The 57,671-nt window shown below is 43.9% G+C and carries 45 protein-coding genes (2 of these 45 cut by a window edge); 17 read left to right on the top strand and 28 right to left on the bottom strand.

Annotation, left to right across the window (positions count from 1 at the left end; all coding sequences use genetic code 11):
• From MHUN_RS17405 to MHUN_RS07100, 4 genes are all read left to right on the top strand, one after another.
• Nucleotides 1-907: the end of a PAS domain S-box protein gene (locus MHUN_RS17405; protein ID WP_011448371.1), read on the top strand. It extends 2,924 nt beyond the left edge of the window; the window shows 907 of its 3,831 coding nt (coding positions 2,925-3,831); the start codon falls outside the window, past its left edge; the stop codon is at nucleotides 905-907.
• On the top strand, nucleotides 904-4,140 hold the full coding sequence (locus MHUN_RS17400) for a PAS domain S-box protein (RefSeq protein WP_011448370.1): 3,237 nt from the start codon (nucleotides 904-906) through the stop codon (nucleotides 4,138-4,140). Before MHUN_RS17405 ends, MHUN_RS17400 begins: the two co-directional genes overlap by 4 nt.
• 115 nt (nucleotides 4,141-4,255) lie before the next feature.
• Nucleotides 4,256-6,484 (top strand): PhnD/SsuA/transferrin family substrate-binding protein, encoded by a 2,229-nt coding sequence (locus MHUN_RS07105; protein WP_048067357.1) that lies wholly within the window; start codon nucleotides 4,256-4,258, stop codon nucleotides 6,482-6,484.
• A gap of 12 nt (nucleotides 6,485-6,496) precedes the next feature.
• Complete coding sequence (locus MHUN_RS07100) at nucleotides 6,497-6,706, top strand: hypothetical protein (protein WP_048067356.1); 210 nt, start codon at nucleotides 6,497-6,499, stop codon at nucleotides 6,704-6,706.
• A gap of 432 nt (nucleotides 6,707-7,138) precedes the next feature.
• On the opposite strand, the gene MHUN_RS07095 is transcribed toward MHUN_RS07100, so the two are convergent.
• The 5 genes from MHUN_RS07095 to MHUN_RS07075 all read right to left on the bottom strand — a co-directional run bounded on the left by MHUN_RS07095 (nucleotide 7,139) and on the right by MHUN_RS07075 (nucleotide 20,131).
• Nucleotides 7,139-8,695 (bottom strand): ATP-binding protein, encoded by a 1,557-nt coding sequence (locus tag MHUN_RS07095; protein WP_048067355.1) that lies wholly within the window; start codon nucleotides 8,693-8,695, stop codon nucleotides 7,139-7,141.
• Between the two features lie 83 nt (nucleotides 8,696-8,778).
• Nucleotides 8,779-14,094, bottom strand: a complete 5,316-nt coding sequence (locus tag MHUN_RS17395) for a PAS domain S-box protein (RefSeq protein ID WP_052288841.1) — start codon at nucleotides 14,092-14,094, stop codon at nucleotides 8,779-8,781.
• Nucleotides 14,095-14,212: 118 nt separating this feature from the next.
• The gene (locus tag MHUN_RS17390) at nucleotides 14,213-17,548 is read right to left on the bottom strand and encodes a hybrid sensor histidine kinase/response regulator (RefSeq protein WP_011448366.1); all 3,336 of its coding nucleotides are present in this window, start codon (nucleotides 17,546-17,548) and stop codon (nucleotides 14,213-14,215) included.
• A 206-nt stretch (nucleotides 17,549-17,754) separates the two neighbouring features.
• Nucleotides 17,755-19,686, bottom strand: coding sequence for a heavy metal translocating P-type ATPase (locus MHUN_RS07080; protein WP_011448365.1), 1,932 nt, complete (start codon nucleotides 19,684-19,686; stop codon nucleotides 17,755-17,757).
• 16 nt (nucleotides 19,687-19,702) lie between these two features.
• Nucleotides 19,703-20,131: a MarR family winged helix-turn-helix transcriptional regulator gene (locus tag MHUN_RS07075; RefSeq protein ID WP_011448364.1), complete on the bottom strand. Its 429-nt coding sequence runs from the start codon at nucleotides 20,129-20,131 to the stop codon at nucleotides 19,703-19,705.
• Between the two features lie 406 nt (nucleotides 20,132-20,537).
• Here MHUN_RS07075 and MHUN_RS19200 point away from each other — a divergent pair, with 406 nt between their 5' ends.
• Nucleotides 20,538-20,675: a hypothetical protein gene (locus tag MHUN_RS19200; protein ID WP_204223048.1), complete on the top strand. Its 138-nt coding sequence runs from the start codon at nucleotides 20,538-20,540 to the stop codon at nucleotides 20,673-20,675.
• A gap of 614 nt (nucleotides 20,676-21,289) precedes the next feature.
• Here MHUN_RS19200 and MHUN_RS17385 read toward each other — a convergent pair.
• From MHUN_RS17385 to MHUN_RS07045, 6 genes are read right to left on the bottom strand one after another with little or no spacing between them, the layout of a single operon-like run.
• Nucleotides 21,290-22,522: an ATP-binding protein gene (locus MHUN_RS17385; protein ID WP_083758418.1), complete on the bottom strand. Its 1,233-nt coding sequence runs from the start codon at nucleotides 22,520-22,522 to the stop codon at nucleotides 21,290-21,292.
• Nucleotides 22,455-22,814 (bottom strand): hypothetical protein, encoded by a 360-nt coding sequence (locus tag MHUN_RS07065; RefSeq protein ID WP_011448362.1) that lies wholly within the window; start codon nucleotides 22,812-22,814, stop codon nucleotides 22,455-22,457. Before MHUN_RS07065 ends, MHUN_RS17385 begins: the two co-directional genes overlap by 68 nt.
• On the bottom strand, nucleotides 22,807-23,250 hold the full coding sequence (locus MHUN_RS07060) for a hypothetical protein (RefSeq protein ID WP_011448361.1): 444 nt from the start codon (nucleotides 23,248-23,250) through the stop codon (nucleotides 22,807-22,809). Before MHUN_RS07060 ends, MHUN_RS07065 begins: the two co-directional genes overlap by 8 nt.
• Nucleotides 23,251-23,252: 2 nt before the next feature.
• On the bottom strand, nucleotides 23,253-25,241 hold the full coding sequence (gene feoB, locus MHUN_RS07055; RefSeq protein ID WP_011448360.1) for a ferrous iron transport protein B: 1,989 nt from the start codon (nucleotides 25,239-25,241) through the stop codon (nucleotides 23,253-23,255).
• A gap of 10 nt (nucleotides 25,242-25,251) precedes the next feature.
• A complete protein-coding gene (locus MHUN_RS07050) occupies nucleotides 25,252-25,473 on the bottom strand; it encodes a FeoA family protein (RefSeq protein ID WP_011448359.1) in 222 nt (73 codons plus the stop codon).
• Between the two features lie 7 nt (nucleotides 25,474-25,480).
• Complete coding sequence (locus MHUN_RS07045) at nucleotides 25,481-25,723, bottom strand: FeoA family protein (RefSeq protein ID WP_011448358.1); 243 nt, start codon at nucleotides 25,721-25,723, stop codon at nucleotides 25,481-25,483.
• A gap of 359 nt (nucleotides 25,724-26,082) precedes the next feature.
• Between MHUN_RS07045 and MHUN_RS07040 the strand changes: the two genes are divergently transcribed.
• Both MHUN_RS07040 and MHUN_RS07035 read left to right on the top strand, forming a co-directional pair.
• Complete coding sequence (locus tag MHUN_RS07040) at nucleotides 26,083-26,709, top strand: type 1 glutamine amidotransferase family protein (RefSeq protein WP_011448357.1); 627 nt, start codon at nucleotides 26,083-26,085, stop codon at nucleotides 26,707-26,709.
• A gap of 90 nt (nucleotides 26,710-26,799) precedes the next feature.
• The gene (locus MHUN_RS07035) at nucleotides 26,800-27,435 is read left to right on the top strand and encodes a hypothetical protein (RefSeq protein ID WP_011448356.1); all 636 of its coding nucleotides are present in this window, start codon (nucleotides 26,800-26,802) and stop codon (nucleotides 27,433-27,435) included.
• 44 nt (nucleotides 27,436-27,479) lie between these two features.
• On the opposite strand, the gene MHUN_RS07030 is transcribed toward MHUN_RS07035, so the two are convergent.
• A complete protein-coding gene (locus MHUN_RS07030) occupies nucleotides 27,480-28,757 on the bottom strand; it encodes an ATP-binding protein (protein WP_011448355.1) in 1,278 nt (425 codons plus the stop codon).
• A gap of 212 nt (nucleotides 28,758-28,969) precedes the next feature.
• On the opposite strand from MHUN_RS07030, the gene MHUN_RS07025 reads away from it, so the two are divergent.
• The 7 genes from MHUN_RS07025 to wtpC all read left to right on the top strand — a co-directional run bounded on the left by MHUN_RS07025 (nucleotide 28,970) and on the right by wtpC (nucleotide 37,033).
• Nucleotides 28,970-30,034 carry a DMT family transporter gene (locus tag MHUN_RS07025; RefSeq protein WP_048067353.1) on the top strand — a complete coding sequence of 355 codons (1,065 nt, stop codon included), beginning with the start codon at nucleotides 28,970-28,972 and terminating at the stop codon, nucleotides 30,032-30,034.
• Between the two features lie 3 nt (nucleotides 30,035-30,037).
• Entirely contained in the window at nucleotides 30,038-31,057 is a 1,020-nt protein-coding gene (locus MHUN_RS07020; protein ID WP_011448353.1) for a methyltransferase, read from the top strand.
• Nucleotides 31,058-31,710: 653 nt separating this feature from the next.
• Entirely contained in the window at nucleotides 31,711-33,273 is a 1,563-nt protein-coding gene (ltrA, locus tag MHUN_RS07015; RefSeq protein ID WP_239441587.1) for a group II intron reverse transcriptase/maturase, read from the top strand.
• A 516-nt stretch (nucleotides 33,274-33,789) separates the two neighbouring features.
• On the top strand, nucleotides 33,790-34,593 hold the full coding sequence (gene modA, locus MHUN_RS07010; RefSeq protein ID WP_239441586.1) for a molybdate ABC transporter substrate-binding protein: 804 nt from the start codon (nucleotides 33,790-33,792) through the stop codon (nucleotides 34,591-34,593).
• A gap of 47 nt (nucleotides 34,594-34,640) precedes the next feature.
• Nucleotides 34,641-35,186, top strand: a complete 546-nt coding sequence (gene tsaA / locus MHUN_RS07005) for a tRNA (N6-threonylcarbamoyladenosine(37)-N6)-methyltransferase TrmO (protein WP_011448350.1) — start codon at nucleotides 34,641-34,643, stop codon at nucleotides 35,184-35,186.
• Nucleotides 35,183-35,977 carry an ABC transporter permease gene (locus MHUN_RS07000; RefSeq protein WP_011448349.1) on the top strand — a complete coding sequence of 265 codons (795 nt, stop codon included), beginning with the start codon at nucleotides 35,183-35,185 and terminating at the stop codon, nucleotides 35,975-35,977. Before tsaA (MHUN_RS07005) ends, MHUN_RS07000 begins: the two co-directional genes overlap by 4 nt.
• Nucleotides 35,978-35,986: 9 nt before the next feature.
• Nucleotides 35,987-37,033 carry a tungstate ABC transporter ATP-binding protein WtpC gene (gene wtpC, locus MHUN_RS06995; protein WP_011448348.1) on the top strand — a complete coding sequence of 349 codons (1,047 nt, stop codon included), beginning with the start codon at nucleotides 35,987-35,989 and terminating at the stop codon, nucleotides 37,031-37,033.
• Nucleotides 37,034-37,198: 165 nt separating this feature from the next.
• Here the strand turns inward: wtpC and MHUN_RS06990 are convergent, their stop codons facing one another.
• The 7 genes from MHUN_RS06990 to MHUN_RS06960 all read right to left on the bottom strand — a co-directional run bounded on the left by MHUN_RS06990 (nucleotide 37,199) and on the right by MHUN_RS06960 (nucleotide 45,059).
• On the bottom strand, nucleotides 37,199-37,780 hold the full coding sequence (locus tag MHUN_RS06990; protein ID WP_143709395.1) for a class I SAM-dependent methyltransferase: 582 nt from the start codon (nucleotides 37,778-37,780) through the stop codon (nucleotides 37,199-37,201).
• A 51-nt stretch (nucleotides 37,781-37,831) separates the two neighbouring features.
• Nucleotides 37,832-38,644: an FmdE family protein gene (locus MHUN_RS06985; protein ID WP_011448346.1), complete on the bottom strand. Its 813-nt coding sequence runs from the start codon at nucleotides 38,642-38,644 to the stop codon at nucleotides 37,832-37,834.
• A gap of 13 nt (nucleotides 38,645-38,657) precedes the next feature.
• Nucleotides 38,658-39,200, bottom strand: coding sequence for a tRNA (N6-threonylcarbamoyladenosine(37)-N6)-methyltransferase TrmO (tsaA, locus tag MHUN_RS06980; RefSeq protein WP_011448345.1), 543 nt, complete (start codon nucleotides 39,198-39,200; stop codon nucleotides 38,658-38,660).
• A gap of 50 nt (nucleotides 39,201-39,250) precedes the next feature.
• A complete protein-coding gene (locus MHUN_RS06975; protein ID WP_048067352.1) occupies nucleotides 39,251-39,730 on the bottom strand; it encodes a PadR family transcriptional regulator in 480 nt (159 codons plus the stop codon).
• Nucleotides 39,731-39,939: 209 nt separating this feature from the next.
• Nucleotides 39,940-40,359, bottom strand: coding sequence for a putative zinc-binding protein (locus MHUN_RS06970; protein ID WP_011448343.1), 420 nt, complete (start codon nucleotides 40,357-40,359; stop codon nucleotides 39,940-39,942).
• A 22-nt stretch (nucleotides 40,360-40,381) separates the two neighbouring features.
• Complete coding sequence (locus MHUN_RS06965) at nucleotides 40,382-44,446, bottom strand: acyl-CoA dehydratase activase (protein ID WP_011448342.1); 4,065 nt, start codon at nucleotides 44,444-44,446, stop codon at nucleotides 40,382-40,384.
• 196 nt (nucleotides 44,447-44,642) lie between these two features.
• Entirely contained in the window at nucleotides 44,643-45,059 is a 417-nt protein-coding gene (locus MHUN_RS06960; protein ID WP_011448341.1) for a metal-dependent transcriptional regulator, read from the bottom strand.
• Between the two features lie 391 nt (nucleotides 45,060-45,450).
• Between MHUN_RS06960 and MHUN_RS06955 the strand changes: the two genes are divergently transcribed.
• Nucleotides 45,451-46,200, top strand: coding sequence for a DUF364 domain-containing protein (locus MHUN_RS06955; protein WP_011448340.1), 750 nt, complete (start codon nucleotides 45,451-45,453; stop codon nucleotides 46,198-46,200).
• Nucleotides 46,201-46,240: 40 nt separating this feature from the next.
• On the opposite strand, the gene MHUN_RS06950 is transcribed toward MHUN_RS06955, so the two are convergent.
• Nucleotides 46,241-47,182, bottom strand: a complete 942-nt coding sequence (locus tag MHUN_RS06950; RefSeq protein WP_011448339.1) for an aminoglycoside phosphotransferase family protein — start codon at nucleotides 47,180-47,182, stop codon at nucleotides 46,241-46,243.
• A gap of 290 nt (nucleotides 47,183-47,472) precedes the next feature.
• Nucleotides 47,473-48,573 carry an ABC transporter substrate-binding protein gene (locus tag MHUN_RS06945; RefSeq protein ID WP_011448338.1) on the bottom strand — a complete coding sequence of 367 codons (1,101 nt, stop codon included), beginning with the start codon at nucleotides 48,571-48,573 and terminating at the stop codon, nucleotides 47,473-47,475.
• A gap of 137 nt (nucleotides 48,574-48,710) precedes the next feature.
• Between MHUN_RS06945 and MHUN_RS06940 the strand changes: the two genes are divergently transcribed.
• Nucleotides 48,711-49,586 (top strand): class I SAM-dependent methyltransferase, encoded by an 876-nt coding sequence (locus MHUN_RS06940; RefSeq protein ID WP_011448337.1) that lies wholly within the window; start codon nucleotides 48,711-48,713, stop codon nucleotides 49,584-49,586.
• 31 nt (nucleotides 49,587-49,617) lie between these two features.
• On the opposite strand, the gene MHUN_RS06935 is transcribed toward MHUN_RS06940, so the two are convergent.
• The 6 genes from MHUN_RS06935 to MHUN_RS06910 form a co-directional block, all read right to left on the bottom strand.
• Nucleotides 49,618-50,394, bottom strand: a complete 777-nt coding sequence (locus MHUN_RS06935) for an ABC transporter ATP-binding protein (RefSeq protein WP_011448336.1) — start codon at nucleotides 50,392-50,394, stop codon at nucleotides 49,618-49,620.
• On the bottom strand, nucleotides 50,391-51,473 hold the full coding sequence (locus tag MHUN_RS06930) for a FecCD family ABC transporter permease (protein ID WP_011448335.1): 1,083 nt from the start codon (nucleotides 51,471-51,473) through the stop codon (nucleotides 50,391-50,393). Before MHUN_RS06930 ends, MHUN_RS06935 begins: the two co-directional genes overlap by 4 nt.
• Nucleotides 51,474-51,517: 44 nt before the next feature.
• Nucleotides 51,518-52,357, bottom strand: coding sequence for a class I SAM-dependent methyltransferase (locus MHUN_RS06925; protein ID WP_011448334.1), 840 nt, complete (start codon nucleotides 52,355-52,357; stop codon nucleotides 51,518-51,520).
• 11 nt (nucleotides 52,358-52,368) lie between these two features.
• Complete coding sequence (locus MHUN_RS06920; protein WP_048067858.1) at nucleotides 52,369-53,448, bottom strand: ABC transporter substrate-binding protein; 1,080 nt, start codon at nucleotides 53,446-53,448, stop codon at nucleotides 52,369-52,371.
• Nucleotides 53,449-53,653: 205 nt separating this feature from the next.
• On the bottom strand, nucleotides 53,654-54,679 hold the full coding sequence (locus tag MHUN_RS06915; protein WP_011448332.1) for a methyltransferase: 1,026 nt from the start codon (nucleotides 54,677-54,679) through the stop codon (nucleotides 53,654-53,656).
• Nucleotides 54,680-54,695: 16 nt separating this feature from the next.
• The gene (locus MHUN_RS06910) at nucleotides 54,696-55,748 is read right to left on the bottom strand and encodes an ABC transporter substrate-binding protein (protein WP_239441584.1); all 1,053 of its coding nucleotides are present in this window, start codon (nucleotides 55,746-55,748) and stop codon (nucleotides 54,696-54,698) included.
• 1,417 nt (nucleotides 55,749-57,165) lie between these two features.
• Between MHUN_RS06910 and MHUN_RS06900 the strand changes: the two genes are divergently transcribed.
• Nucleotides 57,166-57,603: a metal-dependent transcriptional regulator gene (locus MHUN_RS06900; protein ID WP_011448330.1), complete on the top strand. Its 438-nt coding sequence runs from the start codon at nucleotides 57,166-57,168 to the stop codon at nucleotides 57,601-57,603.
• A 14-nt stretch (nucleotides 57,604-57,617) separates the two neighbouring features.
• Here MHUN_RS06900 and MHUN_RS06895 read toward each other — a convergent pair whose 3' ends face one another.
• A protein-coding gene (locus MHUN_RS06895; protein ID WP_011448329.1) for a hypothetical protein crosses the window boundary here: on the bottom strand, nucleotides 57,618-57,671 show its final stretch. Its footprint extends 420 nt past the window's final position; the window shows 54 of its 474 coding nt (coding positions 421-474); its start codon lies beyond the right edge, outside the window — the gene reads right to left on this strand; its stop codon occupies nucleotides 57,618-57,620.

Here is a 57,671-nt window from a genome sequence, read left to right as displayed (position 1 = left end):
TCTTTTAATCTCTCCTGAAGAGGAACTGATCGGAAAATCACTGCATGATCTTCTCCCCGAACCCGTTGCAACCAGGGGTCTTTCAGCCATTCAGAAAACGCTCAGGACCGGAAAGATGCAGTTCTTTGAATATTTCCTTGATATTCAGAATAAAAAGCTCTGGTTTGAGGCGAGGATTATCAGATCAGCACCCCGTGAGGTCCTGGCAATTATCCGTGATATTACAGAAGAACGGTACAATGAGGAGGCTCTTCGTCAGTCAAACGTGAAACTCCGTCTTTTAACCAGTCTCACCAGGCATGATATCTATAATAAAATATCAGCTGTCGATATGTTTCACAACCTGGCACTCCAGTCTTCTGATCCTGAAAAGATCCATGAGTATGTGGAGAATGCCCGGATCGCTGGTGAACAAATAGAAAAGATAATCAGTTTTACCCGTGAATATGAAAACTTCGGAATATATGGGACAGGATGGCTGGCGATACAACCGATTGTGGAATCGGCTTGTGAAGAGGTAGAATGCCCGGGTATTACATTTTATAATGAGATACCACAAACCCTTGAGATATTAACAGATCCCATCATTCGGAAGGTCTTTACCACGCTGCTTGAAAATTCAATTCGTCATGGAGAGCAGGTCACACAAATTCGTGTCAGGGCAGACCGAAGCAATGGAGATTGCATTATTGTGTATGAAGATGACGGGATTGGCATTGTCGGGGAAGATAAGGAGATGATCTTTGAGCATGGATATGGGAAGCATACCGGTATCGGTCTCTTTCTTGCTCGTGAAATCCTTTCCATCACCGGTCTTTCCATTCGTGAGTGTGGAACATACCAGCATGGTGTACGGTTTGAGATCACCGTTCCTACCGGGAAATGGCGCTATGGAGAAGATACATGACTGATCAGATCTCTGTTTTGTATGTCGATGATGAACCTGATCTCCTGGATCTTGGGAAGATTTTCCTGGAACGGACCGGCGATTTTCGTGTTACTATCGCAACCGGCGTAAAAGAGGCCCTTTCAGCCATGGAGGGCAGTGAGTTTGAGACCATCATCTCCGACTACCAGATGCCGGGAATGGATGGGATTGGGTTTTTAAAACACCTGCGTTCACATGGCAATAAGACTCCGTTTATTCTGTTCACCGGACGGGGCAGGGAAGAGGTCGCAATAGAGGCACTCAATAACGGAGCTGATTTCTATCTGCAGAAAGGAGGGGATCCAAGGGCACAGTTTGCAGAACTTGCCAATAAGGTCCGATATGCGGCATCTCACCGTCGGGCGGAAAAGCAGATTCTGGACCTGCAACAACGGGAATCTGAAATAATCAATTTTCTGCCTGATGCCACCTTTGCCATAGACACCAGCCACGTCGTCATCGCCTGGAACCGGGCCATGGAGCGTCTTTCCGGTATATCTGCATCGGAGATCATTGGAAAAGGTGATTATGCCTATGCAATCCCTTTTTACCAGAAGAAGCGGCCGATGCTCATCGATTTCGTTCTTGATAATGATCCGGAGATGATGGAGAAGTATCCATCCCTCATCAGGCAAAATCACACCCTCACTGCTGAAATCACCCGCCCCTGGGTCCATAACGGAAAAGAACTCTACTTCTGGATTACTGCCTGCCCCCTCTATGATATGAAAGGGAACGTTATCGGGGCGATTGAGTCACTTCGGGATATCACTCCATTGAAAAAGGCTCGTGAGTTACTGGAAGATACCGAGTCGCGGTACCGGATAACTCTTGATGCGTCAAACGAAGGGATATGGGACTGGAATATCAAAACGGGGGACGCTTTTTTCAGCCCGCACTGGTATACCATGCTGGGATATGAACCGGATGAATATCCATCCACATATAAAACCTGGGAGATACTCCTCCATCCTGACGACATCGAAATTACAAAAAACAGAATCCAGGAACACATCTCAAATAAGCAGGAAGGATATACCATCGAGTTTCGGATGCGGACAAAACAGGGGGGATGGAAATGGATACAGGCACGGGGCCGAGTCATCGAATGGGATGAGGATGGATCGCCGGTCCGGATGGTCGGGACCCATGCTGACATCACTGCGTTAAAGCAGGTTGAAGAAAAACTTCGTCTTGATGAGTCTAGGCTTGAAACCCTCCTGAACCTGACGCAAATGACAGAGAAGTCAATGAGCGATATCACACATTACGCTCTCGAAGAGGCTGTCCGTCTGACGCTCAGTGAAATCGGATATGTGGCATTTTTAAGCGATGATGAGGCCGTCCTTACCATACATGCCTGGTCAAATGTGGCAATGGAGGAGTGTCAGATAAGAGACCAGAAAAAGCTCTACCCGGTTGCAGAAACCGGACTCTGGGGTGAGCCGGTCAGGCAGCGTAGACCGGTAATTACCAATGATTATGCTGCACCGGATCCCTTGAAAAGAGGACTCCCCCCCGGTCATGTGAGTCTGACCCGTCATCTGGGTGTCCCTATTGTTGACGGGAACCGGATTGTAATGCTGATCGGTGTTGCCAATAAAACTGAACCATACGGGGATGAGGACATCCGCCAGCTGACTCTTCTTATGAACGGAGTCTGGAATATCATCCAGAGAAAACAATCAGAAGAAGCACTCCTCCGAAGTAATGAAGAACTGGGTGCAGCATACGAGGAGATCTCTGCCACTGAAGAAGAGCTCAGGTCACAGTATAATCTGATATCAGAGAAAATGGAGGATATCAGGGAGAGTGAGGAACGTTTTCGTGCAGTGTTTAACTCCACTCTGGTAGGAATTGCGATTACCACGCCAGATGGCAGATGGCTTTATTTTAACGATGCCCTCTGCTCTATGCTCGGGTACACTGCCGAAGAGCTCAATCAGATAAGATGGACTGATATAACTCCTGCTGAAGATCTCGTGGAAGAGATGAAGATATTTGAATCGGTTCTTGCCGGAAAAGATCCTGGAAACCTTGAAAAACGCTATATCAGAAAAGATGGTTCCATCATTGATGTTCTTATCTCCACCGGGATTGTCAGAAAACAGGATGGGAGTATCGACTATTTATGCTCCATTATCCTTGACATGAGCGAAAAAAAGGCGTCTGAACGGCTTCTAAGGGAGATAGAGGGGCAGCAGCGTCTCATCATAGAAAATGTTCATGATCCTGTTGTCATCGTTGACTTTGACGGGAATGTCCTCTATGGAAACCCGGCAGCCTTTTCCATATGCGAATTACCCCCCGGTTCTCTGTCATCACCACTCAATATCAGGGACATCCTTTCACCAGAATCCCTTGAAATGAGTTTGGCTGACCTTGCAGAGATCAAGAGGACCGGAAATCCGGTTATCAATGAGTACACTATCATCACGCAGTCAGGGAAGGTACGGACTGTCGAGGCTGCAGGACATCTTATTCAATGGAACGGAGAGGATGCAGACCTGGTCTCTATTCGTGATATCACCGACCGGAAAGAGGACAAGGATGCCCTGTTACAGGCTAACCGGAAACTTACCATCCTCTCTTCGATCACGAGGCATGATATCTTAAACCAGGTGACGGCTCTTCTTGGATATCTTGAGTTACTAGCGGATCATGATCTTGATCCGGATATTCAACAATATATTAAAAAATGCCTCTCCTGTACCACCACTATCCGGAGCCAGATCGCATTTACAAAACTGGTTGATGATATCAGGAATAAATCGCTCATGTGGCAGTATGCGGAACGGATGATTACTCATGTGCTCGAGGGGTATTCAATCGGTCAGATAACCTGTCAGGTTGATCTGAAAGGGCTGTATCTGTATGCAGATCCGATTCTGGAAAAGGTAATCTTCACGCTGATTGAAAATTCCATAAGGCATGGGGAGAACGTCACCAGGATTGCTTTTTCCTACCGGATTGATGATGGAGACTGTATCTTTGTGTATGAAGATGACGGATCTGGTATTCCGGATGATGAGAAGGAGAAGATCTTCAGGCAGGGGTATGGGAAGCACACCGGCCTTGGGTTATTTCTCATCAGGGAGATTCTGGCAATCAATGCCATGACCATATCAGAGACCGGTGCTTGGGGATCTGGAGCACGGTTTGAGATCCGTGTCCCTGCAGGGAAATGGGTGGTGAAAGAAGGGATGTCATAAGGCTGGCATCGGGTGCCTGATGGTATCCTACTCAAGAAAGAGATCCGGGATCCTGTTTTATCATGTCAGAAGTGAATATCCATCTATCCGAATATGATGGTTCAGGTATACTCAGGTGAATAGGGCAGGGGAAGATGGTGTGGTGATGACCGGGAGGCAGAGGCGATATTTTTCAGGGGGGTTCATATTTTTTCTAGTTCTTCTGTTTGTCCTTCTCCTCATCGCCCCGCTTCCCGCTCTCCCGGTTAGTAGTATTCAGCCGGTGCAGGACAATGGTATCGGTCCGGATACTCATCTGCCTTTTCTCTCTCCAGTCTCTGGAGAAATCAGGATTGGAGTGCTCGCAAGCCGGGGGGAGGAGATTGCTCACATGGAGTGGGACCCGACTGCTGACTATCTCTCCGGGAAACTTGCCCCCTATCATTTCACCATCATCCCTCTCAATTTTCAGGAGGTAATGCCAGCCGTTCAGAACAGGAGTGTGTCATTTATCGTTGTAAATCCGTCTGTATATACCGCTCTTGAGTACTATGGCCTTGCCCAGCGGATTGCAACATTGCAGGTTCCCGGTGATCCTGACCCGATCCCGGTCTTCGGCGGGGTGATATTTACCCGGTCTGACAATTCTGATATCCGGACCATTGAGGATCTGAAAGGAAAACGGGTTGCAGCGGTTGATCCGACGTCACTTGGCGGCTGGCATGCTGCATTCATGGAGATACAGGAGAAGGGTCTTGTCCCTGAACGGGATTTTGCTGAACTGAACTTTACCGGGACACATGATGCTGCAGTCCTTGCAGTTATCAATGGATACGCAGATGCAGGAACTGCCCGGAGTACACAGCTGGAGCGGATGGCAAAGGAGGGACGAGTCGATCTAAGCCAAATCCGGGTTATCAATGATCAAAGCATGGAATATCGATGGTATCCATACCGGATATCCACCCGCATGTACCCGGAATGGCCTTTTGCTGCGGTTTCAGGGACGAATCTAACATTGAGCAAGGCGGTATCTGTCGCCCTTCTGATGATGGATGCAGATGATCCGGCTGCACTGGCTGCCAGGAGTGCAGGATGGGCGATTCCCCAGGATCATTCGTCTGTTCATGAACTTCTCAGAGCTTTACATCTGCCTCCCTATGAGGATTATGGGAAACCTACCATTGAAGAGGTAGTCAGGCATTTCTGGCTTACAATTCTTGCTATTCTGGGTGGAATCGCGATTCTTGCTTCTCTTCTTGTGAATGTCTGGTACACGAAACAGGAACTTACAAGAGCCTTGATGCAGGGACAGGAACAGGAGCGTATGATGAAAACTCTGATCAGTAATCTCCCAGGGTTTGTGTACCGGTGTGCAAATGACAGGAACTGGACGATGATGTTTATCAGTGGCGGCTGCAGGCAATTGACGGGGTATGAGCCGGAAGATTTCATCGGAAATAATACTCTTTCTTACAATGATATCATCCACCCTGATTATCGCGACGATATCTGGGACATCTGGCAGAAAAAATTGCAGATGAACGATTATTTCGAGGGTGAATATCCGATTATTACCCGAAATGGAGAGACCAGGTGGGTGTGGGAGCGGGGAAGGGGAATTTTTGGAAATGACGGAACGATTCTCTTCCTTGAAGGGTTCATTTCAGATATTACCGACCGGAAACAGATGGATGAAGCGTTGAGAGAGTCTTATCAGAAGATTCGTCTTTTGACCGGTCTTACCAGGCATGATATTCTCAATCAGCTGACCTCAATGCAGCTTTGTCATGATCTGGCACGTGAAAGTGAGAATGTAGAGGAGTGCATGACCTTTGTGGACCGGGCCTCTGCTATTGGAAAACGAATTGAAGCAACGATTGGGTTTACCCGTGAATATGAGGCATTCGGGATAGCCGGGTCAGGATGGCAGCAGATATTTTTGGCGATCGAATCTGCAAAAACAGAACTCTCTCCTGGTGAGGTCATTATTGAAAATCTGGTTCCTTCTGATCTGACCATCTATGCAGATCCCATCATCCGAAAGGTATTCACAACGCTTCTTGATAATGCCATCCGCCATGGGAGAACAATTACCAGGATTCGGTTTTCTGCCCGGGAAGAGAGTGGATCCATGATACTTATCTGTGAGGATGACGGGGTCGGGATACCTGAGGAGGAGAAGGCCCGCATCTTCCAGCGGGGATATGGAGCACATACGGGTATCGGGCTCTTTTTATCACGGGAGATCCTTTCGATTACCGGACTTGAAATACGTGAAACCGGAATACCGGGAGAAGGGGCCAGGTTTGAGATATGGGTTCCATCCGGGAAGTGGAGGAGAACGGGGGATCTCCATTCATGAGATGGAGGCATAATGGGTCAGAAAGTATCGGGATTCTTCCTCATGGTGATCATTCTTGTGGGATGCTCCGGATGTCTCTCTGATCCTGATCGTACCCAATCTTCGTTCCCTCTCCCTCAATCAACTCACGTACCCTCTCCGGTTTATTATGCTGCCCGTCTTGTATCAGGAGGAGGAGTACAGGATACCATTCCGGCATTGGACACTCCGGTCTTCAATTAAACTGATGATTGTTTAATCGTGATTCGATGTTTCCATGGGTGAGCGGAACGAGCGGATGAATGGTCTCCCTTTTAGATATGCTTGGTTTAAAGAATAAATTATTCACATGATCTGGTAATCAATATGTCATACATGGTCATAATTAAAGTATCATATTACACAATTTTACCGAAAAATGTGCATTACAGTTTTTCTATTGCACAATTTCCGGATGGTCAGGATATGCATATTCTGGATACTCTGATTCGGTTTTTAATGTTCGATCACAAAGTATGACCGGTAGATTTTTATAACAAATTCTCTAATCATGATTAGTACTAATCGCGATTAGACATTTCATCAATAGGTATAAAAAACACCAGGTTCTGGAAAAAGAGTGGGATAAACCTACTGCAAGTATCTGAATCATTCGCCTGAAATTTTCTCATTGTACTATTCGGTTGCCACTTCCCATTGCTCAATATTCCGTGTTTTCGGATTCCATACGATACCGACCAGAATCACCTGTTTTGATTCAGCCAGGTACTTCTCAGCATATCCCTGATTTTTAATGTGGTCAAGAGGGTTTCTCTCTCCACTGCGATCAATTCCGAACACCTTGAATTCAAATATCCATGTAATGAGGCCGGTCTGAACTGAAAGATCAATCCTCCCTTTATTTGTGACATCCTCAGGGATTACGGTAAAACCAAGACTGGATAACCATGCATAGAAAACACTGGCATAATAGCCTTCATATTGAGAAATCGGGTTTTTCCTGTACCAGTCATGAGGAATTGATGCAAACAATGCCTGGATACGGGTACGCAATCCCTCGGTATCACCACTCTCCAAAATTGTCCGATAAGCCGGGACAGATATATTCGGTGTATCCGGACCGAGAATAGATAGAATCATTCGGTTAAAGGATTCTCTTACTTCACGGTTTGGAAATCCCAGGGTATACCATGTCCCGATATCCGGATTACTCTCCCAGGAATGGATCGTCAGGTACCCTGCCTGAAAAAGGAGCGTTTCAACTCGAATCTGCTCAGGATCAAAAGATCCTAAAATTTCTTCTCCGACAACCATCCCGTCAAATTCTGCCGGTAAACGTGGAGCATTTTTCCACAGCTCGATGAGAAAACCCGGTGTCCCGGTCTCAAACCAGTATGGTCTGAATATTCCTTTGGAAAAGAGAAGAAGAATGTCAAAGGGATTGTATACTCGTTCTCCGGTCCAGGAATAGCCATTATACCATTCCCTGACCTTATCTTTATCAAATTCATGAATATATGCTTTAAACACCTGGTCTAAATCATATTCTGTATATCCACAGATAGCAGAGTATGATCTGTCAAGCGTGATATCATTCAGGTTATTCAGGCCGGAAAATATCCCTGTCTTTACAAATTTTGAGACGCCGGTAAGCATCACAAACTTCAGGCTGGAATCGAGGGATTTAAGGACTCCGTAAAAGTCCCTCAACATATCCCTCATCTCTGCAGCGATACCCGGTGTTTTCAGGGTATCCAGGATCGGTTTATCATATTCGTCGATGAGTATTACTACCTGCATCCCGGTCTTCTGCTGAATAGTTCTGACTATAAAATCTAATTTTCCCCCACTCGTAGAGGGAACCGGGGTGCATTCATAATGAAGAGCCCAAGTGTCCAGAATTTCATGAATTCTCCGCTCGAGCTCCTCTGGTGTCCGGACTGGTGCAACTGACCAGTCAATTCTGAGAACCGGGTATTGGAAAGAAAAATCCCATCCTGATTCTGCTGTGTCAAGATATAATCCTGAAAAGAGATCCCGTTTTCCAGAAAATGCACAATCGATGGTATCAATAAGAAGGCTTTTACCAAATCTTCGGGGCCGTGAGAGAAAATAATATTTACCCTGTAGAGCGAGTTTTGAAATATATTTAGTTTTATCCACATAGGCATACCCGTCGGTAATGATGGTGGAAAAGGACTGGATACCTATGGGAAGTTTTTTCAAAGTCATCATCCTCTGGCTATGAAAAAGAATGTGTAATTTCTATAAATCTCTTCATGAGTTCTTATATCCTCTGTACATGTGATTTTAATTTAACTCTCCATCCTCCACTTTCCCCGTGGAATTCGAATCTCAAACCTTGCTCCATGTCCATAACTCCCGTTCTCTTCAATGGTAATGCCGGTAATAGCCAGGATCTCTCTGGTGAAAAATAACCCAAAACCGGTATTTTTCCCATATCCATGCTCAAAGAGGTGTGGCTTTTCGTCATCACGGATTCCGGCTCCGTTATCTTCAATTATCCATGAGAGATGGTCATCCTGACATTCATCTTCATAGTAAATCCGTATCTCTGAGAGATCGGGACCTCCATACCGGAAAGCATTTTCAATTATATTTAATATTGCCCGTTCCATAAGCGGATCGGCAAAGACCTCAAGACCGTTCAGATCTATTCTGAATCTGACGGGTTCCTTTTGCAGCTGCTCTGATACCGATTGAACCATTGCTGCAATATCATGCCATACTGCCTGTTTCACACCGATATTCTGATATTCATGAGTAAATTCTATGGCTTTCTGTATAATAAGGGCAATCTTTTCAATTCTGTCAATGTCCTCCTTTGTTTCCTCTGAAATTGGGGTAAGTCTGGTTTTATCAAGGAAGATAAGAAGGCTGGTTAGTGAGTTCCTGATATCATGCCTGGTAATGTCAGAGAGAAGATTTAATTTCTTATTTGCCTCAAAAAGTGCTTTTTCCGCTTCTTTTTTCTCTGTAATATCGGTATGGGTTCCATACATCATGAGGGGTGACCCGTCGTCAGTCCAGGACATTACCTGTCCGCGATCATGAATATATACCCAATTCCCGTTTTTATGTCGCATCCGGAATTCTGCATCATAATGACTATTTTCTTTGTTGAAATGTTTTTCCAGGATATCCATCACGATAGGAAGATCCTCAGGGTGAGTGAGATTTTCCCAGGTATGGATATTCACCGGCATAAGTTCATCTCTGGAATACCCCAGCATCTCTGCCCATATGGAATTGATGGTGACATCTCCTGTCTGGACATTCCATTCCCATGTTCCTGCCCTGGTTCCGGCGATTATACTAGCGAGACGCTGCCGCTCTTCCCAGAGTTCTTCGTCGGCAAGTTTTTTCTCGGTAATATCCCTGACGCATTCCATGAAAAGAATAACTTCCCCTTCATCGTTCAGCAGGGGAATGACCCGGAGATCAATCCATATTCCTTCCGGTAGTTTCACTTCGGTCTCAATTGCCTGTTTGGTTTTTAATGCATTACCTGCCAGGCAGTCAGGACATATAGTATCCAGGCCACGGTAGGTTGTATAACATTTTGAACCAGTTATCCGGCATTCTGGAGGAACTGATCCGAATCCATTCCAGTTGCTATAGATGATATTCATCTCCGGGTCATGGATTGAGATCATATCAGGAACAAGATCGAGTATTTTGTGGAACCGTTCTTCGCTTTGAGCAATCGCCTTTTCGATCTGTTTATGTTCGGTAATATCAATAATTGTCCCTTCGTAGAGGATGGGGTTCCCCTTTTCATCAGAAATAGTCCGGACATTGACCGAACCTGTGAAAATAGTTCCGTCTTTTTTCTTAAATTCTATCTCTCTGAGAAATACCGGCTGGCCTGATTTCAGATCTTCTAAAAGGGCCTTTCTGTCCTTTGATATGGAATACAGATCCTGGTCTACTCTCCGGTTCAGCCTGAATACTTCGGCCTGGTTTTCATACCCAAACATCCGTGCCATTGCATCATTGATCATGATAATCTGCCCGGATGGTGTCGTCTGGAATATCCCTATTGTAGCATCTTCAAAGATATGCCGGTATTTTTCCTCACTTCTTAGTAACTCCTGTTCTGCAGATTTGAGCTCGGTGACATCATGGGTAATCCCCCGCATCCCGATTACAATTCCATCATCATTCACAACCGGGTTTGCCCGAATCTCCATGATTCGTTCTGTGCCGTCTTTATGTTGTGCAGAGACGATAAGGGAATGAACTTTCCCAGGTAATTGCAGGTGTTGTGCAAGTTCGGCAAGGACCATCTCGTGGGATTCTTTCTGTACAAGTTTGAGAATTGATGAATTGAGCAGTTCATCAGGGGTATATCCAAGAAGATCAAACACCTGCCGGCTGATATAGGTGAAATTTCCCTTTGCATCTATCTCCCAGATGATATCTGGTGATGTTTCTATCAGATCTCTTAATTTTTGCAGGTTCTCTTTGAGTGCCTCCTCTGTTTTGATAAGGTCTGTATGAGCGACCCGCAACTCTTCAAGTTGGTGGTGTAATTCCTCATCCTTCTCCCATGCCTCCTCAAGGAGGGTATCCCGCTCATTCACTGTCCGTGCAAGGGTAATTGTACTCCAGCATTCCTGTGATATCAGGTGTATAAGCCGGGTGTAAAAGTGCATGACATGATCAACCGTCTGATGACTCCACCGGGGAACCTTCTCAAGAGCCCGTATGTATGCATCTTCGTCAAATCCATACGTTTGTGCCTGCTTTCTGAATAGTTCTTTGTCAATCTCTTCATCATCGAAGAAAAACTGCCCCAGAAACAGATTTCCAATATGGGTGTTTCCTATGGTAATGGGCGTTGCGATATCCCACATATTGTTTTTACACCGGTACAACCGGAATGTACCCGGATATACACCCTGTGATAAGATCGTATCACTTTCAATGCAGTTTTTACAGGTCTCCGGATGAATCCTGTGATATTGCACACATATATCCTGCCAACCGGTCGCAACCAGGACATTTCCCTTCAGATCAATAATGGCAACTCCAATCCCGGAGACTGCGTAAAAATCATTCATCAGAAGCTGTAATTCGTCGGTATCAATGATCTGTGCCAGGTCCAGGCTGCTGATATCTCCTTCAGGTTCAAGGAGAGAGGAGAGTTTCTCCCTGATTCTGGTTTCATTCTCTTTTAGTCGCTTTTCTGCCTGCAAACGCTCTATCTCTCCTGATGCTCTGACAGACACCATCTTGAGAAGAGGTTCTGCAAGGTGCAGGGTTTCAGGTTCCTTTTTCCAAATGACCGAGATGACTCCGATAGGAATTCCTGAATAACTCCAGATTGTTGTCCCGACATAACAATTGGCCTGTAGGTTCAAAAGGAGGGGATCATCCTGAAAAGCGAGGTGCACATTGTGGTCATATGAGCAGATCTTTTTCCCAATAACATGAGGGAATATGGTATGATGAATCGGAAATGACCCTGATTCACGATCATCAAAACCGGGACAGGATGCAAGGGTTTGTGCCTCATTATTTCCGGTTAGAATATCGATTGAGACATAGGATGCTGCGAGGATCTCTTTGAGGTACCGGACGACAGACTGGAAGAAGTCTTCTCCGAACTGGAGGTAATCTGAATGAAGAAGGTAATTTCGTGTATCATCTATACATTTCTCATCGGTGACGTCTGTGGCTATCTCCAGCCTGACCAGTCTTCCGTCTGTCCACCTGATAGCCCGGTCCCGGCAGTCATACCACCGGTTATTTGATGGGTTGTGACATTCCCACCGGTATACGCCGGCAGGCTCTGCATTCACAACCAGCCGCATATTTGTGCAGAATTCACACGGGGCATTTCGGCCCTCATTCAGCCATTGATAACATTTCCTCCCGGTATCATCACCAAAGACTGCTCGTGCCTTTTTATTAATGTAGAGCAGCTCATAGGTTTCCATGTCAGCAACGTAGATGATAGCATCAATGCTGTCCAGTATCGTATAGAGCTGGGCTTGTACCTCTTCAATTAAGAGTGTTTTGCTGTCAGGTACGAACTGCCCTTGGGGGTCTTCATGTTTCAGGCTGCTGCCCTTCTGCTTGATTCTTTCCCCATTCCGGGCGTATTTGTGAATGTGATGATGTTTTCTGAGATAGTCCAGTATCTTTACAGAATTTACCCATTCCTGGTCCAGAGATTGGATCATATCATCGATTCGTGATACCTGCTCCCTGATCTGTCTTTCCAGCTCTCCCGAATCGATCATATCTCGCATGTCGATAAGAGAAGTTATGATCGTGAGTGGATTTCTTATTCCGTCATTCAGGATAGCAAGTTTTGCAATATTCTCCTGAATCTGGGTGGTCAGTTTCTCCTTCTCTTCTTCAAGGTGGATCTCCTGGGTGATATCTCTTCCCTGGGCAATGGTTGCAATTACCTGTCCATCAGGATCATAAATGGTGGAGGAATTCCACACGATGGTTTTTATCTCGCCGTTCCGGTGCTGAATAGCAAGTCTGACCGTATCCCACCTGACCCCGTCATGAGTGGTCCTGATAAGCCGCATTGATTCTGCTGCATTCTCCGGTGGAAAGAGTATTTCAAGAGTTTTTCCTTTCAGATCATCAGCATTCCATCCACTCAGGAGTTCAAATGAGTGATTGGCCCTGGTGATCAGAAGGTTTTTGTCCCAGACAAGAATGGGAACATTTGCATTGTTGATCAGGTTTTCAAGGTATGCATTTGTCTCTTTGAGGAGAGCCTCATGTCTGCTCCTTTCGGTGATGTCCTGAATCAGAGTAGCAAATTGTCCTTTTCTTGGGGAATAGGCGGTAACTTCAAAATATTTATCAAGTTCCCGGCTATAGTTTTCAATATGGGCGGACTGGCCGGTCAGGGCTACTCTGCCATAGAGATCAATCCAGTACTGTTCAGTTCCTGGTAATACTTCAAGGACGGTTTTGCCAATGATCTCTTCTTCCCTGAGTCCGGTTAACTCAGTAAATGCCGGATTTACTTCGATAAACCGATAGTTTACAGGATTTCCATCAGTATCACAGATGATCTCATGAAGGGCTATGCCGGCACTATTGTAGGTAAAGAGCTGACGGTAGGTATGTTCCCGGTCATCTATCTCCTGCTGTGCAGTGTATATCTCCTCAAGTTGCTGCTTGAGTTCTTCTTCTGAACTTTGTATCTGTTCATATGCCGATTGAAGTTCGATATTCCGCTCTGCCAGATCTGTGGTTGCTTTCTCTTTTTGAACTGAAAGATAGGTAACTGTTCCGGCAACAAGGGTGAATATAACTGCCCGTATCCCTTCCCCGGCCAGGATGGAGGGATCCCGGGTATACAGGAAGATAAGAGTGATGTAAAAAACTATGAGCATAACGGAGAAGAGAAAGCCACGCAGGAAATAAAATGCACAGGCGATAATTATCGGAAAATAGTACAGGTTCTGGAATATTGTTGTCCAACCTGACTGGAGAGAGATAATACTAATAATAATTGCAGATACACTGGTAACAATAAGCAGAATGAGGGGTAATTTATCTGGAATCCTGATATTACGAAGGTGTGATATCATACAACTCCGGGTTTGGAGATCAGGTTCATCCTTCTCCATGACGATCAGATACTCCTGTGATATCCACTTTCGTCTGATTCTGGCATTATCCTGTCAAGGGATGTATTCCTGTGATCATATACGGGGACTCCTGGATTTTGATGTTGTAGTATCATCTCTATTCCTGGCGCCATTTTCCAGATGGAACCCGGATCTCAAATCGTACACCTGAACCATAGATGCCGGTCTCATGGATCTCTATCCCGGTGATTGAGAGAATCTCCCTGATTAAAAACAATCCCATTCCTGTGTTTTTCCCAAACCCCCTTTCAAATATTTTTTCCTTCTCTTCTACCGGAACACCACCGCCATCATCTTCATAGGTGAGGATGCAGTCGGTGTCCCGAACTTCGTATGCTACTGTGATATGAGTGAGATTCTGTCCATGCCTGACTGAGTTCTCAACCAGATTATAAAGCACTCTCTCGAGCATGAGATCTGCATATATCTCTAGCTTTCCGAGATATGAGTCAATTCTGATGCCTTTTGTGAGATTGATGATTCCCGGCTGACTGAATACCGACTGGATCTGTTGCCATGCAGGAGCTGCCGTTCCCAGGTCCTGGTATTCTTTGGTAAACCTGATCAGGTGTTCAATATCCGCTGACGCCTGAGAGATGGCGTTCAGATACTTCAGAATGGTGGGATCTGATACTGATTCTTTGATCTCATCACTATAAAGCGATGCAATCATGACCCGGTTGAGGATATCATGACGGGTGATGCTCGATAAGATGTTGAGTTTATTATTTGCCTTCTGGGCAGCATCATGGGCTTTTCTGATCTCACTGATGTCATGAATCTGAATAAGCAGACAGGGTTGACCATGAATAAGTAATTGTGACCATGCAACCTCGGCAATGATCTGTGTATTCATCCGGTTTGTGAGTATCATCTCCTTTCGGTATACCTCATCGCCTCTCCCGGTCCGTTCTTTAAGAATATCGCTTCCCGCCACTGCAGATACCGCCGGTATCGCGTCCACCTGTTTTCCCAGAACATCGGCATCAGAAAGGCCGAACATGTCATGAAATCCATGATTTACTTCAAGAATTTTCCCGGAACTGTCTATGATAAGGATGGGGTCAGGAGTCTGGTTAAATATTGAGATGAACTTTATCTCATTGTCCCGTAACGTCTCTTCTGCCTCTCTTCGTTTCGTGATATCCCTGCTGACTCCGATAAACCCGATGGGATCGCCCCATTTGTCATAGAGTGGTCTTGCAATTACCTCGGTCCACACGCTGGATCCGTCTTTACAGGGCTGTTCAACCTCAAAGGTTTGTTGGGGTACAGCCATTCCCTGTTTTATCAGCATCTGTGCATCCTCTAGTATTTTCTTTACCATGTCAATGGATGATGGGCTTATGGTCTCTTCCAGAGTACTTTCCATCACTTCCTGTGGTGTATATCCCCGGAGATGCCAGACAGAGGGGCTGATATAGGTGAACCGGCCTGAAAGGTCCATGGTCCAGATGACATCGATGGAATTCTCGGTTATAAATCGATACTGTTCTTCACGCTTTTTGAGTTCATCCTCTGCACGTTTCCGGTCAGTGATATCGTGGTGAGCTGACAATATGCACATCTCACCTTCATAGGTGATAAAAATCCCAAATCCAATCGCCCAGAATTTCTTTCCTGACGGGGTCTTCAGATCCATCTCAAAGTTTGTGACAATGCCATTCTTTTGAAGGGTTTCAAGCCAGAGCTGACGCCGCCCCGGGTCAGCCCAGACATCAGGAGCCTTGGTATTGTACAGTTCATCCATGCTGGAAAATTCAAAAAGAGTCATTGCCTGGGGGTTTGCATACCGGATGGTGCCATCAGGAGTGACTATGCTTATGGATATGGGAAGGTTGTCAATAATATGTCTGAACTGGTTCTCCTGCTCTTTAAGAGCGAATGATGTCTTTTTCAGTTCGGTAATATCCTGATTGACACCAAATACCCTGACCGGCCTGCCCTCTTCATCGGTTTCAGCCTCTCCAAATGAGTAGAGATAGCGTTGCTCTCCAGTTTTCGGGAGAATGATCCTCATCTCGGTATTGTAGGACTTCCCGGTTGAGAGGGCACTTTCGAATACATCCCGTATCCGTATCCGGTCTTCGGGATGGATCATGTGGACAATTTCATCTAATGAAGGGGTGGAATCGGGTGGATATCCAAACAAGGCCAGGGCTTCTTCAGATGCAGAGAACCGTTGGGTGGCAATATCAAGCGTCCAGGTGCCCACATGGGCTATGCTCTGGCTTCTCTGCAGATTTAAGAGATTTCTTTCGGCCTGTTCCTCAGTGATTTTTTGTCTGGTTATATCCTCTATGATGATTCCAAACCTGTACCCCTTACTGGTCGGGATAGGAAAGGTGACCTGTCGAATATATCTGGTTAAACCGTCCGGGCCGATGATCTCCGAAATGACCGGTTGCTGTGATGCCGGTATTCCGGTTTTCAGGGATTCTTTTATCCGTGCCTCCATCTCTTCCAGATGGTGCCTGGTTTTTCTTTCTGGGAGCATCATCCGGGGCATAATGTCCCATGCCTTCATCCCCCGTGCTTCATCTTTTAAAATGCCTGAAATTCTTTCAGCAGCAGGATTCCATTCGATAATCTCTCCTTCCTCATCGATCAGAATGACTGCATCTGCTGTATTTTCAATAAAGGAACGAAGCCGGTATTCACTCTCACGGAGCGCTTCTTCACTGGTTATCCGATCGGTAATATCTACCGCCTGGACAAGCAGGAGTTTATCCTCACCAGAGAGTATGATATCGCCTGATATGAGGACATGGAGAATTTCTCCTGTACGGGTCCTGATTTCGGTCTCGTAATTGTGAAGATGCCCCTTGGTCTCCAGTTCATGGATAAGTTCTTTTCGTTTCTCTGGTGTCAGGACATTGAGTTCCAGAGACGTTTTTCCAATGACCTCATCCCGTGTATATGATAACCGCTCGAGAAATGCATCATTCACATCAACATATCTGCCGGTTGCAAGATCAGACAGCCCCGCAATTGCAGGATTTGCATGGAACGCCTTTGAAAACTGCTGCTCTGATTCAAGGAGTTCTTTTTCAGCCTGTCTTCGTTTCACTGCCTGTATGACCTTGTGACTGAGCTCAGCAAACTGGGCTTTCGGGTCTCCTCCCTTCTGCAGATAAAAATCAGCCCCGTTATTAATGGCTTCAATAACTACCTCTTCTCTCCCCCGGCCAGTGAAGAGGATGAAGGGCATTTCCGGATATTTCTCCCTGATTTTTTTTAAAAATTCGATACCATCCATATCAGGCATCAGATAATCTGATATGATGGCATCATAGGATCTGATTGATGGTGATTCTGCAAGATCCACAGCAGTTATTGAGGTGTCAACGACAAATTCTCCGCTCCTCTCAAGAAATAGTTTTGCAAGGTCCAAAAGGAGTTCTTCATCATCTACATAGAGGATATGGATCATGGTTTTTTGGGGGGATGAATTCTGTCAGCGTATTTTTTATATGGTCTGATTTTTGCATCTAATGATGCAGATAACCGGAAAACCATTACGGATAGTACTGATTAACCATTTATCACTATAAAACACTTCGCCTCTGTACTGATAGCTTGTTCCGATAGTATTCGTATAATTCGTGTATATGGGAATATATGCTATGCAGAAAAAGGTTATGCCGGGAGGGAACAGGAGAGTCTGATTGAGTTTATAAGTACCACTATGGTCGCCAGCTGATGACCGATTGCCCCCATGACCGGGGTTATAGCCCCGCCGGCAGCGATACTAATAAGGAAGAGATTCAGGAACAGGGCAAGACCGATATTTTGTGCTATCGTCTGGCTGGTTTTTCTGCCTAACCGGATAAATAACGGAAGGGCTGAAAGACCCTTTTCCATGAGAATGACTCCTGAGCTCTCCAGGGCAAGGGTATTTGCACGACTTCCGATTCCAACCCCAAGGTCAGCCCTGACTAGTGCAGGACCGTCATTTGTTCCATCTCCAATAAAACATACAACCTCCCCCTGTTCCTGAAGTCTTGCGATATATGTCTCTTTATCCTGTGGAAGAAGTCCGGAAAAAGTCATGTCATCAGGGATATGGAGTTCTGCTGCAATAGATCGGGCTACGTTTGTATGGTCTCCGGTAACCAATGCATATTTATATACTCCGATCTGCTTCAGAGATGTAACGGCCTCTCTGGTATCGGTGTGCAGCGTATCGGAGATGTATAGTGTACCAATATATTCATTGTTTTGAGCAACGAGAACCTCGGTCTCATTGGCATGGGTCGGCTCCTGATTTGAATGAGGCTTCTTGGGAAGAGGTACAGAGCGTTCCTCTAAAAATTCTCTGCTTCCGACGAGAATTGGCATCCCGTTCCATATATCCTCTACTCCTTTACCGGGAATGTGCCGTGCTGTGCCCACCTGAGGGATCTGAATACCCCGTTTTCGGGCTTCTTCTCTGATGGATTTCGCAATAGGGTGGGGGGAAGAACGCTCAGCAGAGGCGGCTATGGTAAGAATTTCCTCTTCTGTATGTCCCTTTTCAGGGATGACTGATGTTACTTTCATCTCACCTGATGTCAGGGTTCCGGTTTTATCAAAAACAAATATGGTAATCTGCTTGCATACCTCCAGGAATTTTCCGCTTTTTATAAGAATCCCCCGCTTCGCTGCAGGGCCGATTGCTGCAAGGACAGCAGACGGGGTGGCAAGGAGGAGTGCACAGGGACAGGAGACAATAAGCACGGTGATCCCCCTGGTTATGTCACCGGTTGCAAGGGCAATCATACCGGCAATGATGAGAATGACCGGAGTGTAATAACCCGCAAACCGATCTATCATCGGGTGGGACGGAGGCCTTCGAAGTCCTGCCTCTCTTACCAGTTCCACAACTTTTGCATAGGATGACTGAGTGGCAGGGTTTGATGCGGAAATGACCAGTGCCCCGTCAAGATTCATACTTCCCGAGTATACAGCATCTCCGGGTTTTTTGTTGATTGGGAGACTTTCTCCGGTGCGGAAGGATTCGTCCACGTCCGAATGCCCGGTGACGATATACCCATCCACAGGAATTCTCTCACCCGGATGGATCATGAGCTGGTCACCGGCTCTGATATCCTCAACTGGTATTTCGTGAATCTTTTCATTCAAAATGAGACTGGCTGTCGTGGGGGCTGCCTGCACCATCATATTCAGGTCTTTTTTCGTCCTGGTAAAGAGGTAGTCTTCCACCAGTTCTCCTATTGTGAGAATGAGTGCAATTTCAGCAGCAGCAGTAAATTCTCCAATCAGCACCGCTGCAACAAGAGCAAGGGCAGCAAGTTCACAGACATTCCATTCTTTTCTGCTAATTCCCAGGATTGCTTCCTTAATGATTGGGTAGGCAGTGAGGGCAAGGGCTGCAAGAGCTGCCGGGATCTGGACGTCTGCAACTGAGATGATAGTATATTCAGTCAGAACGGCGATGAAGACAAAAAAGCCGGATACCAGCAGCCGTATGATAGTCTTTTTCAGGTCCTCTTCCGCATGGTCATGGGTACACCCACAATCATGAGAGCAGCAGGTCTTCCTATCACAGGTACTCGTTCCAGAAGTCATGGGTGAGCCACCTGCTTTAAATATGCTCATTTATTTTGTGCAAAATTTCAATGAAAGCCCTGGTCTCATCTTCCCCGAGGATCGAGGCAATTTCTCCTGCCAGGTTCAGGTGATGGCGGTGATGCTCTTCATATGCCAGTGCACCATCCTCGGTTAGTTCAATAATATAGGATCGCCGGTCATGTTCTGCCCTGACCCGTCTGGCAAATCCTCCCCTCTCCAGGCGATCAACAGCAATGGTGGTGGTCCCGGTGGTGATACCAAGTCTGCCTGCCAGTTCTTTCATATTCATCCGGCCGTGATGACCAAGAATCTCAATGGCATGGGCATCAGATATCTTCATATTTCCAGATTCAATGACCGATGATTCCCATGATGTGAAACGGTCAAAGAACTCAACGAGTTTTTCGTTTAACTCTTCTCTGAGCTGATCTTTTTCTGTCATGATCATTTCACTTCGAACATCATAATGTTTGAACAACAAACTATTTGATATGCAGATATTTAAACTTATAGAATATATGTATTCCTAAACATCTGGTTTCCTCTTCCTGATAAAATCCGGAGGATCTGTAATGATATGATGCCCTGAACCGGGTATGTGACAGGGAATTCGTTCACCATTACCTGCAGAGACAGAGAACAGGAGATCTTCTTGTACGCAACTTCATATCGGGATACTGAAGGGAGGGTTATGAAGATTTTTGCTGAGTTTCATGAGTCAGTCCCCTCTGTTCTGAATTCATAGCCTGTCACTTTTTTCTTTCAGAAATTTTTTCGGTCACCTCTCATCTCTACCAAAAAACAGAAAGTGATATGCGGGAGTGAAAATCCCAAACCAGGAGTATTGAATGAGTGAAAAATCAGATCTCATCTCTCATATGAAAGATGAGCTCTTCCATGTTCATGGGGATATCGAACACGTTCAACGGGACCTGGAAGCTCTCATCAGTCACATTAAAAACCTTGACGAGCATCTCCATCACTGATGGATGAAACCTCGCAATCTTCCATACATTCCGAACCGTCTAAATGGATCGGTCTGTTGGATGAATATTCAAACAAAGATACATCATCTTTGTTTAGGCGGATAAAATCAGTTCACACAAGGAGGTCACATGGGAAGTCATGCATCTATCAGAGGGGTATTGGCACTGGATCTCATTCCGGAATTTCTTTGGAAATATATGGATGTTCCAGAAGATGATACTCAGCTGATGGGTACTGTTCAAGTGAATGATATCACAGATAATAAATTATAATGGTCATGCAGGTCGTCACTATTGTCTGAATTTGATGGTAACTATTGGTTATCATCTGCGGTCATGAAGAAATGACAGACAATCAGGATCGTGTAATCTCCACACCTGAATAAACCAAGACAGAGATCCCTCCTTTCCGGCAGCTCCATTAGTGTCTGTTTTGGATGATTCAGAGATTATCCGATCTCACCTGGTTTCTCTCAACGAATTGATTATCTGAAAAAATTATTAGAATTTTGTAATTACTGCTTTTTTCCAAAATCTATTGTCTGAATAATCCTGGTTATCCAATGAACCCCTCTTATAGAAATGGAATAAAAAAATACGAAAAAAAAAAGAATTTATTGAACCTGAAATGAGCAGGGATGAGATATGGGTTGACTGATGTCAGGCAAAACCGGTTCGGGTTTGGGTATGGGCATGTTCACAAACCGGTACAGCCCATTTGGAATCATTATCTCAAATCGTGCTCCTTCTCCATATGTACCGCATTCTGTTATCTGCATACCGCAGGCACTCAGGACCTGATATGCAAGATACAGGCCGGTTCCTCTGTTATTCTGTGCAGATGTCCGAAACAGCTGATCCTTATACTCGTCAGGGATTCCGATGCCATCATCCTGGATAAACCATACCAGCGAGTTTTCCTTCTGCATATAACCGCATGTAATCCTGGTCACCCCGTCTCCATGTCTGATTGCGTTGTCTATCAGGTTATATACCACTTTTTCGATCAAAGTATCTCCGAATATTTCAATTAAATCAAGATTTTGCTCAACGACTGCTGATCCTAAGAGCACCAGTGATTCTGCATGGGTGATGAGCTGACCAAGATTCATCCATTTCTGTCCTGCAAGACCTGGAATGAGATGATCTGAACTGGTTGATACCTGTCTGTTCATCGCCTGGACTGTCCCTTCGATACGTGAGACAACAAGTTTCATCTCTTCACTGGTCGTCATGGTCCTCAGCAGATCCAGGTACCGGTACAGGGCGGTTATCGTATTGAGCAGGTCATGGCGGGTAATAAGCGATAAGATCTCATGATTTGCCTGAGATTTCCGTGCTGAGTGCATGACCATCTCTTTTAGAACCGGTTCCTGGACGGTAGCTGCATTATCCCACGAAATTCCGGGATTCTGCATCTTCAGAAAGAGTTTTCGTGCAGAAATGGTCTGACATCCTGCCGGAGTGCCCAAAAAATGTATACGGTTTCCAATGGCAGAAGTAGTGACGGGAGATAACTCATGTTCGATAATACATGCTTCCTTATTCGCAATATCCGGAGAAACCCCGATAAATTCAAAAAATTGTCGCAGTGTTTCATGACGGATGTGAATGGCTTCTCCCTGCAATCTGCCCTCCGGAGAGAGAAATATCCCTTCATACCGTCTCCATTCAACAAAACCGAGCTTTGCTATCTTCCCGACCATCTCAACCACGGAAGATGGTGAGACGTTCAGTGACCTTGCTATCTCCCCAGTCCGTGCATATCCTTTGTCTTTACTAAGCACATAAATTGTCTCGACGTAATCTTCCATTGCCTGAGATAATTTCTGAACTTGTTTTTTCATCCCATTTCCTCCTGATAAGGGTCTGTCCCCGCTGCGTGAGTTCTACTCTGCTTTCACTGAAATTTTTCTTTTCTTCACAGGTACAATGACAGCAGACGCATTTCATACCGCTTTTCCTGCATGCACAACCTTTTGATTCTTCTTCGTCCCGTTTCAGATACCCGGTGCTGCACCACATGGATATCCAGGATTGTACTGATTGTACCGGGATATCAAGTTCCAGAGCAAGTTCGGAGAGGAGGCATCCTCCCCGTTTACTGATGAGCTGAAGAATTTCAAGACCTTCACTCACAGCAGTCACCTCCACATGAACACCCATACAGGAGTTTTGATACTCCGGCAAGAAGGGGAATGGCGAGAATTGCTGCCCATATGAAAGATGAACTAACGATAGTCAGGAGATGTGCCTCTTCACCCTCCATGATGAGGGTAAGGAAATTACCGGTTTCAACCAGGATTGCACATCCGGCAAATACTACCAGGAGCAGGGCCCCGATGTAGGAGAAGCTGATCCAGCCCGGACGGTCTGTTCTGCCTTTTATGACTGCAGTAGCGAAGAGTGCAGCGATAAGGAGAAGGATACATCCACCGGGGATATCCGGGATGAAAAGACCAGTCCCTATTCCGGCTCCTTCCAATATTGATATGATACCGGCGATACCGGTGGTCAGTGTCACGATTCCTGTCCACCCATAGAGATACTGGTGAGGGTATGTTGTATTATTCATGTTTATGCTCCGATAACGAGTGAACCTACATGTAATATGATGAACGCGAAGACATATGCGACGAGTATCCCCCATCCGATTGCGATTCCGGTCCATTTCCAGTTACCCATCTCCTGTCTGATTACCCCGAGTGCAGCCACACAGGGAAGGTAGAGGAGGACAAAGACCATGTATGCAAGGGCAATTATCGGATGTAAGGTCGGGTCTGCAGCAAGGGATGATTCAAGCATCTCTTCTCCTCCATAGAGGGTTCCCAGAGATCCGACGACGACTTCTTTCGCGATGAATCCGAAGATGAGTCCGACGACCAGCTGCCAGTTAAACCCAAGCGGAGCAAATACTGGCTGTAATGCCTGTCCGATGATTCCTGCAAGGCTGTCTGCTGATCCATATTCAACTCCTGCCGGGAGGGTTGCTAATGCCCAGACGACGATAACCCCGCCAAAGATGACAAGCCCTGCACGTTTCAGGTATTCCCTGCCTTTGAACCACATGTGAACCGCTGCAGCAAATCCACTTGGTTTTCGGTATGGGGGGAGTTCCATGATGAAGGGCGATGGTTCATCCTTGAATACCAGTCGCCTAAATATCAGGGCCGAAAGGATTGCAACCGCGATTCCGAGGACATACAGGAAGAATATGACATTTCCTGCTGCAGCTCCGAAGAATACTCCTGCAAAGAGTACATATACGGGAAGCCGTGCTGCACAGGACATGAACGGAATGGTGATGATGGTAATAATCCTGTCTGCCTTGCTCTGCAGGGTTCTGGTTGCCATGATAGCCGGTACATTACATCCAAACCCGATAAGGAACGGAATGAATGAACGACCATGCAGACCGACTGAATGCATAAGCCGGTCCATGACAAATGCTGCCCTGGCCAGGTATCCCGTATCTTCAAGGATGGAGAGCAGCAGGAACATGACAAATATGCTTGGAACAAAGACAAGCACGGATCCTAGTCCGCCGATTACCCCGTCAGATAGGAATGATCTGACAAATGGATCCATATCGACGCTGTTCATTCGGTCGGTGAAATACCCGAATATGTATTCTATTCCAACAAGGAACGGATTGGAAGCACTAAAGGTGAGCTGGAACGCAAACCACATACATGAGAGGAAGATGGGTATCCCGAATAACCGATGTGTCAGGACCTGGTCGATAAGATCTCCGGGCATGACCCTGCCCATGGAACATTTCACCGAGCAGGTCGTGATCTCCTCTGATGTTTTGTACCTGGCCAGTAGAATATCCTCTGCAATACCGTCCCGCTCTGCCGGATCACTGGTATCGATGAATGGAATGGTAAGTCCTTTTTCATGCAGCATCTTTTCAAGGTGTTCGTCGCCTTCCATCAGCCGTATTGCTGCGTAGTAAGGAGAAAGACTGCCTAAAAGTGATACGTGTGCACTGAGATAATTACCGATTTCGGAGATGTGGGATGTGACCGAATGGGGGTATTCGACCGCTCTGTGGACGACGGGGGTTTTATTTGTGGAAACCTGGATGATGGTTTTTATTAATTCCTCTATTCCTTCTCCTTTCCGTGCAACAATTCTGACAACCGGAATCTTCAGATTCTTCTCAAGGCAATCGGCATCTATGGTAATTCTCTGTTCCTCTGCAAGGTCACACATATTCAGGGCGATGATCATCGGAAGTCCGATTTCCATCAGTTGTGTGGTTAAAAACAGGTTTCTCTCAATGTTTGTGGCATCAATGATCTGGACCACTGCATCTGGACCAGATGTCAGGAGTGCATCACGGGCAACCTGTTCATCCGGAGTAAATGCTGACAGACTATAGGTTCCGGGAAGGTCAGATACAATGATTGAGTGTTCATTCATCTGACGTTTTCCTGTCTTTATCTCAACCGTCACTCCAGGATAATTCCCGGTGTGCTGATGTACCCCGCATAGGCTGTTAAACAGGGTCGTTTTCCCCACATTCGGGTTTCCTGCAAGTAATATACGAATATCTTTCATAATGTCATCTTTAAAGTGGTTCAACGAGAACCATACTGGCCGCTCCGGCTCCAAGAGCGTATCTGCTCTCTCCTATCCGGACAATTACCGATTCTTTTGCTTTTTGAATGATCGTAAGTTCGATTCCGATAATGATTCCGAGTTGGCCCAAAGTTTTTGCCAGGTGGCCGGTCCCACAGATTGACCTGACTATAACCTTTTCACCGCTCTTTGTAAGGCTAAGAGGAACCATTGCTCATTCACTTCCCCTTCTTTGGTTCAACGGTTATCAAGGCCGCTTCTGCCCTTCGGAGGGAGAGCTTGTACCCACGAATGTTGCATTCGGCAGGATCTCCAAGCGGTGCCCATTTCATTAGAGTAATTTCAGAACCTGGCAGAACGCCCATTTCCATTAATCTTCGGCGAATAGCCGGTTCTCCCTGGATTGATGAAATAATTCCTGATGTGCCAGGGAGGAGTTGTTCAACAGTAACCGTGGACATGAGTCACCTAATTTTTAGTATTATCTAAATTTTTATGTACGTATATATAAAATTAGTGTTATCAAGAAATAATAAATAATACTAATGAATCGGTAATTTGGAGATAAAAGAGAAGATTAAATTAAATCCTGGATTTGTTTGGTATAGTGAATGATTCAGGAGGTCTCAATTGACTCCGGTATCGCAAATGATTTGTTTTGACGCTAAAAATCTAATCCACATGATTTTGTCTCTGTTTTTGTTTTGTGTTTCTAGATCGAGGATCAGATCGCGGACACAATTTCTGAATAGGAGGGAGTATCAAACATCGGGGAATGACAATGGGTACATGATCTGTGTGCAGATTACTATAGATCTCAATGACAACATCAAAAAGTGTTTTTCTCTTTCTTTGTCCCGGTATGGCAGACTGGGAACCTGCGTATACAATATCATTGCTGTCAGATCAGTATACCGACATCCCCAAAAACAATAGTTACCCGGTTCGCACCTTTGGAGTAACACAAGAGCCGGTGCGGTCCGTTGGGGGACTGACCCTTGTTCCGGATTTTTCAGTTGATAACGTGAACATTGATGATGTTGCCATGGTAATCCTTCCCGGTTCAATATATTATGAGAAGGAGGATCCTGATCAGCTGGCATCCCTTATATCCCGGTGTACTCAGGCACAGATCCCGGTGGCAGCCATCTGTGGGGGGACCTTATTTCTTGCCAGGCATGGTTTTCTTGATGACGTACGGCATACAAGTGCAGGAAACGAGTGGCTGAAGGCCCATGCACCACAATACCAGGGCGAACAGTACTACACTCCCTCACCGTCCATCTCTGACAAGGGCATTATAACTGCCAACCCGCTGGGATTTCTAGAATTTGCTGCACATATCTTTCTTGAACTTGATGTTTTCCCGTCTGCTTTTATAGATCAGCTGGTTTCCATGACAAAAGGAGGGTATTTTGATGCAGATGCCCTTAATGGAGCTGAGTAAGGAGTGATGGAGAGGTTCTCTATAGTATGACAGGGGGGTATTGTTTCTCTGACCAGAAAATTCATAATCGTATGAACCGTACGTGATAGTATGGATCTATTTCGATTATGCAGTTGTTTTTGCCTTTTAATTGCTGCAGTCCTTATCCCAGTCTCTGCAGCCGAGTCCGGATCATCCGCCAACCAGACAATCAACGACCAGTTCGTAGTGAAATTACCCGCCGACTGGTCTAATTTTGCGGTCAACTCCTATGCAGGAATGGCGACCGGCGTTATGGACAACAATGATATTACCAATGTGATCTCAATCCAGGTATATCAGAATATGAATTGTTCCAAGGTAATGGAGGAGAACCTGAAAGTCAACCTTGATGAATTTAATGCAAAAACAGGTATTGCAACCCTTTCAGAACCTGAATTTGGCAACGATACGGTTACCCAGTATGGGAAATATTCTGATGGAAAGACGTCAAATCTCTTCTTAAGACTGATCGATGGAAATGTCGTGGCAGTCTTTGGTTCGTATGAGACCATGGAGGATGCAAAAGCAAAGACAGAAGAGTTTACCGCAATTGCCGCATCAGTGATACCACTTCATCCCTCAGTAAATGAACTCTGTGAAGTTGAAAACCAGAAACCAACCCCGGCTCCGACTACAACCTATAAACCCCGGCCAGTTCCGACAGTGAGTAATACCATAGCCCCGACTGATGCTCCGGTATCATAACGAGATACTCTTCTTTTTTTCTTTTTTAATTTGATGATAAGAACTTACCACGTTGACTTTCGTATTAACTGGCTTTTAGATAGAACTTCATTCCAAAACGGGCGGATCTTTATCGGAGTTCCATCGATAATCATGTCCTGATATTGTCGCATTGTCAGAATAATTCCATTATCACATTGCGTCTCTTTCATGGCTTCCAGCAATCCGGATATCTCCCTTTCCTGGTTTTCCACGGTCAATTCAGTACATGCCTGAATACAGGTGGTGATCTTCCCCTGGTTAAAAGTTAAGAAATCACATTCCCCGTCCGCTTTAAACCAGAACAGTTCATGCCCACGGCTTGAATATTCCATCCACACCGCCTGTTCAAACAACAATCCGGTATCTCCTGAAAATCTGAATGATACAGTGTTTCGAAGGCCGGTATCAACCCCATACATCTTTTTCTGATATGCATGCTGACGACGGAGTGTATAATCAAACCTAAAGCATTCAGATATGAGAAAGGAGTCCTGAAGATATCCAATCCATGACCGGATAGTCATCGCATTTTTTACGCCAATAGATTTTGCCAGAGATTGATATGAAGCCTCTCGAGTCAGATTAGAATAGAGGTATCTGCACAATTCACGAAAGGGAAGAATTTCGCGAATTCCATACCGGACGATTATGTCACGATAGATAATGCCTTCAAAAATCTGATGTAATATCTCCGGATCCTTATATTGCAGAAAACCAGGAAATCCCCCCTCTTCCAGATATTTTACACATAATCGTTGAACTTCTGCTTCAGCCTGTGATCCTCGTGGAAATTCCGTCACACCCAAACCATTACAATATTCATCAAATCTGAATGGCCAGAGTGATATGGTAACATATCTGCCAGTAAGGCGGGTTCCAAGTTCTGAACTCAGGAGTTGCGCATTCGATCCGGTAAGAAAAATCTGATATCCGTCATCATGAATCCTCCTGACAAACCTCTCCCATTCTGGAATGTTTTGAATTTCATCAAGGAAAATGGTTCGAACACCTGGATTATTCTCTTCAAATATTGTCATTATTTCAGTAAGATGATGAATTCCCATCCCTGCAAATCTTTCATCATCCAGGTTAACATACAAATACGAAGAAAAATAGTCCGCGATTTGTCTCAATAGGGTGGATTTCCCACATCTTCGAACCCCGGTAATTACAATTATTTGAGGGTGGTTCACATACTGTGAAAAGTCAATTCTTCTTTGTATTCCCGGGCTTGAATTTTTAAACCGCTGAATCTGGTTGATCAGGACGGTTTCAAGATTGTGATGTGAGAACGGATCCATATATTAGTAATATATGGATTGTTCTCAAACTATATATTAGTAATATGTGGATTCAGGAAAAATTTTCTTAAAAAGATATCGGTACGTGCATGCCATTGGAGATGCTTCGAATATCCGAAAAGGTATTCAATTAGAAATAATTATTTTAGATTGGGTATTCGGAAAAATTAGGCTGGATAGAGCTTATCTGATCTCAAATACTATAACTTATCATGCAACCTGCCAACCGGGACGCGATCCTGATGGCACTCCTTGCCGCAGTCCTGTTTGGTGCAGTTATTCCTGCTTCCCGTATTCTCCTTTTCGATATCGGTCCGGTCACACTTGCCGGGCTCCTGTATCTCGGAGCCGGTGCCGGGGGGCTTTTGATCCGAAGATTTACAGATCCCGAAGGAAAAACCGAGGCTCCTATACGGAGAAGTGATATTCCCTGGCTTGTTGGGATCATAGCCTTTGGCAGCATCATCGGCCCTATCCTCTGCATGGTCGGTCTTACCACCACACCGGCATCAACTGCTTCCCTGCTCCTCAATGCTGAGTTGGCTTTTACAACCCTCATTGCGGTGATTGGATTTCGTGAACCGCTGGGAAGACGTGGGCTGTATGCAATTATTGCAGTCGTTCTTGGTGGATTTGTTTTATCATATGATCCTACAGGGACCTTTGGGCTCTCAACGGGTTCAGTCCTGATAATTCTGGCATGTTGCTGCTGGGGTATGGACAATAATTTTACCCGGGTTATATCCGGAAAGGAACCTGCCCAGATTGTCATGATCAAGGGATTTGTAGCCGGAATATTCAGTGTCTGCCTGGGGTATGCTATCGGAGAACCGGCCCCGTCCCTGACAATTATCCCGGTAGTCCTCCTCATTGGGTGCCTGGGGTATGGGGTTTCAATATTCTTTGTCATCCGGGCGATGAGAGTCCTTGGTTCTGCCAGGACCGGTGCATTATTTGCAACAGCTCCATTTATCGGTCTGGTCCTCTCTCTTCCACTCCCCGGTGAGAACCCCGGATTACAGATACTCATCAGTCTGCCCCTGATGGCAGCCGGTGCATGGCTGATTGCCACCGAAGAGCATAGTCATCGTCATATTCATGTATCGTCCAGGCATGAGCACCGGCACAGTCATGATGATGGGCATCATAATCATCACCATGATCCGGCTATGAAAGGAGTTGTCCATGCCCATCCCCATGAACATGAGCTGGTTTCCCATACACATCCTCATACCCCGGACCTGCATCATTTCCATGACCATGATAAAGGTGATTAATCCATGGATATTCCTGATATTCAACGAAGTTTCAAACCTCTTCAGGATCTCCTCCTGAAGAAATCAGAGGCAAATATACTCCTTGCTGCAATTGAACTTGATCTTTTTACCCTGCTGGAAAAGACTCACTCTGCAGAAGATATTGCGCAAACACATCATCTTCACAAACAAAACACCATTCATCTTCTGAATGCACTTGCTGCGTTTGATGTGATCCAAAAAGATGGTGATTGTTACTACAATTCTCCTATTGCTCATGATTTTCTGGTAAAGGGAAATGACACCTATCTGGGTGATTATCTTTGTGCAAGTGATCCCTGGTATTCAATTCATCCAGAAAAGATCTCAAGACTCGTTCGTGATGGACCTGATAGTGGTGCGAATGAGATTATTATGAGTTCGAGGGAGTTTCAGGAGATGCAGACCCGGGGTTCTATCAATTATCAGCGGTCGGGAATGGCTCAGATAGTAGTAAAACTGATATCTTCACTTCCGGAATATAATGGCTTTTCCCGAATGCTTGATCTGGGATGTGGTCCGGGTCTTCTTGGTATTGCCCTGATCCTTGATCATCCCACCATGAATGGAGTCCTATTTGATCAACCCCCGGTTGCAGAGGTTGCGAGGCGATGTGCTGCTGAATATGGTGTGTCTGACAGAGTTACGGTCATGTCCGGAGATTACCTGAATGATTCGATAGGAGAAGAGTATGATCTCATCCTTGCTTCAATGACCCTGAATTATGCCCTTGGCTCTTTTGATTCTCTCATGAAAAAGATCTATGAGGCATTAAGACCGGGAGGAGTGTTTGTAACTATATCAGATGGAACGATACGGAATGGTACCAAACCGGAGGAGATGGTTATTTCGATGCTGCTTCCTGATCTAATGGGACAGAATATGGCTATTCATGAAGATTTTATTGCAAATGCCATGCTCGATGCTGGGTTTTATAAAGTCAGGAGCAGGCCGGTTCAGACTCCGGTTGGAGAAGTTGAGTGCACCATCGGGAAAAAACGATGAGTCGTAATTATTTGTAAAAAACTCCGATTGCATATGTGTCCTACCGAACGAAAAGGGCACATCCAAATCTCTTCATGGATCTGGAGCCGGAAAAAGCATCCAGAATACCTGTTCATTCATTAAAAGCCCTATGAAAATCTATATGGTGTCAGAATTATTGGATCTCAGTGCGACAAGAAGCGGTAAATCAGATTGCTATTCCGGTTTAATTCGGTAAAAAAAGCCCCCCAATCCATTCTGGGTGTCCCTACCTGCACGTGCGTGTTTAGCAATAAATGGGTGCGAAGCTGCAGGAACAAAGTGGTTACTCCCATAGTCTCATTGGGATATACTGCTAGGGAAAGGTATCATGGACAAACAAACGTTGAATCGCTGCAGGATCGTTAAATATAGCAGGAGGAAAGAGATTTGCCCCTGTCCCCATTGAGGGAGAATCACGGTATCAGTAGTTTGAGTGATGCTGGTACGAATGGACGTAGCTGGTTCCGGTCTATGGGCGAGTCCTAAAATACCACAATTATCTGGTTTATTGAACTTGGAAACCCCAATACGCTCCTAAAAAAAAAAAAAAATTTTTTTAGGTAGGAACTTCGTGAGGAGGACTATATGCGTAGTGGGAGTAGGATGCTGCAAAAAGCGAATGCCCGGCTGTAATGGTTGTGGATAAGGGTTCAGACTTTGCCCTGACCCGAAAGGGTGCTGACGTGCAGCTGGTTCTTTCACGGCGAGCAGGATGGATTATAATGAACGAGATAAGTTCAATTACGCAACACAGCGAGGACGTCTCGGACAAAACTCTTGCCAAACAATGGCGAAAATTCCCATGGAAGAAAGCAAGGGCGTTTGTCAAGCGACTCCAGACACGTATCGCAAAAGCAGTAAAGAATGGCAATTATCGGCTTGCTGAGCGTCTCCAGTACCTGCTAACTCATTCGTATTATGCCAAAGTGTTAGCAGTTCACCGGGTAGCTGGCAACAAAGGAAGAAAAAGTGCAGGAGTGGACGGAGAAAAATGGAGTACTCCTCAGGATAAGATGAGAGCAGTTCTTAGTCTTTCAGACAAGGGATATCAGGCTAAACCTCTCCGGCGAACCTTCATCCCCAAACCTCAATCGAGCAAAATGCGTCCTCTCTCCATTCCCACAATGTACGACCGTGCAATGCAGGCACTGTTTGCAATGGCTCTCACCCCATGGGCAGAAACCATAGCAGACAGAACCTCATTTGGATTCAGAACGAATCGCAGTGCACAGGATGCAGCTGCATATGCATTTCAATGTTTAAGCAGAAAAGACTCTGCCCAATGGATTCTTGAAGGCGATATCAAGGGGTGCTTTGATAATTTCTCTCACTCCTGGTTATTAACCAACATCCCCATGGATACAAGAGTTCTTAACCAATTCCTGAAAGCGGGATACATTTTTGATGGAATACTCTACCGTAATGAATCTGGAACGCCCCAAGGCGGAATTATTTCCCCAACTCTGGCTAACATGGCTCTTGACGGTATGGAACAAATTCTAAAGGAACGTTTTCCGGGAAAGAAGGTGCATCTCATTCGGTTTGCGGATGATTTCCTCGTAACGGCTGAATCAAAGGAGACTGCAGCCCAGTGTAAACTGGTCATTATCGATTTTCTTAAAGAACGTGGTCTTGAACTCTCCGAGGAGAAAACGAGAATTGTTCATATCGATGATGGTTTTGATTTTCTGGGATGGAATTTTCGAAAATTCAAGGGTAAACTCCTGATTAAACCTTCAAAGAAAGCTATTGCTGCAATCACTCATAAACTGAGCGAGGTCATTAAGTCTGCAAAAGCTTGGAAACAAGAAGACCTGATTAAAAAGTTAAATCCAATCATCCGAGGATGGGCGATGTACCATAAAACAGTATCATCAAGCGTAACCTTCCAGAAACTGGATTGGATACTCAGGAATATGCTCTGGACATGGGCGAAACGCAGACATAATAACAAAGGGAAAAAGTGGATAGCGAGGAAATACTGGCAACCTACTTTGACCCGTAAGTCTGTTTTTAAAACGGCGAGTGTAACTCTTGCAAACTTCTCGGACACGAAGATTCAATACAGAAGATTCCTTAAACTGGATAAAAACCCATTTATAGATTCTGTCTATTTTGATAAAAGACCGGGAATATTCCTTTCAACACAAAAGTCGATTCGTATGTTTCTCTATTGCGCCCATAAAAGCGGGTAGTGAAGAACCTGAGCGTATTGCGGTGAAAATCGCACAATGCGTTCTTGGAAGGGGGGAGAGGAGTAATCCAATTCCCCTATTCGACTAATCATTTTTTTTAATTTAGATGGGGCCCCGATAATTAAATTATATATTTTGAAATAACAGAATGGGGGTGATGAATTTGACGAATGATGGTGGGGAGTATAAGAATTGGTAAAATAAATGTGCTTTTAAATTCTAGATAATCCGATTAAATTTATTTATGTAAAATATTATGATAAGGTTCATTCACGAGCGCTATTTTTTCCTCACGCTTTCTCTCTTCTTTGATATATCATCTGTTATGCCAAATGTTTATACCTAATTCATCGTTGTAAAGCTACTTAATCCACAATGATAAAAAATAGATTCACAAATGAGGATTATTGATTCTCACTGGTTTTTTAGGAGTTATTTCGTAATCTTTATCATTGCTTAATTTATCATTCTTTTATGAAGGCGATACCTTCGATTTTTTGTATTTTATTCGTCTTAATGGCGACATTACTTGTGTGTGGATGTACTTCTAGCAATCAGTCGGATAACCTGGCACAGGAACCGGTAAAGGAGCAGGCTGTTGAACAGAATTCCTCATCTGCCAAGACACTTCTTGTCTATTGCGGGGCTGGAATGAAAGAACCAATGGAAGAGATTGCCAAGGTATATGAAGAGAAAGAAGGAACAAAAATTGAATATACCTATGGAGGATCTGCCCAGTTGCTCAGCCAGATTGAATTATATCAAAAAGGAGATGTGTACATGCCTGGTGCACGCTCGTACATTCAGTCTGCCATGGATAAGGGATATGTGGATAAATCTCAGGATATTGTATATCATGTGTTAGCGATTGCAGTCCCGAAAGGAAACCCTGGCAATATTACTGGTGTTCAGGATCTCGTACGGCCAGGTGTCAGGGTAGCAATTGGTGAACCATCCGGTCCGGCGGTTGGAGCAGCAACAAAGAAGATGCTTGAGAAGAATAAACTCTGGAATGAAACAGAGAAGAATATTGTCGTAAAATCAGGTACAGTCAATGAACTGCTGGTATATGTCTCCATGAATCAGGCAGACGCTGCACTTATCTGGACCGAACTTTTCAACCCGGAAAGTATGGAACTTGTTGAGATACCAAAAGAGATTGGTAAAGTAGATGTTGTTCCAATCGGAACTCTGACATTCTCAGAAAACAAGGAAGAGGCTGAGAAATTTATGAATTTTGTTGCCTCTGATGAAGGGAAAGAAATTTACACAAAACATAAATTTGAGATCTATCCGTTAGCCAAGTACGGGGATGCTTAACTCCGTAATTTCTCTCTTATTTTCCCTATTTTTTTTGGAGGCATATTATGAGTTTATCGAAGGAATACGGAGTCAAATGGAAAGATACTGACATCATATTTCATCCCATCGGAATTATTCATTCTGACCACACTGAGCATGAAAATACTCCTATTCAGGGGATTTTTAATCCATCAGTTGGATACATAGAAGTATTTGATGAATTTAAGGCAGGACTGGCAGATGTCGAATCATTTTCTCATATTTACGCATTCTATTATTTCCACCGGGCCACAGGAAAAAATCTGGTACAGAAACCCTTCCTTGATGGTGAAAAAGAAAGGGGAATTTTTGCCATACGTCATTTCAATCGGCCAAATCCGATGGGTATGTCGATTATGGAGCTCCTTGAAGTACAAGATAATATTTTGAAAGTTTCCGGAGTTGATGTACTGGATGGAACACCACTTCTTGATATCAAGCCATATGTAAGGCAGTTTGACCATCGCGATGAGGTAAAGTGTGGCTGGGTGGATAACCAGCATATGGATGATATTGCCGAATGGAACAGTACTCCAAAGGAACTGAGGAATCGGGAAAGGGTTAAAAAATGAGTGACATGAGAAATTCCTGGCTGAGATCTGCAACGATTGGAACCAGTATCCTGCTTACTCTGTTTATAATTATTCTACTGCTCCTCATTGTGACAAAACCTTCTCCTGATGCTCTGTATGCTTCTATAACAAGTCCTGAGATTCAGTTTGCCATAGTCATGAGTCTTGGAACCTCAATAATCTCAACATTTCTCTGTATTCTTATTGCGGTACCCGCTGCATATGCTCTTGCCCGGTACAATTTTTTTGGAAAAGATGCGGTCAATGCAATTCTTGACATGCCCCTTGCTCTTCCCCCTCTGGTCGCAGGTCTTGGTCTGCTCTTATTCTTTGGGACGACGGGTTTTGGAAATGCACTTGCAGATATGGGCCTGGTTTTTGTATTTACTCCGCTCGGGATTATTGCAGCCCAGTTTTTTGTGAATTTTCCCTATATGCTGAGGATTATGCGTTCAACGTTTGAATCCATCAGCACCAGGTACGAATTTGTCGCAAAAACCCTTGGGTGTACTGATGCCCAGGCAGTTTGGCGGGTGACCCTTCCTATGGCTGGTTCCGGCTTTTTTGCTGCATCTGTAATAACCTGGGCAAAAGGAATTGGAGAGTTTGGGGCTGCTCTTTTAATAGCCGGAGCAATCCAATGGAAGACTGAAACCCTTCCGATTGCATTATTCCTGAATATGTCCTGTGGGAAACTGAATATGGCAATTTCAGCAGCTACGATTCTCATCATTATCTGTGTGATATCACTTTACCTTTTCGAGCGGTATGGTGGGGCATCAAGATTATAGGGGGTTCCTATGTTACATACCGAGAATTTATCTAAAGACATGGGTGAATTTGTTCTCCGGAACGTGACTCTTGATGTTTCTCCCGGAGAATACCTGGTAATTATTGGTCCGACAGGGGCTGGAAAGACCATTCTTCTTGAAACAATTGCAGGATTTTACCCTCCCGATTCAGGACGAATTATCATGGATGGGAAGGATATTACCAATTTAGCACCCAAGGACCGAAATATCTGCATGGTATACCAGGATTACATGCTTTTTCCCCATCTGACGGTAGAGGAAAACATCGGGTTTGGTTTAAAGACCCGGAAAAAAAATCCTGAATTCATCAAAAAGAAGACGCTTGAGATGGCCAGACTGCTGAGCATTGATCATCTCCTTCATCGAAAACCCGAAACCCTGAGTGGAGGAGAACAACAGAGAGCCGCAATTTCTCGGTCCCTGGTTATGGAACCGAACCTTCTGCTGCTGGATGAACCACTGAGTGCTCTTGATGGTCAGACCAGAGACAAACTCCGGACTGAACTTCGCAGAATTCATGATATCACCAATGTTACAGTAATTCATATTACTCATAATTTTGAGGAGGTTTTTTCTCTGGCAGATCGGGTTGCTATTATGAATAAGGGAGAGATATCTCAGATTGGAGATCCTGATGAAGTGTTCAGAAAACCGGAATCAGAGTTCATTGCTGCATTCACCGGTATGGAAAATATTTTTAAAGGGGAATGTTCTCATCAGGAGGGTATCTCCGCTATCAAGATTGATGGGTATACTATCTATTCAGCAACCTGCATCGGAGAAAGAGAGGTGTATGCAACAGTACGTCCCGAGGATATTCTTCTATCCCGGGATCCTATAGTTTCCAGTGCAAGAAATTCTTTCAAAGGCAGGATCACTGATATTAAAAATAACGGGATGGTAATCAAAGTAACTATTGATGTTGGGATACCAATAGTATCAGTCATGACCAGAAGAGGATGGGATGAAATGCATTTGACCGAAGATGAAGAAGTATATCTTACATTTAAAGCTTCAGCAGTTCATGTTTTTTAAATTTTAACCAATATATTTTTTGAAATGACTGGATGATTATTTGATACCAGTTTCAACTTAAGTTACGGATAAAAAAAATTTGACGAACTCATTTATTGCGTCGAAGAGCCAAAAGGGATAATCTGAATAATTGGTATATCTGAACCCCCAAAAAATTTAAGAATTTCAGGTTTGGATGATGAACGTAACTAAATAATTAAAACCAAGGTCAGCATGGGAGATCTGGACAAACCCATAGGGCGACACGATTTTTTCTATTTCATCTGCAGATATCCGCATGTGGACAGGCGGGCCAAAGGTCAGGTTTTCTTTATTGCATTCAATTATCACTAGAATTCCGTCTTTTTTTAAAACACGCTTTATCTCCCGAAGTAGCAATGGTCCAGTCTGATTCAGATCAAGACTATGCAGAACTGTTGAGATGAAGCATATGTCGATACTATTATTCTCAAATGGCAATGGGTTTTGAATATCATTTACAAATGCCTGGATATTTTCCAGTCCTGAATCCTCCGCTTTTTTCATGAGTTCATGAACAAGTCCTTCCTGTATATCGGTAGCAAAAACGGTTCCATTCCTGCCAACTTCAGTTGCTGCCCGGATTGTATAATCTCCGGTCCCACACCCGATATCAAGAAATGTATCGCCTTCATTCAGGTTTAATTCCCTGAAGACGATATCCGGATCCTGCATCCAAAAACTACTTGGACCTTTTCCTCTCCGGTGTCCTGGGCCGGGCTGTGTCATATGCAGAGCTCCTTTACAAATATGTGATTCATTCATGGGATCACTCTCCTCTTATTCCGGCTCCGTATGATGGCCATGGTCCCGGAAGTTTCTTTCAATGATTCCCTGCCCATTCACTTCCTGGAATTTTCCTCCACATGCGAAACACATATTCCGGAGCAGGCCACGTTTCCCCGTTTTTGTTTCCATGACCTCTTCACCACATTCCGGGCATACCATCGTGCCGGTTATCGGTGCACGTTCAGGGATAACTGGTATAACCCGCTCGAAAGCAAAGAGTTTTTCAAATGGATACGTAATTATTGCAAATGCTGCTTCGGTTGCTTTTTCCCTGAATAATTTCTCTTCTTCCTGTGTTCCCTTCCTTTTCATGATCACCTTGTCCATGAGAGGGTAAAATTCCGGCACCTCTTTATGAATATAGGTCTTGAAATCAGGAAGCAGACGGATTCTGACTCCTTCTTTTTCATTTCTGGATACAAAAGTTACGGCATGTTTTCCAAGATCGCGATAAATGAGTGAGTTGTTTCCAAGTGTACACCCGGAGACCGCCTGCACACCATCTGCAAAACAGGCATTCACCTCAATGATGGCGAGAAGGTTCTCCATGATTCCATCCGAATCGGCCGTTTCTTTCTTCAGAAGACTAAGTCCATATAGCGTTGCCATAACACCGAGAGTACTACCCGGACAATAATGCCCATGAATCTCAGCGGTCTTTACCAGGCAGGAGGCTGCATCATTCTTTCGAATCGCTTCTTTAAAGAGAGCTCTCGGATCTTTTTTGAGTTCATCAATCATCTCTCTGCTCAGCACACCTGAAGTACTATCAGTTTTTTTCTTTGCATCCTGAGATTTTTCCATGGTATGATCTCCTTTACGAATGAAATTCTGTCATGATCTTTGTCATCCACTCAGGGATGATTACTCCTTCCTGAGGAAATAAGAGGGGAACATATGGTTTGATATCAAGCACCGGGCTGTTATTGATGGCATCAAGGCCGGATACATAGAGCCGGTTTTTTTCTTTTTTCACCAGTTGAACGACTGTCATCAATACCGGGTTAGGCCGTGCAGGGCTGTATGTTGCATAAATTCCCTGTTTTGGATAATTGGTCATACCAGCCGGGTGGGTTTTCTTCATTGTCCTCCCGGAGACTGGGACCTCATGTCCCCAGTACAGGATTATTACATGTGAATATTCTTCAATACCCTCGAGAAGCTCTGAGAATTCTTCGGAGAGAATAATCTCTGAAACACGGGTATTGGTATCGGTCATGTCTTTCATGGCAGAAGTACATGCCTGGTTATGCTCAAGGCCGTCTTTTCCGGCTATGAGAGGTGGAGCAAGAAGATTATTTTTCACGATTCCGACGGGTGTAATACAAATAGTAGTATCCTGAATGGTGCTTTTTGTCATGGTATCCTATGTGTTTTGTGAAATATGAGAAATGGGTCTGTGGTGCCTTGTTATAAATTTTTTATCTCGTCAAAGGCTGTCTGTAAAATTTTAATTGCTGCCGGTTTTTTCTCTTCAGGAAGATCTTCGACGTAAAACCTGACATCCATCATAAAATTGATGAAAGAGAAATTTTCTTCGCCAAATACTTCCCGGTGCAATTTTTTGAAGAAAGTAACCCTCGTCTCTGCTTCTTCTTTTTTCCCTTTCAGAGTGGAGAGCATCTGTCTTCCATCTTCTGTTAGTTCAAACGTAATCTTTGATCGTTTGCCTACCTCTTTCACTTGTATCAAGCCCTCCTGCTCCAATGATTTCAGAAGAGGATACAAAGTCCCTTTATTTGGCACCCAGGTACTATCGGTTGTCTCATCGATCTCCTTTAGCAGTTCATATCCAGATTGTGGTTTTTTCTCCAGGAAATGAAGGACGAGAAGGGTGAGTAGCCCTCTCTCTTTTCCATCCTCAGGAGCAAATTTCCAGATATTTTTCATGATAAACACATGTTGGGTTTTCCTTTCATTATGTCTAACGGTTGTTTTTATTACGGTTAATATTTAACTATAGATCCTGTCTGTTGTACATGTGTCAATAATTGTAACTCTCGGAGTATATGCATTCCAACGAAAGAATAACTGAATGCTGCAGGTGAAATCATATAATATCTGGATTGCAAGAGGAGGGAATTGTCATGTCCTGAAGGTCAGCATCCCTTCCGGATAACATCAATGACGCATGCAACCTGTTCAGAAGTAAAGTTACGCCCTTTTTTCTTTTCAATCCCAAGGTCAGTAACCAGAACATGGTGGTTCACCTTAAATCCTGCCTGCAATGCAATTTTCTTTGCACAGGCTATAGTGCATCCATCGATGGCGATGATCTTCTCCGTTCCCTGCATTCGGCTTATAATAACCTCTGGTTTCGTTGCAAGAAGAGCAGTACAGTAATACATCCCGAATCCTTCATCTGACAGGACCATTGCAACCTCATTGGATATCTGTCCGGTGTTTGCCTGACCACAACAGGGGATGATAATATGATCAGAACCGGTTTTTGAACCCGGTTCGTTTGATGGATGTCCGTGCGATTCATTATTTTTCGTATCACTGGTAGATGTGTTCATGGTTTACCTCTTTTCTAGGAATTTACAGATAGTAGAGAAATGATTCAACCTTGCTTTTGTCATGGTCATTGTGTGTTCCGTCAAATGTCAGGTTTAGCACCGGCTTCTGGTGGTCTGATTCAAATCCTTTATGAAGAGTATTAAGCAGGATTCCGGTGTTTTCATACATTGATGAAACGGTTATCACGCCTTTGACCGATGACGGTAACCCAAGAACTTTTGCCTCCCTGTATCTTCCAAATCCACCGGCATAGTACCCGGTGGTGGCATCTGCGAGTCTGATAAGGTCTTCTGTTTTCTCTTCATATGGGCTGAATACACCAAGTACCTGATGGATTTGATTCATATAATCTTCGAGTATGGCAAGTTTCTTTAAGAGGACATCAGTCCTGTCGTTCCCGTACTGGAGAATGTAATCCTTCCAGGTCTGCCAGAAGCATTCGCTCAAAGGTGCAAACATAACCCGGACGTTGTTCTCTTCTAATCCATTCAGGATCTGGTTATTCAGCATATCATTGTAGAGAATGAGTGGCTCACCTATGGCAAGGATGGTTTTTTCCGGAGGTGCTGACTGCAGGATCATTGAAATCTCCCAGGCGACTCTTTTCAGAGAACGGATATCAAGTTCATTTCTCTGTATCATACCTTTCATCTGGTTCAGGTACCTGGCCCGGTCAGACACGGGGGTCACCAGAATTAAGTCTCCTGCAATGAGGAGACAGAAGAGTGATGTGAGAAAACTCTCATCCTCGTATATGATATCTTCAATGAACGGAGATTCAACCCAGACGTGAGATAGCCCTTCTTCATCAAGAATCGTGCGTATAAACCTGTTATACTGCCCGTCAACTTCTGCTCCCTCGTTCTGTGGAATGAAGAGAACTTTTGGGATATCTCCTTTGTTTCGAATGTCCGGAATATTCAGTACATCACCGACAAGTGCAGCCATTGAGAAGTATTCATTTGTTATGGTGTGTTTTCTCCCTTCATCAATGGACTTTTCACTCGTAGGTGGAAACGGGTGAGCACGGATTCCTTTTTTACTGAAATGTTCGCAAAAAAGTCCGGAATATGGATAGAGATCAGGCAGGTAATACTCACAGGAACTGGAAAATGCAAGACCGTTGGTTGTTATCCCGGCTTTCGGGTGAGGAACACGTTCCGGGTAACAATTCATATCCTCTGCAGGCTGTGAGGGTATATGGTTCAGACTGTTTACGAATGCTTCAAGTCTGGTTATCACACCGACTCCTGAAGAATGTTCATCAACTTCTATGTTCAGATATGGTTTATCTCCCATAATCTCCTTGAAATAGTGGGTGAATACGGTATCCGGACCACATCCATGATGGGTCAGGAAGATTGCATACAGGTTTGGATGTTGCCTGACAACCTGCGCCGCTTCGAGGATATGCTGACCAAATGGCCAGAACATGTTTGGGTGTTCGCTCGAAACATCACATTCCGGGAGGTTATAGAATGCAAGGGTTTTATATCCCATCTCTTTCAGTTTTCCGGGGATACCAAGGTTTAAGACAGGATCTGCTACCCCGTAGGTTTTTGAAATCAGGACAAATGCCTTTTCATCAGCCTGAAGGCCCTGCACGATTTGTTTCCCCTTTTCCATAATCCGGGTTTCAAAATCATGGAATGCCTGCATCCCTTTCTGAAGGGCTTTCCCTGTTTCCTCCGTTGTCCGGTCAAGCATCGTTCCAAGATTCATAAAACTGTTTTTCATGAATTGTTCACCAAGACTAAAACCGATGGTAGGAGCAAGCAGTTTGATGCCTTTCGTATCAAGTTCCATTGCCCGGTTTACCAGTTTGAATGCAAGTTGCATGTACGGGCAGCCAAAATCCTGGCGGGTATGGGAGTTTGGGTGAACAACCGTGTACAGGTCTGGGAAAAAGATGTAGTCCACCTTTTTCTCCACCAGCTCTGCCACATGACCATTGATCAGTTTGACCGGGTAACAGGTCTCGTCAAGTGAATAATCCTGTCCGAGCCAGATGGTCTTTTCACTTGTCGGATCTGACAGGAGGACATTATACCCCAGCTCTCGGAAAAAGGCGTCAAACATTGGATACATGCCATAGGTGAAGAGAGCCCGTGGGATTCCGATGGTCTTTTTACTGGGATCCAGTGTTCCATCATACCCTTCAAAGATAAGGTCCGTGACCATCTCTTCAAAATCAGATCCTGAATCGGAATTCGCTACTTTTTCTATCTCTCCCTCACCGGATGAGGCGATATGGTCAAATCCTTTGAATGAGGTCTTCCGTGATCCCATCTCTTCGCAGGTCAGGATTGCCGCTCCATAGGCTCCGGTCACACTAAAGAATGGAGGAACAATGATCTCTTTCCCGGTCAGTGAACGGAATGCGTTGATCACTCCCTGGTTATAGGCGATACCTCCCTGCAGGAATATCCGATCTCCGATCTTCTTCTGTCCGACCACCCGGTTCAGATAATTTTTCACAATGGAATAGCACAGGCCTGATACGATATCTTCAGTACTAGTTCCATTGGCAAGGCAGGCGGCAATACTGGTTTCGATGAATACGGTGCACCGTTCACCAAGATACTCCGGTTTTGTACTGGCAAGTGCCTTATCTCCAAAATCATCAATGGGAATATCGAATTTTTTGGACTGCTCTTCGATAAATGATCCGGTACCTGCAGCACATATCTTATTCATCTGAAAGTCAGTGACGACACCATTTCTCAGGCTGATAAACTTGGAGTCCTGACCGCCGATTTCAAACACGGTATCTACCAGGGGATCAAGCGTGATTGCAGCTCTTGCCTGGGCGGTGATCTCATCTTTCACAACATCAGCTCCGAACAGCCTTGCAATCATGTACCGTCCTGAACCGGTTGTTCCAACTCCGATAACCCGTACCTTGTCTTTGAATTCTCTTCCAAGGTCAGCAAGCCCGGTACTGACTGCATGGAATGGGTCTCCCAGAGTTCTTAGATACCTGAATGCAACAATCTCCTTGTTTTCATTCATGAGAACCAGGTTTGTACTGGTTGAACCGATATCAATGCCTAGAAAACAATCGGTTATCTCATCTCCTGAAGAGATTGGAGCACAGATATGTTTGTTTGTGCAGTCTTCCTTTCCGAACCGGGCAAGAGCTGGCAGGCTGAGTTCCGAATTGTTTGAATTGCATTCGTTGCGGGTGAGAATCGAGGATAATTCATCAGGTGAGATTGTCAGATTATTCTGCTTAGCAATAATTGCCGTTCCTATTGCTGCAGCATTTCCACTCAAATCTGAAACGATGAGTTTTCCATCAGAGAGATCTAGGATGTCTGATATGGCATTGACAATAGCGTCATTGTGTGCTACTCCGCCAGCGAAGAATACTGGTCTTGTAATGGGCAGTTTTTTGATTACTGCTCCCCGGTAATTCCTGATAAGAGCATATGCAAGACCCTGGAGAATATCCTCAACTGGAACACCTTCCTGCTGATGATGGATGATGTCGGTTTTGGCAAATACACTGCATCTCCCGGCAATTCGTGGAATGCTTGAACTTTTAGCCGCATAGGCTGCATAATCCTCAATAGACAGATTCAGCCGTGACACCTGTTCTTCAAGAAATGAACCCGTCCCTGCAGCACAATTGGAGTTCATAGAAATTTCGATGCATGATTTTTCCCTGCTCGTAAATCCGGTAATATACCTGGCGGTCTGTCCCCCGATATCAATGATTGAATGAACCGAATCATCCAGGCACAGGCTCCCTTCAAGGAGTGCCGATACATCATTGACGTGATGAATGGTCTGATCTTTGGATATCCATTTTGATTCACTTCCGGTTACCGCCCCATGTGTTATTGATGTTGGATCATACTGCCCTGCAAGCGTTGCAAGTATTTTCTGCAGGGTTTCTTTGATTTTTCCTTTATGAAGGATGTAATCTGCATATACTGGTTGCAAAGAACTGTTCACCAGGCCGATTTTGATCGATGAGTATCCGATATCAATACCGATACTGTATGTTTCTGGGTTTATCTTTTCATCAGCGAGATCCGAATGGTCCGGATCTGATTTCATTTGGGATGTTAATGTGTTCATACTTACTTCTCAACGGTTTATTTTAAACTATTACAATTACGCAACGATGGCATATTTAGATGATGGCCCAACTTTTTTCGAAAAACCGGAGTTTCCCGAAATCTGAATCAAAGAGTTTTTGAGTTCTGTCAGAATGTTAGAATACCAGACAGCGAGCAGATACTGAAGGGTGGGGATTATTGTACTAAGAAAAAGATCAGGATAATTGCTTTTTCATCTCCATACCTTTGCATCTTTCCTCAATGAATTTAATAAATGGGACCAGTTTTTTATACGAATCAGGTGAAAGGCCATGCTCCATGATGCATGCATCCCGGTTGGCGATTGTTGTTTCAACTCCGGCCAGTTCAAGAAGTCTTCGGATTGCATAGTGGGACTGAATCGTCCGTTCGGCAATACGTATTCCTTCGGGTGTCAGGGTCACTCCGCCGTACCTTTCATAATTTACATAGCCTGCTTCCTCTAATTTTTTAAACCGTTCAGTCACGGTTGCCGGGGAGATAATGAGTGCACCTGCAATGTCGCGGGATTTGGCATACCCCTTCTCCAGTGAGATCTTATAAATTTCTTCCAGAAGATCTTCATTTCTTGGTGATGTTCTCTTTTCCATCATATGTTCAATCCATTTTGTTTTATCGGCCAGTCATAAGTCAGAAAACCATGAAATACACAAGTTTTCGTTTCGGATTCCTTGAATCCAGGATTTCTTATGGTTTTATTTTAACGGTTTAATTCTAACTAAAACTATGTATTTCTATTCGGTCATAATAAATCTTTCCAAAACAGTTTTGACACACCGAAAAAACCCGAAATGACTAAAATAATTGTACTAAAGGGGAGTGAGAAATTTCAACGCGGTGTAATATATATTAATTATTACCTGGTTTTGAGTAATTGCTTTATGTCTGCACATCAGATCTTATTATTCCTGAAATCAGAAAATTCGGGCTTCAACTTTCAATGTTCGATATTTCGGGTTTCTTATTATTCATATTGAGGTTATTATGAGTACTCACATTATTGAAGAATTACTGTCTAATCTGCCAAAAAAAGATGTTACTGTCCGTTCGGTGATGGTTGGTGTTCATTGGACCGCTGTGTGCAGCAGTCATTGCGGTCTCGCGACAACCTTTGCTCCGGATAAACCCCATGATCACACCACTCATGTCCGGAATGTAGGGACTCTTCACCAGAAGAGTGCTCAGGAACTGGCACAGTATGCCCTATCTGAAAATACCATAGAAGCAGGAATTGGAATAGCTGCGATTAATTCACTGATGGAGTATAATGAAAATGATGCCGTGGAGATGAATGCGTCTGAAGTTCTGATGGAGCGGGGTGCAGGAAAAAATGTGGCAATCGTTGGTCATTTCCCATTCATTCCAAAGGTAAAAAAGGCAGTAAAGAATCTCTGGGTGATAGAACAAAACCCGTTAGAAGGAGATCATCCGGCCCATGCAGCTTCTGATTTAATTCCCCAGGCAGATGTTGTGGCAATTACCGGAAGTTCTCTGATCAATCACACTCTTGATGATCTGCTTGGGCTATGTAAACCGGAAGCACTTGTGGTCATTCTTGGTCCAAGTACGCCCATATCTCCGGTTCTCTTTGATCATGGAGCAAACATCATTGCCGGATCCAAAATTATTGACGAGAATGCTGTGCTCAATGCCATCGGACAGGGTGCGACATTTCAGCAGGTTACCGGAGTCAGGCTCCTGGCATTTTCAAGTCCGGGATCACCTCACCAGTAACGGAGAGGATGACTTTCCATCATTTTTCAGGAGTGGTATCCTACTGGTACCACTGCGGAATCGCTGAAGTAAACCCTTTATGGTCATCTATCAGGGTTCGTATAAGAGTAATTGCTCTTTTTAGTTCATCCCTGAATTCTTTTCGGGATGCCATTCGCGAGAACCAGACAATTGAAGGGACAATGCTCATTGCATTATACAGGGCATATCTTTTCCAGAAATCAGAAGGGACATTTCCCATAAAATAACCATCAATCTGACCCCGTGAGAAAGGGATGCTGATTTCACGGGAAAAAAATGCCAGTTTGTAAAAATCGTGTATGGGATCTCCCCAATCATACCGGTTAAAATCGATAATACCCGTCAGTTGTCCATTATTGATGATCAGGTTTGCAGGATGGTAATCATCATGCTGAAATGTCTGGCTGACATTCTTCATCAGATGGATGTTATCAGCAATATATCTATGAATCGGTTCTAAATCTAGTTCTTCCGGTGCCAGATGCTCCCGGTTACATGCATCGCAGTATCGTTCGTGCTTTTGTTTTTTTCTGGTATACCATGAGGAAAGAGTGGCTGGAGCAGCAAGCTGGTGGAGTTTTTTCAGTTCTATTCCGGCACGATATCCTATTTCATACTGGGTTTCCTGACTATACCGGTGCAATGATTCTTCTCCATCATCACCTTCAATATACTCATGGATCATGATGCAGGAATAAGCGTTATGAGAGATCCAACATGCCCGTGACCGGGGAACCAGTGATGAATATTTGGCGAGTGTATCCATCAATGAATACATCTCCTTCCTTCCGGCGAGGATTTGAGTATTGTCAGATTCTGTTATCCGAAGCAGGAATCTTTCTCCGGATTTTGCCGTGAGGAGATATTTCATATCTTCAGAGTACCCCTTGCGAACCGGTTCGATGTGGAAGATGTCGATATACTGCTTTATTTCTGAAAATATGTCTGGTCTGATGGTCATCTCCTGCCTCATTATTTCTCTCGTATCAATGGATCTCAAATATTATCCTTGTAATGTTCATGAGATAGTTTTACATAAGGATTGTTATCCTGAATTTACGAGTGTCAATTTCATGCATCAAATCAGGAACGATAGAAATCTGTATGAAACTAGATATTGCTAGGTTCATTGCTTCATTCACAGGCGAATCCACCATTTTTTCTTATGGTACAGGTACTGTAACTACTCCGGATTATGGGGATTTGATTCGAGGAACTGCTACATGAAAAAAAGTGAGTTGATTATCTGTTTTATGATGATTCACCTGGATATCCAAATAAACCTGTATTTTTCAAATCATAATTGGCACCGATGAAATCCAGATATTTCTGGTGTATCTCTTCCGGATTTAAATCATTGAAGAGATCCGGGTGGAACCACTTTGCCAGGTATGCAACGCCGATAATTGATCTGGGTGTTCCGGTCAGTGGATCAGCAATCAGGTATATCTTTTGGTTTTTAACCGCGTCATTACCGGAGAAAACCGGGTTTGAAGTTAGGTTTGTAATAAGAGAATTGGCCTTTTCTTTGGCTGCATCCTGATCCTTCGCATTATATCCGAACACATCTGGATACATGGCTTCACGATTATGCACTACCATGATATCAATAGGTTTTTTAATGAGCCATTCTGAATCCACTTCAAACCATGCAGCACTTTGATTATCCACGGCATTCCTTCCACCTGCGAGATTCAGCATGTTTGCCCATAATTTCATGCCATTTCCGTAGGTAAATATCTGCTCTGGCTTGTAAGCAGGACCTTTAAAAAAGACATCCGGTTTTTCCTCATCAGAAAGGATTGATGTTTTAGCATTAATATCGGAGGTTATACCCCTGACAAAACTTGCATATGCTTGAGCACTAGTTTCTGTGCCTGTTAGTTTTCCGAGTTTTTCAATGCTTTCTGCCTGGGTGAGTGGATCTATGAAATCCAAAATCACTACAGGTATCTCTGGTTCTAACTTTTTAAAAAGGTCATTGTATTGATAATTATTCCAGTCCTGTTTCTGGATAATCATAAGATCCGGTTTTAATTCATAGATTTTTTCATAATCAAGATCCAACTTCCCGGTTGGTTTTACTGGGCTGATTGCTGGAATTTTATCCAGGTCTGGGAAAAATTCTGGATCAGTAGTATACCCGTCACGGGCTACTAGTTTATCCCAGGCACCTACGATCTTGATTGCTTCAGCGGGTGCATAATGCTCGAAAGCTATTTTTTCTGCTGGTTTTTCCAATGTGACCTCACGCCCAAGATCATCAGTTACCGTTACGGATCCCTCTGCTGAACAAAGGCAGATACATGCTATCAGGATACACCAAAGCGTTACTCGCCATAATTGTTTCATATAATCTCCAGGAGTAAGACGTATCCTCGTATGAATAGTCTAACTCTAGTTGGTTCTCCCCAATACAATATATATTGATCTAATACAAATAATTCGTAAAAGCATCCTGGCTTCACAATAAGGAACATCCTAAAATTATGACAGCGATGGATTTAAGTAAAATTAACTGGTCTGGGGTCTGGAAATCAGAATTCAACCTGAATTGGCAATGCCAGGCAAATAGAAATCTATCAGATTTTTGGTCATCTAAGGAACAAGCATTCATATTTTGGAAAAAAACTCAGGAACAAAAATCATTTTATACTCCGATATTATCCAGAATCCCTATCAGAGAAGGAGAGGCGGTTCTTGACATTGGTGGCGGTCCAGGAACTATTGCCCTCCCTTTAGCACAAAAAGGTGCTCATGTTACGGTTGTTGAACCTGCTGTCGGAATAGTATCAGTTCTTTCTGATAACATTGCAGATCAGGGATTTTCAAATATTAAAATCATCCATTCCCGGTGGGAGGATGTGTTACCTGAACAATTGGGATCATATGATCATATTATTGCTTGTTTTTCTTTGGGAATGCCTGATATTCGGAGCAGTCTTAAAAAAATGATGGCAGTATCAGCAGGAACAATTTACTTGATCTGGTTTTCTGGTGTAAATTCCTGGGATCAGATGATGAAAAGCATTTGTACCGGTGCCTGTGGTATGCATTACCATGAAAGTCCAAAAACGAACCTTCTTGTTTTGGTCTTAAATGAAATCGGAATTTACCCTGATATTATTCATATCCGTCAACCATTTTATGAAAAGTTTGAATCAATTGATAAAGCGGTTATTGAGATAGAGCAAAGATGCGGTCATTCCTATCCTGGAAAACATGAATTCATTAAACAATGGGTTTTCCAAAACCTCATATCCCTTGATGGGTTTTATATCTGGAACCCCTTAATTACGATGAGTATTGTCAGCTGGAAAACTGAAAGGAAAAAGGAACAGAAAAATCATCTTATTCGGGCTTGAAACAAGAGTCTGTTCAAGCAAACTTGAAGAACTATCCCGCATGTAACCTTTTTTTCGGAACAACACATGGCACCTCCCCGTCATGCATGATCAGACTATCAACATCATAGACAGCCCGGATATTATCTTCGGTTAGCACGTTCTTTGGATCCCCAACTGCATGAATTCTCCCGTCCTTTAGCATAATTATTCGATCAGCATACCGGGATGCAAGGTTCAGGTCATGGACCACAAGAATCGCAAGAATCTTTTTCATCCGGACGGTCTCTTTGACCAGATCCATTATCTCAAGCTGATGTTTTATGTCCAGTTGTGACGTCGGTTCATCGAAGAGCAGAACTTTACTCTCCTGTGCAAATGCCCGGGCAATCATCACTTTCTGCCTCTGTCCGCCGGAGAGTTCTGAATGATACCGGAGTGCAAACTGTTCAAGGTGTAGCAGTTTCATCACTTCGGTTACTTTCAGGATATCACTTTTGCCGGATCTCCAGGTTGCATAGGGTTTTCTTCCCATCAGGATGGTATCGATAACCGTTGCCGGGAAGGTATCCTGAAAATTCTGTGGAACATATCCGAAAATTTTCGCAACTTCCCGAGCATGCATCCCATACACCTTTTCTCCCCCGACAATAACCTCTCCCGACTGGGGAGTTACCAGTTTATTCAGGCACCGGACAAGGGAACTTTTCCCTGAACCATTCGGTCCGACAATGGCAACAATCTCGGCATCCTGAAATTCAAATGAGAGGTCATGAAGAACCTGATTTGTCCCATAGGATAGGGATATCCCATGAAATGAAAGAGTCACCAGAATTCCCCCTTTCTGAACATGATCAGGTAGATAAAGAAGGGAACACCAAGAAATGCCGTAACCACACCCACTGGAATAATTGCAGGACTCATCACGGTCCGGGCAATCGTATCAGATACAATAAGAAGAATTGCTCCCATAAGTCCGGCTGCAGGAAGCAGGTACTGGTTATTCCCTCCGATAATAATCCGGCAGATATGGGGCGATACAAGACCGACAAATCCTATGGCCCCGATAAAACAGACAACTCCTGAAACCAGCAGAGATGAGACAATCATCACCGATATTCTGACCCTTCTGACCGGAATTCCAAGACTTTTCGCGGTTTCATCACCAGATGCAAGGATATTCATGTCCCAGGTTTTCCAGAGCAGGTAAAGAAAACAGATGGCTACAAGGGGGATGACCACATAAAAATCATCCCAACTGGTCTTCCCAAGATCTCCAACAGCCCAGAACATTGCACTTTTTACCGCTTCTGCCTCGGCAAAATACTGAATAAAGGTCGTCATGGCAGAAAAAAGAAACATGACTGCGATTCCGGTTAAAAGCATCGTTTCAGCAGACGCTCCTTTCATATCAGCCAGTGTAATAATGATTCCAACCGAGATGAGTGAGAATAAAAAGGCATTCCCGGCAATCAAATATGATCCTCCGAATATCCCTGCTCCACATATAATCGCAAGGGATGCACCAAATCCTGCAGCAGACTGAATACCCATCATGTAGGGATCTGCCAGGGGGTTCTTCAGAACGCTCTGCATAACGACTCCGGTGGCACCGAGGGCAATACCTGCGAAAATTGCCATGAATATCCGTGGAAACCGAAGTTTCCAGAGGCATACATCAGCAACCCAGGAACTCTCCGGACCACATGAGAAAAATCTTCCGACAAGAGCAGCATACACTTCATATAAAGACAGATTTGCTGATCCGGTTGAAGCGGCAATGCCAACAAGAATGATGATAATACCAATCAAAAGAAGAATAAAGAGTAATTTCCTTCGGATAAACTGTGCATACATGTCATATATGGATTCCGGCTGGTTCTGTGTGTGGGTAGATTCTGCTGTCATGGAGATCTCAAAATTTCAAAATTCATCCTGATAAAAAAATTAGTTCATGTTTCATTTTTCCATGAAAAACAAACGCTCTTGTACCGTTCCTGATTGATGTATGTCCCATTCTGGTAAATCAGGCCTGGGAGTACTAGTTCCCGAATCTGATCATCATAATCTGCGGAGCAGTTCAGTTGTTTTCTCGTCTCCAGAACTGCCTCCTCAATGGTAGGATATGTCTTTACATGTTCCATTTCCATGACCGACATATTTGGATAGATATTCATCTGGTACAGAACCTGAAACAGGATATCGGCTTTCGGTGGTGAGGTAAAGGATCTCCCATGAATAACCGGCCAGAGTTTTTTCATATGGTCTTCCCAGCTGTTCATCCCAGCCATCCAGAACAGCCATATCTCGCCGGAGCATACTTTTTGCATGGTTTCAATGGCCTGTTTCAGGTCCAGCATAACCAGAGAATACGAAGCAATGACCATATCATAGGGGGGAGTCAGGTCCTTTTGTATATCGATATCTTCCCATCTTTTCTGAACAATATCGATATTTCCTTTCGTTTCTGTTTTCGTTCGTTCCCTTAGCAGTTCTGCCATCCCGATGGCTGGTTCTACAGCGGTAACATGATGCACTTTTCCAGAGATGGGAATTGACAGAGTGCCAGGACCTGCCCCAATATCAAGAATCCTGAATTCGGGAGAGAAAGAAAGTTGCGAGATAATCTTTTCAGTCCTTTCAGGGTTTTGATTCATCATCTGGAGATATTTTTCGGCTTTTTCCTTTGTATCCCACATGAGAGCATATTCCCCCTGACCACGGGAGATCATGTGATTCTCAAATGTGTTTTTCCAGATCTCATTCCAGTTAATGTTAGAATCAGCAGCCATTTTTGTAGGTTTTATGAATTAGCCGGGTATCCGAATAATCCAATATTCTTAAGATCATAATCAGTTCCAATGAATCTGCTCAAATATTCCTGGTGGATTTGTTCTGGATCGAGATCGCTGAAGAGGTCTGGATGGAGCCATTTTGCCAGATAAGCAGATCCAATGAATGCTTTTGGATTGCTTATCATCGTTCCTTCCAGTAAGAAGACATTATCATCTAAAACTGCATCTGAATGTGAAAAAATCTCGTTATTCTTAATATCAATGATTATCTCGTCAGCTTTTTCAGATGCATGGAATGGTTCGGTTGCCAGATAACCAAAAGATTCCGGGTAATTTCTATAACTGCATGAGCCAACAATAGTGTCAATGTCCTGCTGGGTAAGCCACTCAAGATCTACCTCTTGATTATCACCGGGAAGACCGTCAGCGATATTTTTTCCACCTGCAAGAGAACACATTCTATTCCAGAATGAAGCATCTCTTCCAAATGTGCTAATTTTATCAGTAGTTCCACCTTTTAAAAAAACATTTGGCTTTTCGTCTGGTGATAATGTATCTGTTTTTTCTTTCAGGTTTTTAATGATCTCATCATGAAAATTAACATAATCATCAGCGACTTGCTCTGTTCCGATTAAAATGCTCAGTTTTTTGATACTGTCAGCATTTTCAGGTTCAAGAAAATCCAGGCCGACTATCGGGGTATCAGGTTCAAGTTTATTGGCAATTTCATCAAACTGCTCCCTTGAATCATAGTGTTTCTGGATGATGAAAAGATCAGGATGAAGTTCCGTAATTTTTTCAAAATCAAGAGAAAATGCCTGATTAGGAGTGCTCACAGCAGGAATAGTGTCTAGATTTGAATAAAACCTGGAATCTGTAAGAGAGCCATCTCTACCGACAACTTTATCCCATCCACCCGCCAGGAGAATTCCTTCACCGGCTGCTGTATGGCTGAATGCGATTCGTTCAGCATGTTTATCAAGGGTCACTTCTCTACCCCAGTCGTCGATAATAGTGATACTGGAATCTCCCGCTGTTTTTTCTATGTCTGCAGAACTCACCGGAGAGGATGCGATGGCAATAATCATAAGGAAATAAGTAATTATAAAAAAGCCATTTGATTTTTTACTCTTGTATTCCAGTGAATCTTTAATGAATGGTTTAGGTAATAACCGTTTCATGAATACTTATTTGAAGATAATTCTATTTTACTTTATCTAAAATTCTTTAGTTATATCCAAAAAAGTTTATCTTCTATTCACACTCAAAAAAACCACTATGTAAGATTCACTCCTATGTGTCTTTCCGGGCTATATCCAATTCAAATGGTCCCACATCCATTATGACCTGCTTAGAGGTGACACTGGAAAACCCCGCATTTTTCATTGCATCTGCAATAAACCCTTTTTCAAGACTGCAGGAGAACCCGGATAACGCACTGGTCATCATGTTCAGGACATGAACTCGTGGATATGTTCCTTCCTCATTCATCCCATCATGCAAACTCACAAAAATTCCCCCCGGATTAAGGGCATCATAAATCCGCTCTACCATAGTATCCATGCAGTATTTTGCAAAATTAAGCGTACAACTGCAGAGGATAAGATCATACCCGGATCCAAATGATTCTTCGAGATAATTTCCTCCCTGAGTGCTCATACGATTATCCATGCCATATTCTGCGATAAACTGCCGCGTAACCGGGATAACGGAAGGCTGATCAAATACAACCCCGGTCATCGTAGGGTGGTTTTTGAGAATCGCTATACTCATCAGACCTGGCCCCCCGCCAAGGTCCAGCATGGTTTTGAATGATTGAAATTCAGGGAGGCCGGATATTTCGGATGCCAGCATCTGGGCTGTTCCGGCTCGTTCCCAATTTGCCATGGAACGGGCATATCTCTCCCAAAACCCTTCGTTACACATATCATTTGTGTGTGACTGGGGAACCGGTCCGGATTTGACCCGCTCTATGATGACATCAGGACTTATTGAATTTCTCTGGTATTCGCGAAGCAGGATCTCTCCATAATACGTGGGGCTACTTGATACCAAAAAACTGTCAGTATCTGGCATATTCCTGTACATTCCATCTTTTTTATGAAGATGTCCACAAGATGTAAGAGTATCCAGGAGAACCTGTGTCGCTCCGGGATTTAATCCCTGTTTCTTTGCCAGTGATTCTACGGTAACGGGTTCCCTTAAGTTATCGAAAACACAGAGTTTCACTCCTGCGGCAAGAGCATTTGCTGAAATCATCGAGAGGGATTGTTCATATATCCGATTCAGGGACTCATTCATTACAGGAAATTCATTCATATTTCTCAAAAATTATTCAGGGATACCCAAATATCCCGGCATTATTCAAATCAAGGTCTGTTCCAATAAACTTCTTCAGGTATTCCTGGTGAATCTGCTCAGGATTAATGTCTGCAAACAGGTCCGGATGGATCCATTTGGCCAGGTACACAACTCCAATGAAAGATTTCGGGTTATTTGCTAGTTGATAGTCCTGGACAAATACTTGTCCGTTCTGAACTGCGTCGGTATGTGAATATATATCTTTTTCTGAAATTTCCTGAATAATAACCTCTGCTTCCTCAGTTGCCTTTGCGGGCTGTGTTGCGGTATAGCCAACATATTCCGGCTTTTCTTTGTCCCACACCTGAACAACAATACTGTCAATATCCTGTTCAAGCAGCCATTCCAGATCTACTGTTTTTACAAAATCCGAAGGTAAATCCTGTGCTACGTTCTTTGCTCCAGCAATGTCACATATCTTATTCCAGAACGAAGCCTCTTTTCCGTAGGTTGAAATCTGTTCTGGACCCATTCCGACTGCATCGATAAATACATGTGGCTTTTCAGTATCTGGAAGTGAACTTGTTTTTTCCCGAATGCTTGTGATGGTATCATCATGAAATCTGACATATTCATCAGCAACATCACTTGTTCCAAGGAGAACGCCTAACTTTTGAATACTATCAGCAGATTCCGGATCAAGGAAATCAAGACCCACAACCGGAATGTCCGGTGCCAGTGTTTCAGCAATTACATCAAAGTTTTCCCGGTCTGAGTATTTCTTTTGGAGAATTACGAGGTCCGGCTCTAACTCAGTAATTTTTTCGAAATCCAGGGTAAATGCCTGATTCAGCCCGTTTATTACCGGAAGTGAATCAAGATTTGGATAAAATTTGTAGTTCGTGATTGAAGCGTCCCTTCCGACTACTTTATCCCAGCCACCAGCGAGAAGAATTCCTTCACCTGCAGCGGTATGGCCAAAGACAATTCGTTCAGCGGGATGGTCAAGGATAACTTCTCTTCCCCAGTCATCTGTTATCGTTACACTGCCAGTATCTCCGCTGTTTGTGTCAGCTGAGCTAACCATGCAGACAGTGAGGAAAAGGATCAAAAGAATGCATAATGATGGTCTGATACGTGTAACATGAGAACATGTTTTTTTATCTAGTATTTTCATCAATTAGTCATCTCACAACGGTTGCAAATATACTATGATATTTTCAGAATATATAATCTCGGTTTTTTTGTCTTAGCACAAAAATCGTGAATGTAAGGATGGAACACCTCTCTGCAATTCTTGGCATGGAAGGATAGGCTGGGACCTGTGATTGAGAAAATTGGCTATCTGGTTTCAGCAATGATTTAGCTTTTATTGAAAAAACGTCCTCAATTTTGGCTTACTTTATTATTGACCAAATCGGGTATAGAAAATGATAGTTTGAATAAAACTTTTAAAATCATACTATTGCTAAATCCTTTTTTTACAATCAGCACCTGACAGAGAGCAATCAAACAATGGAGAATCATTTCATTATGGCAACAAAATTCTGTTTTATTCAATTTTGGGATTTCTTCTAATCTGTGCTGAAATTATGATAATTCTGTCTTTTGAATCCCCGATTGTAATAACCGATCACATGGGAAGAACGATTACGTTTGATAAACCTTAAAGAGAAAAATATGCAATCACCGTTTTTCATCCATACGACGCCATTGTATTAAATTATATATATTTATATTCTCAAAAATAACATTCATATATCCGCCCTCTATTGCAGGATCTCACCTTCAGGTATACTAACTCATGGGTAGATTTCATGTATGATAGCGTGCTTCTATAACTCTGCGATTCAGCCTTTATTCAGCAAAATAATCGATTTAATTCGCTTATCTGGTGCAACCTTAAGTCGCAGGTAGTCTGATATATCAAATGGCCGTATTTTTGATAATAGGGGTCAAATTGAAGGTTTTAAGGGGGTGACTTTGTAAAGATACCTGGTTGCCCAAAAAAGGGGGATTTTTATGAAAGATTTGGTAGCCGATAGTGATACACTTTTCATATTGTGTGTTTCTTCTGCGAATTTCTGAGATCCTCTCCCCTTGAACGAGAGGTTTTATACCCAGTATGCTTTTCTGAAAAAAGGTTTGGGAACCTCTCATATCAACCAAAAAAGGAAGTATTGATCAGACAACCGGTATGTCCGGATCTGTCTGGAGGTTGCAGAATAACAAGGTCCAACATGATAAGATTCCTCGAAAAAATCGCCTTTGCATATGAGCATCAGCCTGACCGGTAATACCGTGCTTTTATGTCGTACCATTGTAACCGGTCTTATTGCTCTTTCTTATCGCATACCTCTTCTCATAATAGTGTTGCTTTCTCCATTAAACTTAAATGCGATTGTGCTCTGATTCTTATTATTATATGGTAGATTAGAACACATAGTTTACCGAGTCAAACGTGACTGAGTAGTATCAGAGCATTTTTACATATAATATCTGACATGGCTGAAGAGAAAGTAACGAGACGGAACGAGGATCTCCTGGAAGTGATCTTTGAAATCTCCGAAGAGAAAGGATATGCAAAATCACGGGACATCGCCCAGGCATTACATATCACCCCTGCCACCGTTACCGACGGATTCAAGCGGTTACAGGATGCAGGACTGGTGAATTACGAGCCATACGGGGGAGTGACCCTGACTGATGAAGGGCGGTGTATTGCAGAGAGAACCATACAATCTCACACCATACTTCGCACGCTTCTTGAACTAATAGGGGCAGATGGAACCGTTGCAGACCATGATGCCTGTATCATGGAACATGGATTATCACCGGAATCGTATGGTAAGCTCCTGGGAGTAGTCGAATTTATTGAGGAATGCTGCACAGATCCTGCCCTGAAAAAGCGTTTTGAAAAAATAGTTCTGAAAAAAAGCTGAACGTTCATCACTACTCATGTTGGCGGTTTTACATATTCAGGAAATGAGTGAGCAATCTGTTTTGAAAC

The sequence above is a fragment of the Methanospirillum hungatei JF-1 genome (assembly GCF_000013445.1).
Taxonomy (GTDB): domain Archaea; phylum Halobacteriota; class Methanomicrobia; order Methanomicrobiales; family Methanospirillaceae; genus Methanospirillum; species Methanospirillum hungatei.
Note: the sequence above shows the minus strand (reverse complement) of the source record. Positions and strands in the feature narration are given on the sequence as shown.

Coding starts and splice junctions, on each gene's coding strand:
- MHUN_RS07000 (WP_011448349.1), top strand. CDS start 35,183: ATGAGTGACATGAGAAATTCCTGGCTGAGATCTGCAACGATTGGAACC.
- ltrA (WP_239441587.1), top strand. CDS start 31,711: ATGGTTGTGGATAAGGGTTCAGACTTTGCCCTGACCCGAAAGGGTGCT.
- MHUN_RS06975 (WP_048067352.1), bottom strand. CDS start 39,730: ATGAAAAATATCTGGAAATTTGCTCCTGAGGATGGAAAAGAGAGAGGG.
- MHUN_RS06955 (WP_011448340.1), top strand. CDS start 45,451: ATGAGTACTCACATTATTGAAGAATTACTGTCTAATCTGCCAAAAAAA.
- modA (WP_239441586.1), top strand. CDS start 33,790: ATGGCGACATTACTTGTGTGTGGATGTACTTCTAGCAATCAGTCGGAT.
- MHUN_RS07045 (WP_011448358.1), bottom strand. CDS start 25,723: ATGTCCACGGTTACTGTTGAACAACTCCTCCCTGGCACATCAGGAATT.
- MHUN_RS07060 (WP_011448361.1), bottom strand. CDS start 23,250: ATGAATAATACAACATACCCTCACCAGTATCTCTATGGGTGGACAGGA.
- MHUN_RS07075 (WP_011448364.1), bottom strand. CDS start 20,131: ATGACAGAAAAAGATCAGCTCAGAGAAGAGTTAAACGAAAAACTCGTT.
- MHUN_RS07100 (WP_048067356.1), top strand. CDS start 6,497: ATGGGTCAGAAAGTATCGGGATTCTTCCTCATGGTGATCATTCTTGTG.
- MHUN_RS06970 (WP_011448343.1), bottom strand. CDS start 40,359: ATGAACACATCTACCAGTGATACGAAAAATAATGAATCGCACGGACAT.
- MHUN_RS17385 (WP_083758418.1), bottom strand. CDS start 22,522: ATGAAAAAACAAGTTCAGAAATTATCTCAGGCAATGGAAGATTACGTC.
- MHUN_RS07050 (WP_011448359.1), bottom strand. CDS start 25,473: ATGGTTCCTCTTAGCCTTACAAAGAGCGGTGAAAAGGTTATAGTCAGG.
- MHUN_RS06910 (WP_239441584.1), bottom strand. CDS start 55,748: ATGGTTAGCTCAGCTGACACAAACAGCGGAGATACTGGCAGTGTAACG.
- MHUN_RS07095 (WP_048067355.1), bottom strand. CDS start 8,695: ATGACTTTGAAAAAACTTCCCATAGGTATCCAGTCCTTTTCCACCATC.
- tsaA (WP_011448350.1), top strand. CDS start 34,641: ATGAGTTTATCGAAGGAATACGGAGTCAAATGGAAAGATACTGACATC.
- tsaA (WP_011448345.1), bottom strand. CDS start 39,200: ATGACAAAAAGCACCATTCAGGATACTACTATTTGTATTACACCCGTC.
- feoB (WP_011448360.1), bottom strand. CDS start 25,241: ATGAAAGATATTCGTATATTACTTGCAGGAAACCCGAATGTGGGGAAA.
- MHUN_RS07040 (WP_011448357.1), top strand. CDS start 26,083: ATGACAACATCAAAAAGTGTTTTTCTCTTTCTTTGTCCCGGTATGGCA.
- MHUN_RS07030 (WP_011448355.1), bottom strand. CDS start 28,757: ATGGATCCGTTCTCACATCACAATCTTGAAACCGTCCTGATCAACCAG.
- MHUN_RS06950 (WP_011448339.1), bottom strand. CDS start 47,182: ATGACCATCAGACCAGACATATTTTCAGAAATAAAGCAGTATATCGAC.
- MHUN_RS06920 (WP_048067858.1), bottom strand. CDS start 53,448: ATGATTATTGCCATCGCATCCTCTCCGGTGAGTTCTGCAGACATAGAA.
- MHUN_RS07035 (WP_011448356.1), top strand. CDS start 26,800: ATGGATCTATTTCGATTATGCAGTTGTTTTTGCCTTTTAATTGCTGCA.
- MHUN_RS06985 (WP_011448346.1), bottom strand. CDS start 38,644: ATGGAAAAATCTCAGGATGCAAAGAAAAAAACTGATAGTACTTCAGGT.
- MHUN_RS17390 (WP_011448366.1), bottom strand. CDS start 17,548: ATGATCCATATCCTCTATGTAGATGATGAAGAACTCCTTTTGGACCTT.
- MHUN_RS06945 (WP_011448338.1), bottom strand. CDS start 48,573: ATGAAACAATTATGGCGAGTAACGCTTTGGTGTATCCTGATAGCATGT.
- MHUN_RS17400 (WP_011448370.1), top strand. CDS start 904: ATGACTGATCAGATCTCTGTTTTGTATGTCGATGATGAACCTGATCTC.
- MHUN_RS07080 (WP_011448365.1), bottom strand. CDS start 19,686: ATGACTTCTGGAACGAGTACCTGTGATAGGAAGACCTGCTGCTCTCAT.
- MHUN_RS06940 (WP_011448337.1), top strand. CDS start 48,711: ATGACAGCGATGGATTTAAGTAAAATTAACTGGTCTGGGGTCTGGAAA.
- MHUN_RS06915 (WP_011448332.1), bottom strand. CDS start 54,679: ATGAATGAATTTCCTGTAATGAATGAGTCCCTGAATCGGATATATGAA.
- MHUN_RS07025 (WP_048067353.1), top strand. CDS start 28,970: ATGCAACCTGCCAACCGGGACGCGATCCTGATGGCACTCCTTGCCGCA.
- MHUN_RS07020 (WP_011448353.1), top strand. CDS start 30,038: ATGGATATTCCTGATATTCAACGAAGTTTCAAACCTCTTCAGGATCTC.
- MHUN_RS06925 (WP_011448334.1), bottom strand. CDS start 52,357: ATGGCTGCTGATTCTAACATTAACTGGAATGAGATCTGGAAAAACACA.
- wtpC (WP_011448348.1), top strand. CDS start 35,987: ATGTTACATACCGAGAATTTATCTAAAGACATGGGTGAATTTGTTCTC.
- MHUN_RS06900 (WP_011448330.1), top strand. CDS start 57,166: ATGGCTGAAGAGAAAGTAACGAGACGGAACGAGGATCTCCTGGAAGTG.
- MHUN_RS17395 (WP_052288841.1), bottom strand. CDS start 14,094: ATGGAGAAGGATGAACCTGATCTCCAAACCCGGAGTTGTATGATATCA.
- MHUN_RS06965 (WP_011448342.1), bottom strand. CDS start 44,446: ATGAACACATTAACATCCCAAATGAAATCAGATCCGGACCATTCGGAT.
- MHUN_RS06930 (WP_011448335.1), bottom strand. CDS start 51,473: ATGACAGCAGAATCTACCCACACACAGAACCAGCCGGAATCCATATAT.
- MHUN_RS06990 (WP_143709395.1), bottom strand. CDS start 37,780: ATGACACAGCCCGGCCCAGGACACCGGAGAGGAAAAGGTCCAAGTAGT.
- MHUN_RS06960 (WP_011448341.1), bottom strand. CDS start 45,059: ATGATGGAAAAGAGAACATCACCAAGAAATGAAGATCTTCTGGAAGAA.
- MHUN_RS19200 (WP_204223048.1), top strand. CDS start 20,538: ATGAGTGAAAAATCAGATCTCATCTCTCATATGAAAGATGAGCTCTTC.